Annotated in this window: 58 protein-coding genes and 3 pseudogenes (1 of these 61 cut by a window edge); 23 read left to right on the top strand and 38 right to left on the bottom strand. The window is 65.9% G+C overall.

Annotated elements, in window-relative coordinates; all coding sequences use genetic code 11:
- From ACIA8C_RS00305 to mftA, 6 genes and pseudogenes are all read right to left on the bottom strand, one after another.
- On the bottom strand, nt 1-1,009 hold the start of the coding sequence (locus ACIA8C_RS00305) for a condensation domain-containing protein (RefSeq protein WP_397130088.1). It extends 1,154 nt beyond the left edge of the window; the window shows 1,009 of its 2,163 coding nt (coding positions 1-1,009); the start codon lies at nt 1,007-1,009; its stop codon lies off the left edge, out of view.
- Between the two features lie 360 nt (nt 1,010-1,369).
- Nucleotides 1,370-2,830 (bottom strand): mycofactocin system GMC family oxidoreductase MftG, encoded by a 1,461-nt coding sequence (mftG, locus tag ACIA8C_RS00300; protein WP_397130087.1) that lies wholly within the window; start codon nt 2,828-2,830, stop codon nt 1,370-1,372.
- A gap of 32 nt (nt 2,831-2,862) precedes the next feature.
- A complete protein-coding gene (mftF, locus tag ACIA8C_RS00295) occupies nt 2,863-4,263 on the bottom strand; it encodes a mycofactocin biosynthesis glycosyltransferase MftF (RefSeq protein ID WP_397130086.1) in 1,401 nt (466 codons plus the stop codon).
- Nucleotides 4,264-4,493: 230 nt separating this feature from the next.
- Entirely contained in the window at nt 4,494-5,801 is a 1,308-nt protein-coding gene (mftC, locus tag ACIA8C_RS00290) for a mycofactocin radical SAM maturase (RefSeq protein ID WP_397130720.1), read from the bottom strand.
- Nucleotides 5,802-5,852: 51 nt separating this feature from the next.
- A pseudogene (gene mftB, locus ACIA8C_RS00285) lies at nt 5,853-6,047 on the bottom strand (mycofactocin biosynthesis chaperone MftB); the annotation flags it as partial.
- Between the two features lie 15 nt (nt 6,048-6,062).
- Nucleotides 6,063-6,209 (bottom strand): mycofactocin precursor MftA, encoded by a 147-nt coding sequence (mftA, locus tag ACIA8C_RS00280; protein ID WP_397130085.1) that lies wholly within the window; start codon nt 6,207-6,209, stop codon nt 6,063-6,065.
- A 268-nt stretch (nt 6,210-6,477) separates the two neighbouring features.
- Between mftA and mftR2 the strand changes: the two genes are divergently transcribed.
- Together mftR2 and ACIA8C_RS00270 are read left to right on the top strand one after the other, a co-directional pair.
- A complete protein-coding gene (mftR2, locus tag ACIA8C_RS00275; RefSeq protein WP_397130084.1) occupies nt 6,478-7,101 on the top strand; it encodes a mycofactocin system transcriptional regulator MftR2 in 624 nt (207 codons plus the stop codon).
- 61 nt (nt 7,102-7,162) lie between these two features.
- The gene (locus ACIA8C_RS00270; RefSeq protein ID WP_397130083.1) at nt 7,163-8,218 is read left to right on the top strand and encodes a 2Fe-2S iron-sulfur cluster-binding protein; all 1,056 of its coding nucleotides are present in this window, start codon (nt 7,163-7,165) and stop codon (nt 8,216-8,218) included.
- 4 nt (nt 8,219-8,222) lie between these two features.
- Here the strand turns inward: ACIA8C_RS00270 and ACIA8C_RS00265 are convergent, their stop codons facing one another.
- From ACIA8C_RS00265 to ACIA8C_RS00255, 3 genes are all read right to left on the bottom strand, one after another.
- Nucleotides 8,223-8,963: a DNA alkylation repair protein gene (locus ACIA8C_RS00265; protein ID WP_397130082.1), complete on the bottom strand. Its 741-nt coding sequence runs from the start codon at nt 8,961-8,963 to the stop codon at nt 8,223-8,225.
- 16 nt (nt 8,964-8,979) lie between these two features.
- A complete protein-coding gene (locus tag ACIA8C_RS00260) occupies nt 8,980-9,741 on the bottom strand; it encodes a glutamate racemase (protein WP_396991214.1) in 762 nt (253 codons plus the stop codon).
- Nucleotides 9,742-9,834: 93 nt separating this feature from the next.
- Nucleotides 9,835-11,046, bottom strand: a complete 1,212-nt coding sequence (locus tag ACIA8C_RS00255) for an NAD(P)/FAD-dependent oxidoreductase (protein ID WP_397130081.1) — start codon at nt 11,044-11,046, stop codon at nt 9,835-9,837.
- 154 nt (nt 11,047-11,200) lie between these two features.
- Here ACIA8C_RS00255 and ACIA8C_RS00250 point away from each other — a divergent pair, with 154 nt between their 5' ends.
- The 3 genes from ACIA8C_RS00250 to ACIA8C_RS00240 all read left to right on the top strand — a co-directional run bounded on the left by ACIA8C_RS00250 (nt 11,201) and on the right by ACIA8C_RS00240 (nt 13,264).
- Nucleotides 11,201-11,560 (top strand): SPW repeat protein, encoded by a 360-nt coding sequence (locus ACIA8C_RS00250; RefSeq protein WP_396991216.1) that lies wholly within the window; start codon nt 11,201-11,203, stop codon nt 11,558-11,560.
- Nucleotides 11,560-12,225 carry a TetR/AcrR family transcriptional regulator gene (locus ACIA8C_RS00245; protein ID WP_397130080.1) on the top strand — a complete coding sequence of 222 codons (666 nt, stop codon included), beginning with the start codon at nt 11,560-11,562 and terminating at the stop codon, nt 12,223-12,225. Before ACIA8C_RS00250 ends, ACIA8C_RS00245 begins: the two co-directional genes overlap by 1 nt.
- A gap of 88 nt (nt 12,226-12,313) precedes the next feature.
- Entirely contained in the window at nt 12,314-13,264 is a 951-nt protein-coding gene (locus ACIA8C_RS00240) for a hypothetical protein (RefSeq protein ID WP_397130079.1), read from the top strand.
- 7 nt (nt 13,265-13,271) lie between these two features.
- Here the strand turns inward: ACIA8C_RS00240 and ACIA8C_RS00235 are convergent, their stop codons facing one another.
- On the bottom strand, nt 13,272-14,105 hold the full coding sequence (locus tag ACIA8C_RS00235; RefSeq protein WP_397130078.1) for an alpha/beta fold hydrolase: 834 nt from the start codon (nt 14,103-14,105) through the stop codon (nt 13,272-13,274).
- Between the two features lie 147 nt (nt 14,106-14,252).
- Here ACIA8C_RS00235 and ACIA8C_RS00230 point away from each other — a divergent pair, with 147 nt between their 5' ends.
- Nucleotides 14,253-14,921 carry a hypothetical protein gene (locus ACIA8C_RS00230; protein WP_397130077.1) on the top strand — a complete coding sequence of 223 codons (669 nt, stop codon included), beginning with the start codon at nt 14,253-14,255 and terminating at the stop codon, nt 14,919-14,921.
- 46 nt (nt 14,922-14,967) lie between these two features.
- Complete coding sequence (locus tag ACIA8C_RS00225; RefSeq protein ID WP_397130076.1) at nt 14,968-15,567, top strand: DUF4232 domain-containing protein; 600 nt, start codon at nt 14,968-14,970, stop codon at nt 15,565-15,567.
- Between the two features lie 163 nt (nt 15,568-15,730).
- On the opposite strand, the gene ACIA8C_RS00220 is transcribed toward ACIA8C_RS00225, so the two are convergent.
- The 10 genes from ACIA8C_RS00220 to hppD form a co-directional block, all read right to left on the bottom strand.
- Entirely contained in the window at nt 15,731-16,084 is a 354-nt protein-coding gene (locus ACIA8C_RS00220; protein ID WP_397130075.1) for a hypothetical protein, read from the bottom strand.
- A complete protein-coding gene (locus ACIA8C_RS00215; protein ID WP_397130074.1) occupies nt 16,081-16,563 on the bottom strand; it encodes a hypothetical protein in 483 nt (160 codons plus the stop codon). The genes ACIA8C_RS00220 and ACIA8C_RS00215 overlap by 4 nt, the downstream gene beginning before the upstream one ends.
- A 120-nt stretch (nt 16,564-16,683) precedes the next feature.
- The gene (gene tuf, locus ACIA8C_RS00210; protein WP_107659457.1) at nt 16,684-17,874 is read right to left on the bottom strand and encodes an elongation factor Tu; all 1,191 of its coding nucleotides are present in this window, start codon (nt 17,872-17,874) and stop codon (nt 16,684-16,686) included.
- A gap of 117 nt (nt 17,875-17,991) precedes the next feature.
- Complete coding sequence (gene fusA, locus ACIA8C_RS00205; protein WP_397130073.1) at nt 17,992-20,094, bottom strand: elongation factor G; 2,103 nt, start codon at nt 20,092-20,094, stop codon at nt 17,992-17,994.
- Between the two features lie 136 nt (nt 20,095-20,230).
- Entirely contained in the window at nt 20,231-20,701 is a 471-nt protein-coding gene (gene rpsG / locus ACIA8C_RS00200) for a 30S ribosomal protein S7 (protein ID WP_150399709.1), read from the bottom strand.
- Nucleotide 20,702: 1 nt separating this feature from the next.
- On the bottom strand, nt 20,703-21,077 hold the full coding sequence (gene rpsL / locus ACIA8C_RS00195) for a 30S ribosomal protein S12 (RefSeq protein WP_019049359.1): 375 nt from the start codon (nt 21,075-21,077) through the stop codon (nt 20,703-20,705).
- Between the two features lie 269 nt (nt 21,078-21,346).
- Nucleotides 21,347-21,862: a DUF3558 domain-containing protein gene (locus ACIA8C_RS00190; RefSeq protein ID WP_397130719.1), complete on the bottom strand. Its 516-nt coding sequence runs from the start codon at nt 21,860-21,862 to the stop codon at nt 21,347-21,349.
- A 64-nt stretch (nt 21,863-21,926) separates the two neighbouring features.
- Nucleotides 21,927-22,451, bottom strand: coding sequence for a DUF3558 domain-containing protein (locus tag ACIA8C_RS00185; protein WP_397130072.1), 525 nt, complete (start codon nt 22,449-22,451; stop codon nt 21,927-21,929).
- Between the two features lie 165 nt (nt 22,452-22,616).
- Nucleotides 22,617-22,823, bottom strand: a complete 207-nt coding sequence (locus ACIA8C_RS00180; RefSeq protein WP_397130071.1) for a hypothetical protein — start codon at nt 22,821-22,823, stop codon at nt 22,617-22,619.
- Between the two features lie 69 nt (nt 22,824-22,892).
- A complete protein-coding gene (hppD, locus tag ACIA8C_RS00175) occupies nt 22,893-24,107 on the bottom strand; it encodes a 4-hydroxyphenylpyruvate dioxygenase (protein ID WP_397130070.1) in 1,215 nt (404 codons plus the stop codon).
- A gap of 171 nt (nt 24,108-24,278) precedes the next feature.
- Between hppD and ACIA8C_RS00170 the strand changes: the two genes are divergently transcribed.
- Together ACIA8C_RS00170 and ACIA8C_RS00165 are read left to right on the top strand one after the other, a co-directional pair.
- Nucleotides 24,279-24,803 (top strand): Lrp/AsnC family transcriptional regulator, encoded by a 525-nt coding sequence (locus ACIA8C_RS00170; RefSeq protein WP_396991230.1) that lies wholly within the window; start codon nt 24,279-24,281, stop codon nt 24,801-24,803.
- 66 nt (nt 24,804-24,869) lie between these two features.
- Nucleotides 24,870-26,033 (top strand): low temperature requirement protein A, encoded by a 1,164-nt coding sequence (locus tag ACIA8C_RS00165; RefSeq protein ID WP_397130069.1) that lies wholly within the window; start codon nt 24,870-24,872, stop codon nt 26,031-26,033.
- 4 nt (nt 26,034-26,037) lie between these two features.
- Here ACIA8C_RS00165 and ACIA8C_RS00160 read toward each other — a convergent pair whose 3' ends face one another.
- Nucleotides 26,038-27,114, bottom strand: coding sequence for a winged helix DNA-binding domain-containing protein (locus ACIA8C_RS00160; protein WP_397130068.1), 1,077 nt, complete (start codon nt 27,112-27,114; stop codon nt 26,038-26,040).
- Nucleotides 27,115-27,193: 79 nt separating this feature from the next.
- A complete protein-coding gene (locus ACIA8C_RS00155) occupies nt 27,194-28,168 on the bottom strand; it encodes an NADPH:quinone oxidoreductase family protein (protein WP_397130067.1) in 975 nt (324 codons plus the stop codon).
- Between the two features lie 189 nt (nt 28,169-28,357).
- On the opposite strand from ACIA8C_RS00155, the gene ACIA8C_RS00150 reads away from it, so the two are divergent.
- Together ACIA8C_RS00150 and ACIA8C_RS00145 are read left to right on the top strand one after the other, a co-directional pair.
- Entirely contained in the window at nt 28,358-28,684 is a 327-nt protein-coding gene (locus ACIA8C_RS00150; protein ID WP_397130066.1) for a type VII secretion target, read from the top strand.
- Entirely contained in the window at nt 28,681-29,820 is a 1,140-nt protein-coding gene (locus ACIA8C_RS00145; protein ID WP_397130065.1) for a transglycosylase SLT domain-containing protein, read from the top strand. Before ACIA8C_RS00150 ends, ACIA8C_RS00145 begins: the two co-directional genes overlap by 4 nt.
- An 11-nt stretch (nt 29,821-29,831) precedes the next feature.
- Here the strand turns inward: ACIA8C_RS00145 and ACIA8C_RS00140 are convergent, their stop codons facing one another.
- The 4 genes from ACIA8C_RS00140 to ACIA8C_RS00125 all read right to left on the bottom strand — a co-directional run bounded on the left by ACIA8C_RS00140 (nt 29,832) and on the right by ACIA8C_RS00125 (nt 35,124).
- The gene (locus ACIA8C_RS00140; protein ID WP_397130064.1) at nt 29,832-31,046 is read right to left on the bottom strand and encodes a hypothetical protein; all 1,215 of its coding nucleotides are present in this window, start codon (nt 31,044-31,046) and stop codon (nt 29,832-29,834) included.
- Nucleotides 31,046-32,986, bottom strand: a complete 1,941-nt coding sequence (locus tag ACIA8C_RS00135) for a serine/threonine-protein kinase (RefSeq protein ID WP_397130063.1) — start codon at nt 32,984-32,986, stop codon at nt 31,046-31,048. Before ACIA8C_RS00135 ends, ACIA8C_RS00140 begins: the two co-directional genes overlap by 1 nt.
- Entirely contained in the window at nt 32,986-34,836 is a 1,851-nt protein-coding gene (locus ACIA8C_RS00130; protein WP_397130062.1) for a serine/threonine-protein kinase, read from the bottom strand. The genes ACIA8C_RS00135 and ACIA8C_RS00130 overlap by 1 nt, the downstream gene beginning before the upstream one ends.
- A 96-nt stretch (nt 34,837-34,932) precedes the next feature.
- Nucleotides 34,933-35,124 (bottom strand): hypothetical protein, encoded by a 192-nt coding sequence (locus ACIA8C_RS00125; RefSeq protein ID WP_397130061.1) that lies wholly within the window; start codon nt 35,122-35,124, stop codon nt 34,933-34,935.
- Between the two features lie 152 nt (nt 35,125-35,276).
- On the opposite strand from ACIA8C_RS00125, the gene ACIA8C_RS00120 reads away from it, so the two are divergent.
- Nucleotides 35,277-36,053: an acyl-[acyl-carrier-protein] thioesterase gene (locus ACIA8C_RS00120; RefSeq protein WP_397130060.1), complete on the top strand. Its 777-nt coding sequence runs from the start codon at nt 35,277-35,279 to the stop codon at nt 36,051-36,053.
- 48 nt (nt 36,054-36,101) lie between these two features.
- On the opposite strand, the gene ACIA8C_RS00115 is transcribed toward ACIA8C_RS00120, so the two are convergent.
- Nucleotides 36,102-37,772, bottom strand: a complete 1,671-nt coding sequence (locus tag ACIA8C_RS00115; RefSeq protein ID WP_397130059.1) for an FAD-dependent oxidoreductase — start codon at nt 37,770-37,772, stop codon at nt 36,102-36,104.
- A 159-nt stretch (nt 37,773-37,931) separates the two neighbouring features.
- Here ACIA8C_RS00115 and ACIA8C_RS00110 point away from each other — a divergent pair, with 159 nt between their 5' ends.
- Nucleotides 37,932-38,423, top strand: coding sequence for a SixA phosphatase family protein (locus ACIA8C_RS00110; RefSeq protein WP_397130058.1), 492 nt, complete (start codon nt 37,932-37,934; stop codon nt 38,421-38,423).
- 8 nt (nt 38,424-38,431) lie between these two features.
- On the opposite strand, the gene ACIA8C_RS00105 is transcribed toward ACIA8C_RS00110, so the two are convergent.
- The gene (locus ACIA8C_RS00105) at nt 38,432-38,635 is read right to left on the bottom strand and encodes a hypothetical protein (RefSeq protein WP_396991243.1); all 204 of its coding nucleotides are present in this window, start codon (nt 38,633-38,635) and stop codon (nt 38,432-38,434) included.
- A 58-nt stretch (nt 38,636-38,693) separates the two neighbouring features.
- On the opposite strand from ACIA8C_RS00105, the gene ACIA8C_RS00100 reads away from it, so the two are divergent.
- Complete coding sequence (locus ACIA8C_RS00100) at nt 38,694-39,062, top strand: glyoxalase superfamily protein (RefSeq protein WP_397130057.1); 369 nt, start codon at nt 38,694-38,696, stop codon at nt 39,060-39,062.
- 32 nt (nt 39,063-39,094) lie between these two features.
- On the opposite strand, the gene ACIA8C_RS00095 is transcribed toward ACIA8C_RS00100, so the two are convergent.
- A complete protein-coding gene (locus ACIA8C_RS00095) occupies nt 39,095-39,682 on the bottom strand; it encodes a Uma2 family endonuclease (RefSeq protein WP_397130056.1) in 588 nt (195 codons plus the stop codon).
- 161 nt (nt 39,683-39,843) lie between these two features.
- Between ACIA8C_RS00095 and ACIA8C_RS00090 the strand changes: the two genes are divergently transcribed.
- The 3 genes from ACIA8C_RS00090 to ACIA8C_RS00080 are packed head-to-tail and all read left to right on the top strand — an operon-like array spanning nt 39,844 to nt 41,622.
- Entirely contained in the window at nt 39,844-40,299 is a 456-nt protein-coding gene (locus tag ACIA8C_RS00090) for a MerR family transcriptional regulator (protein ID WP_397130055.1), read from the top strand.
- The gene (locus ACIA8C_RS00085; RefSeq protein WP_397130054.1) at nt 40,296-41,303 is read left to right on the top strand and encodes an aldo/keto reductase; all 1,008 of its coding nucleotides are present in this window, start codon (nt 40,296-40,298) and stop codon (nt 41,301-41,303) included. The genes ACIA8C_RS00090 and ACIA8C_RS00085 overlap by 4 nt, the downstream gene beginning before the upstream one ends.
- A gap of 28 nt (nt 41,304-41,331) precedes the next feature.
- Nucleotides 41,332-41,622, top strand: coding sequence for a putative quinol monooxygenase (locus ACIA8C_RS00080; protein WP_397130053.1), 291 nt, complete (start codon nt 41,332-41,334; stop codon nt 41,620-41,622).
- A 90-nt stretch (nt 41,623-41,712) separates the two neighbouring features.
- Here the strand turns inward: ACIA8C_RS00080 and ACIA8C_RS00075 are convergent, their stop codons facing one another.
- A complete protein-coding gene (locus tag ACIA8C_RS00075; RefSeq protein WP_364723377.1) occupies nt 41,713-41,883 on the bottom strand; it encodes a hypothetical protein in 171 nt (56 codons plus the stop codon).
- A 173-nt stretch (nt 41,884-42,056) separates the two neighbouring features.
- Here ACIA8C_RS00075 and ACIA8C_RS00070 point away from each other — a divergent pair.
- The 3 genes and pseudogenes from ACIA8C_RS00070 to ACIA8C_RS00060 form a co-directional block, all read left to right on the top strand.
- Nucleotides 42,057-42,530 (top strand): annotated as a pseudogene (locus ACIA8C_RS00070) (carboxymuconolactone decarboxylase family protein); the annotation flags it as partial.
- A gap of 9 nt (nt 42,531-42,539) precedes the next feature.
- Nucleotides 42,540-42,851, top strand: a complete 312-nt coding sequence (locus tag ACIA8C_RS00065; protein WP_397130718.1) for a GNAT family N-acetyltransferase — start codon at nt 42,540-42,542, stop codon at nt 42,849-42,851.
- A gap of 43 nt (nt 42,852-42,894) precedes the next feature.
- Entirely contained in the window at nt 42,895-43,881 is a 987-nt protein-coding gene (locus ACIA8C_RS00060; RefSeq protein WP_397130052.1) for a pirin family protein, read from the top strand.
- Nucleotides 43,882-43,893: 12 nt separating this feature from the next.
- Here the strand turns inward: ACIA8C_RS00060 and ACIA8C_RS00055 are convergent, their stop codons facing one another.
- Nucleotides 43,894-44,265: a VOC family protein gene (locus tag ACIA8C_RS00055; protein WP_397130051.1), complete on the bottom strand. Its 372-nt coding sequence runs from the start codon at nt 44,263-44,265 to the stop codon at nt 43,894-43,896.
- An 84-nt stretch (nt 44,266-44,349) separates the two neighbouring features.
- Here ACIA8C_RS00055 and ACIA8C_RS00050 point away from each other — a divergent pair, with 84 nt between their 5' ends.
- Both ACIA8C_RS00050 and ACIA8C_RS00045 read left to right on the top strand, forming a co-directional pair.
- The gene (locus tag ACIA8C_RS00050; protein WP_397130050.1) at nt 44,350-44,820 is read left to right on the top strand and encodes a MarR family winged helix-turn-helix transcriptional regulator; all 471 of its coding nucleotides are present in this window, start codon (nt 44,350-44,352) and stop codon (nt 44,818-44,820) included.
- A gap of 101 nt (nt 44,821-44,921) precedes the next feature.
- Nucleotides 44,922-45,551 carry a hypothetical protein gene (locus ACIA8C_RS00045; RefSeq protein ID WP_397130049.1) on the top strand — a complete coding sequence of 210 codons (630 nt, stop codon included), beginning with the start codon at nt 44,922-44,924 and terminating at the stop codon, nt 45,549-45,551.
- A 12-nt stretch (nt 45,552-45,563) separates the two neighbouring features.
- Here the strand turns inward: ACIA8C_RS00045 and ACIA8C_RS00040 are convergent, their stop codons facing one another.
- Nucleotides 45,564-46,448: a helix-turn-helix transcriptional regulator gene (locus tag ACIA8C_RS00040; RefSeq protein ID WP_397130048.1), complete on the bottom strand. Its 885-nt coding sequence runs from the start codon at nt 46,446-46,448 to the stop codon at nt 45,564-45,566.
- A gap of 100 nt (nt 46,449-46,548) precedes the next feature.
- On the opposite strand from ACIA8C_RS00040, the gene ACIA8C_RS00035 reads away from it, so the two are divergent.
- Nucleotides 46,549-47,559, top strand: a complete 1,011-nt coding sequence (locus ACIA8C_RS00035) for an aldo/keto reductase (RefSeq protein WP_397130047.1) — start codon at nt 46,549-46,551, stop codon at nt 47,557-47,559.
- 45 nt (nt 47,560-47,604) lie between these two features.
- Here ACIA8C_RS00035 and ACIA8C_RS00030 read toward each other — a convergent pair whose 3' ends face one another.
- The 6 genes and pseudogenes from ACIA8C_RS00030 to ACIA8C_RS00005 form a co-directional block, all read right to left on the bottom strand.
- Complete coding sequence (locus ACIA8C_RS00030; protein ID WP_397130046.1) at nt 47,605-48,084, bottom strand: PaaI family thioesterase; 480 nt, start codon at nt 48,082-48,084, stop codon at nt 47,605-47,607.
- A gap of 104 nt (nt 48,085-48,188) precedes the next feature.
- Nucleotides 48,189-49,253 (bottom strand): glycerophosphodiester phosphodiesterase family protein, encoded by a 1,065-nt coding sequence (locus tag ACIA8C_RS00025; protein WP_397130045.1) that lies wholly within the window; start codon nt 49,251-49,253, stop codon nt 48,189-48,191.
- 49 nt (nt 49,254-49,302) lie between these two features.
- On the bottom strand, nt 49,303-49,446 hold the full coding sequence (locus ACIA8C_RS00020) for a hypothetical protein (protein WP_397130044.1): 144 nt from the start codon (nt 49,444-49,446) through the stop codon (nt 49,303-49,305).
- A gap of 9 nt (nt 49,447-49,455) precedes the next feature.
- On the bottom strand, nt 49,456-50,490 hold the full coding sequence (locus ACIA8C_RS00015) for an alpha/beta fold hydrolase (RefSeq protein ID WP_397130043.1): 1,035 nt from the start codon (nt 50,488-50,490) through the stop codon (nt 49,456-49,458).
- A gap of 312 nt (nt 50,491-50,802) precedes the next feature.
- Nucleotides 50,803-54,756 (bottom strand): DNA-directed RNA polymerase subunit beta', encoded by a 3,954-nt coding sequence (locus tag ACIA8C_RS00010; RefSeq protein WP_397130042.1) that lies wholly within the window; start codon nt 54,754-54,756, stop codon nt 50,803-50,805.
- Between the two features lie 142 nt (nt 54,757-54,898).
- Nucleotides 54,899-55,393: pseudogene (locus ACIA8C_RS00005) on the bottom strand (DNA-directed RNA polymerase subunit beta); the annotation flags it as partial.

Raw genomic sequence — 55,393 nt, 5'->3', positions numbered from 1 at the left:
CGGCGAAGCTTTCCGTGACCGCCGTGCGTGCGGCAACCCCCGAGCTTTCGGTCACCGTTGAGCTCTCGGTCACCGTGAGCAGGAGGTCGAACTTGGTCACTCCGGTGTCCAGGGTACTGGTCAGCACCGACATGTCGGGCAGTTCGAACGTGATTGGTCCGGCATTGTCGAAGGCGAGCATGACCTGAAACAGCGGATGCCGTGCTCGCGAGCGTTCCGGGTTGATGGCATCGACTAGCTGCTCGAACGCGAGTTCGGCGGGTCCGAGGGCGGCGAGGTCGACTGCACGGACCCGGGCGAGTAGCGCCGAAACGGGCGCATTCTCATCGATCCGGGTGCGCAGCACCAGCGTGTTGACAAACATCCCGACGAGTTCGTCGAGTGCACGGTCGCCGCGACCGGCGACCGGAGTGCCGATCACGATGTCGGTGCTGCCGGACAGCCGCGCCAGCAACGCCACAAGCGCGGCATGCACCACCATGAACGGCGAAACACCTTGGGCGCGGGCGAGGCTGGCGATACCGGCGGGTAGCTCGAAGCCGAACACCGCACCACGCCCGGAGCTGACCGGCGGCCGTGGCCGATCGCCGGGCCTGCCGAACGGCTCGGCCACCAATCGCGCCGCGGTCAGTCCCGGCTGCGCCACATAACCCCGGGCGAGCTGTACCCCCGACAGATACAGCTCACCCGGCGCCCCGACCGGTACCGGCCGCAGCAGCGAATCGAGCACGAAGAGCCGGGTGTTGAACACCGGCGCGCCGATCGGCACCGAGAGGGTATCGGTGTTGATCACTTCGTGAAAGGTGACGTCGAAGGTGGCCAGAGTCTTCTGCAACACAACGTCTTCGGTGCGCGGCCCGAAGGCGGCCTGCATCCGAACGAGCCACGGCTCGAGCATCTGCGCGTACCAGATGCCCAGCTGCGCGGTGGGCGGAAACGATTCCGGGGGCGCGGACTCGGCGATTTTCGGCGGCGGTGTGCTGAATCCACCCAACTCCGTACCGCGCACCCGAGCCTCCTGAATTGGCGAAACAACAGCTGGCCGAATGGTTTTGGGCAGGGCGAATAAGCCACTGCGTCGGCGGGACGATCCCGGACGCATGGCGTCGACCATCACAGGCGATTCGGCTCAAGCGCGTAACGCGAAGGCGTCACCGCGCGCGATCCGACAGATTCCCGCCGTCGGCCTGACTCTCGCTCGTTCCTCCAACTTCACTGCCGCTCGACGGGCGTCGCGGCGGTGTCAGCTACGTCACACGGGAGTGATCCGTGCATTGCGAACACTAGGCGCTCGATCAATAAAAAGGAACTTTTCCCTTAAAAGCTTTGGGCGCCCGTCCAGGGCGGCTACCAGCGCCCGTCTCCCACATCACCGCCCGAGGTAGTCCGCGACGTTTTCCGCGATCATCACCGTGGTCGCCTGCGGGCCGCGGCTCAGCGGCACCGGGACGACGGAGAGATCTATCACCGATAAACCGGCCACGCCGTGCACTCGGCACAACTCGTCCACCACCGCTCGCTCGTCGTCCGCCGAGCCCATCCGGCAAGTTCCGGAGAGATGTTGCGAGGTAGCCAGATTCGCGTACAGCCAGGCATCGGCGGCTTTCGGCGGCCCTGGCACCGGGGTGGTCCGTGCTCGCGCGGACATCCGGTGCAGCACCTCTGATGCCGTCGCGACCGCGCCGCGCAGCCGGGCTCGATCGTGCTCGGCCGCGAGATATCGGTGCTCGATCAGCGGCGGTATCGCCGGGTCGGCCGAGCGCAGCCGCAACGCGCCCGCGGACTGTGGTCGCATCAGGGCGACACCGAGGCGCTGTATGCCGGGCGTGAAAGCGACCGTGTACGGCCGGATTTCGATGTCGTCCAGCTCCAGCACGTATTCCAGTGGGACGGTTGCCCGTTCGGGTGCGTCGAGTCGGTATTCGAGACCGACCTCGGGGTGGTCGGTGAACCAGGCGCCGACCGGTGCGGGATGCACGACCGGGATATCGAGTGCCCGAAGATGTCCGGCATCGCCGATGCCGGAACGCAGGAGCATCGCGGCGGATTCGATCGCGCCCGCGCTGAGCACGATGTGGTCCGCCCAGAGAGTCTCGGCCCGGTCTTCGCGCACGACATCGACGCCGATCGCGCGCGTACCGCGAAAACGAAGGCGTAACACCGTCGTTGCGTCCTGAACAGTGAGGTTCGGCCTGGACAACGCGGGCAGTAGGTAGCCGGATGCGGTGCTTACGCGCCGGCCGTCATCGATATTGCATGGCACCGCGCCGACACCGTCCGAGGCGGAGACCGCGTTCAGATCGGGTACTACCGGAAAGCCAACTGCCGCACAGGCACTGGCGAATTCTTCACTCAGCGGCACCGGATTCGCGCTGCGGCGCACCGGAATCGGACCGGCCGCACCGTGCCAGGAATCCTCACCGAAATCGAGATCACGCTCCGATCGGCAGTACGTGGGCAACACCGCATCGAAGGACCACATCTTCGACGAACCCAGCTCGCGGCTCCATGCCGCGAAGTCCGCCACGGTGGCCCGCACGAAGTAGCTGCCGTTGACCGCGCCGGACCCACCGATCACCTTGCCGCGCACGATGTTTCCCGCGACCGCGACCCCATCGTCGGCGAGGGTGACCGGATAACGCCACAGCCATGGCACGTCCGCGCCGACTGGCAGCCGGGTGGCGTCGAGCAGCTCCGCGGGAAAGCCGTCCGGCGCGCGCCACAGCTGTCCGGCTTCCAGCAGTCGGACGGTGTGGTCCGGATTCTCGCTCAGCCTCGCCGCGAGCACGCAGCCCGCGGTACCGCCCCCGACGATGAGCGTGTCGGTCATCCGAACCTATCCGATCAGTGTGACCGCGCCGATCAGTGTGACGGCGCAGTAGGTTTCAGCGATTCCGGGCTGCGCGCGCGGAACGCGCCGACCCAGAGGCCGGTGCCGTAGGCGATGTCATCGAGCCGCTTGTATGCCACGTAACGCACCGGATCGAGGCCACCGGCATCGCGATGGGTGAACCAGTCGGCCAGGCCGTCCGCGACGGCCATGGTGATCGCGACGCGCCGAATACGCCGCGAGGCAAGCATCGCCAGCAGCGTCACCGGCCAGTAGTGCCTGCACATCGCCGAGGCCAGCCGCCACAGACCGGCGAAGAAACCACGGGACAGATAGATCGCGGCGATCCGCGTCGGGTTGTCCAGCTCCGCGAAGACCCGGCGTAGTCGGACCAGCGCGGTGACCAAGGTGATCACCCCGCCGATCAGTCCCCACTTCGACAGCGTGGCGAACAGGAACGCGGCCAGCATCGTCCAGGAGGGCAGTGACAGCGGCGAGACCATTCCGGGATGGCGCTCGCCGAGCGGCGCCGCGCCCGTGCCGTAGAACATCTTTCGGCCGAACCAGGCGCGGAAGGAGACCCGGTGGTCGTGCGCGACATGGGCGGCGGGCTCGTAGCGCAGCCGCCAGCCCGCCTGCTCGAGCCGCCAGCACAGATCGACATCCTCGGCGACCAGCATCGACTCGTCGAAGCCGTCCTGAGCCAGCAGCGCCCGGCGGCGCACCAGCAGCGCGGCGCTCGGCACGTACGAGACCAGACCATGCGACTGCACGGCCGCCTCCCGCCTGCCCAGGTCCAACGAGGAGCGGGTGTGCTCGTAGCGGGCGAGGGCATTGGACTCCGGGTCCAGCGCGACGATCCGCGGGGCGACCAGCGCCACCTCCGGATCGCTGAAGTGCCCGAGCATCACCTCCAGCCAGCCGCTGCGCGGCACCACATCGGAATCGAGGAACGCGACGAAGTCGGTTGTCGCGGCCTTCAATCCGGCATTGCGCGCGGCGGCGGGGCCCTGCTTCTCGTCGTGCCGCAGCACGGTCACCCGGCAGCGGGTGCCGCGGTCGCGCGGGATCTGCACCGGCTGGTCCGAGCCGTCGTCGACCACGATGACGTTGTGCCCGCGCAGTGCCGCGAGCAACCGGGCGAGGCCGTCGGCGTTGTTGTGCAGTGGCACGATGACGGTGACGTCCTCGGGGGACGGGAGCAGCCGGGGACGCGGGTTGGCAACTCCGGAGTCGAGCAGCCGTCTGGCAACGGTCGCCGACTTCGGTCCGGTCACCTCGAGGTACCCGTCGCCGATCATCTCGGCGGCCTCCGGGGCAAGTCGCAGCAACCGGGCGGGCGAACCGCCGATCAGCACTCGCCCTCCGGAGTATGCGCGTACCCGTGGATCAATCCGCACCCCGAATCCGTCGGGCAGGCGATCATGGCGCATTCCTGGCATGCTAGGCGGAGATTCGCGCGCAAGCATCATCAGCTCGGTTAAAAGGACAGAATTCCGCACGAAACAGCGTCGCTCGAGCCGCTGACACGTGTTGCGGCAGACGATGAAGCGCAGGCTTCTGCTCGAATCCAGCATCCGGCAACGCGGCGGCAACCGGCCGGTCGGGACCGGCAGGCGGCCGCCGCGCGAGGGTTAGCATCCGACTGGCTATTCCCATGGCATCAGGCGAGCGGGTTCTCGTCACAGGCCCGAGCCGGGGGACGAACAGGGGGAAATACGCTCGGGCGCGTCACGGACAGCGTCAGTGGCACCGGCGCGGGTTTGCGCGCACTCGCGCGCGGCGTCACCCGCCGCGAGTGATCGACCGACGAGCGCGGGATCAACCGCGCGGTGTCGGCCAGCGCCGCCTCGCCGTAGCCTTGGACGCATTCCGGGTCCGGCCCGTCGGCGGGCAGGCCGGTGAAGAACTTGGCCGCCATGCAGCCGCCCCGGCAGGAGTCGTAGTGGCTGCACGACGCGCACGCGCCGCCGCCGCTCGGCTCACGCAGCTCGGCGAACAACGCGGAGTCGTGCCACACCGCACGAAAACCACCGTCCGACACCACATTTCCGGCATGGAACCGGTCATGAATGGCGAACGGGCAGGCGTACACGTCGCCGAGCGGATCGACCAGGCAGACCACCCGGCCCGCGCCGCACATGTTCAACCCGGGCAGCGCCTGACCGAACGCGGACAGGTGGAAGAACGAGTCGCCGGTGAGCACGCCGTCGCCGTTGCGCACCAGCCAGTCGTAGAGCACGCGCTGCTGATCCTGGGTCGGATGCAGGTCGTCCCACACGTCCGCGCCGCGACCGGACGGGCGCAGCCTGGTCAATCGCAAGGTAGCGCCATACTTTTCGGCGATGGCCCGGAATTCGTCGAGCTGACCGATGTTGTGCCTGGTCGCCACGACCGACACCTTCGCATCGCGGAAGCCCGCTGCCGCAAGGTTTTCCAGTGCGCGGATGGCCATGTCGTAGGAGCCGGGCCCGCGCACCGCGTCGTTCACCGCCGCGTCGGCACCGTCCAACGAAATCTGTACGTCGACATAGTCACTCGCGGCCAGCCGGGTCGCGACCTCCGGGGTGATCCGAACTCCGTTGGTGGAGAACTTCACTCCGACGTGGTGCGCCGTCGCGTAGTCGACCAGCTCCCAGAAGTCCGGGCGCACCGTCGGTTCGCCGCCGCCGATGTTCACGTAGAAGATCTGCATGCGCTCGAACTCGTCGATCAGCGCCTTGCACTGCTCGGTGCTCAGCTCCCGCGGGTCGCGGCGGCCGGACGAGGACAGGCAATGCACACAGGACAGGTTGCAGGCGTAGGTGAGTTCCCAGGTGAGGCAAATCGGTGCGGCCAGACCGTTTTCGAACCGATCGACCAGGCGCACCGCCGTGTCGGACGGCGGGACCACCCCCGCCGTCGACGGCGCCTGCGCCGCGCGAACGGCGGCGGGCGCCAGCGGAGCATCGGCGGGCGCACCGATGATCATGTCGGAATCGACAAGCTGTGTCAGCGCTTTCACGTACTGCGCGGCATTCGCGTCGGTGACGCCCGCCGCCTCGATGGCCGTGCGGGCCGAGGTGTGCTCCGGCAGCGACCGCACGATCTCGACGATCCGCGGGCTCTTCAGGAAGGAGAGCTTGCGGGTGCCGAAGTGGTAGAGCAGCGCGCCGAACGGTTCCGGCCGCAGGGCCACCCTCGGATGTAGCTGCCATCGGGTATCGAGATCGAGCATGGTCTCCACCGCCTGTCAGTAAACGCCGCACATGCCGTCGATGGACACCTCTTCGATGAGGGTCTCCTCGATCAGCGGTGTGGCGTCGTCGCGTGCCTCGACTGTGCCGACCGTTCCCGAGTGGTCGGTGTCGGCGTGTCCGTTGGATCCGTATTCCGGCATCTCTACCTCCGAGCGAGCGATCCGTTGCCTGCGGACACCAGCTGGTGGCCGCGATCACACGATAACGTCATTCACTGACAAAATGGAACCTGTTCTAGCAAACGGAGCAACATCTGGACAGATACTGCTGGTCGATGGTTCCGCCCAGCGGCACGCACACCGAACCGGCGACAGCCGCGCCCTCTAGACTTCGGATGGAAAGCAGCTGAACAGGACGTGACGGGCGACACGCGCCCGCGGTGGTAGAGGTGGCATGGGAGTCGGACGAATGCAGGCGAGCGGAGGCGGCAATACCCTGTCGGAGTCCGAGATCGTCGAGGCCGCGCTGCGGGTGGTCCGCGAAGACGGCGTGGAGAAGCTGTCGATGCGGCGGCTCTCCCGCGAACTCGGGGTCTCGCCGATGGCGCCGTACTACTACGTCGCGGACAAGCGCGAGCTGCTCGACCTGGTCGCCACCGCCGCACTGACCGGAGTGCGCACCCCACCAGCGGAATCCGGCCCGTGGCAGCGCAGGCTGCGCGACCTGATCGACCAGATCGACGACAAGCTGCGCAAGCACCCCGGGCTCGGCGACGTACTCATCGAGCAGATGCTCGGCAAGCAACTCGACCTGATCGCGGCCATCATGGAGATCCTGTTCGAGGCGGGCTTCAACGATCGCAATGTGCTCGCCGCGTACGCGACGATCCACACCTACCTGTTCGGCCGCAGCCGGGTGAATCCGCGCGATCGCGCGCCGCTGTCCGACGTCGCGCTGCCCGAGGCGGTCGAGCGCGCCACCAAGCACATGGCCGACCTGCGCGGTAAGTACGCATACGACTTCGGCATGGAGGTGCTGATCTCCGGTCTGGAGGCTCAGCTTGTCCGGCAGCCGCAGTCCGACGTACGATAAAACTGAAACACGTTCTAGTTTTGGCAGGGTGTAGGTCCCCTGCCTGGTTCGAAAGGACGACATGACGACTGTCGAGGTTCCACATGGTTCGCGTTCGGTGGTATTGCGGGTGGCCGCGGTCATCACCGAAACGACCGATACCTGCTCGCTGGTCTTCGACGTCCCCGACGAGATGACCGAGCGCTTCCGCTACCAGCCCGGCCAGTTTCTCACCTTACGCATCCCCAGCGAGCGCACCGGCTCGGTGGCGCGGTGCTATTCGCTGGCCAGCTCGCCGTACACCGACGACCGGCCGAAGGTCACCGTGAAGCGGACGGCGGACGGTTACGGCTCGAACTGGTTGTGCGACAACCTGAAAGCGGGCGACTCGCTCGAAGTACTACCGCCCTCAGGCGTTTTCACGCCCAAGGATCTCGACGCGGACCTGCTGCTGTTCGGCGCGGGCAGCGGCATCACCCCGGTGATGTCGATCCTGAAGTCGGCGCTGGCGCGCGGCAACGGCCGAATCGTGTTGGTGTACGCCAATCGTGACCACGAATCGGTGATCTTCGCCGCCGAATTGCGCGAGCTCGCCGACAAGCATCCGCAGCGGCTGACCGTGATCCACTGGCTCGAACACCTGCAGGGACTGCCGACCGCCGACGCGCTGGCCACCCTGGTCGCCCCGTACCAGGGCTACGAGGCGTTCATGTGCGGGCCGAAGCCGTTCATGGATCGGGTGCACGACGCGCTCGGTCAGCTCAGCGTGCCGCGCTCGCGCACGCACGCCGAGGTGTTCAATTCCCTTGCGGGAGACCCGTTCGCGGATCAGGCGCCGGTCGAGGTGTCCGAAGAGGAGGCAGCCGGTGCGGCGACGGTCGAGGTGGAACTCGATGGCGAGGTACACGAGCTGAAGTGGCCACGTAAGCAGACACTGGTGGACATCATGCTGGCCAAAGGCCTCGACGTGCCGTACTCCTGCCAGGAGGGCGAGTGCGGTTCGTGTGCGTGCACGGTGCTCGAGGGCAAGGTGGAAATGGACAGTGCCGACATCCTCGACCCGGAGGACATCGAGAACGGCTACATCCTCGGCTGCCAGGCGCATCCGGTGACGGATCACCTCAAGATCCAGTTCTGATTTGCTACTTCGCGCGATAGTGCGCGCGGACGGCGGGGTCGAGGTGCTCGGTGGCGTAGCTGAGGGCGGTGCGGCCGAGGGCCGCGGCGTGCTTGTCGAGAAAGCCGGTCAGCAGTTGCTGATCGATGCGTTTGCCGACTTCGCGCAGCATCCAGCCGAGTGCCTTCTGGATGAGTTCGCGGCGGTCATCGAGCAGGTACTCGGACAGCTCGAAAGTGGTTGTCGCGTCGCCGGATTTGATGAACGCGAAAGTCGACAACAGGGCAACGCGGCGCTCCCACAACGACTCCGCGGCCGCCAGATCGAAGAGCAGCTCGCGCGGCTTGTCCAATAGCCATGGGCCGATGATGTTTTCGGCGGATACGTCCACCAGGTCCCAGTTGTTCACTCGGCCACGGCGTACGGCGGCCAGATAGCGATCGACCATCTCCGCGCGGGCCGCGTCATCGAAGGTCTTCGGCTTGGATGCCCGGGCGAACGTGGCGTTGAGGATGATCAGACCGGCCAGCCGGTCCTCGTGCACCCCGCTGTCCAGCAGCGCATCGATCTCGTCGAGCGGCAGTGCCGCAAAGCTTTTCGCTACGCCACGGGTCGCTGGCACGCGCACGCCGAGGAAGACGTCGCCTTCGCCGTACTCCCCCGGGCCGGTCTTGAAGAATCGCTGCAGCTGGATCGCGTCGGCGGGATTCGCGATCGCGCGAAGGGCGGACTGCACGTCCGCGGCGGTCGGCGCTGCCTCGGTCACCGGACGGCTCGGCACTTCACCCCTGGGCGCCCAGAATCCGGCCGGATTCGAAACTGGCCGCACTGGCTGGTAATTCGCCCGGCCGTCCACTGTTGCGCACGATCACCTCGCCATTGCCCGGGGTAGGGCGGCCGAGCGCGTCCATCCGCCGGATGGTCTGTGCGGCAACGGCTTGCGCGCTGTCGAAGAGGCGGACACCGTCGGGCAGTGACGCGACGATCGAGTCGATCACCAGGGGGTAGTGGGTACAGCCGAGCACTACGCCTTCGACATCGCCGGGGGTTTGCTCGACGGCGCGAGCGATGGATTCGCGGGCCGCGACCAGGTCGCCCCGATCGATCGAATCCGCGAGACCGTGGCAGGCCACGCCGACCACGTCCGCGTCGCCGCCGAACTTGGCGATCAGATCAGCCTGGTACCGGCTGGCGGTGGTCGCCGCGGTCGCCCAGACGGCCACCGAGCGGCAGACGGCGGCCGCCGGTTTGATCGCAGGCACGGTGCCGATGACCGGCACATCGGGACCGACTTCCACCCGTACATGTTCCAAGGCGGTGACGCTGGCGGTGTTGCACGGAATCACGATCACCTCCGCGCCCAACTCGATCGAGGTGCGCGCGGTTTCCACCACGCGGTTGATCGTCCACCGGTCCGGCTTCGGCCCCCACGGTGCGCCGTCGGGGTCCAATTGCAGCAGCAGATCCACATCCGGCCGCAGCTTGCGCAGCCAAGCGGATGTGGGCAGCAGCCCGAGACCCGAATCGATGAGCGCGACGATCACAGAGACAACCGTATTACAGTGCTCCGACGCGACTTGCGCGGCAGCGGTTCGAGCGGCCGTGGCGGCGACGTCCGTGCCGGCCGAATGGCGAACTCAGCTGGGAGTGAGCAGTTCCGACACCGGAGCGGCCGCGGCGATCTTGGCCCTGGTCTTCATCACTCCGGCCGTCATGCCCGCGCCGACGACGCCGGTGAGTTTGCCGTCCTGCGCGTAGTAGGCGAGGAATTTGCGGCCGTCGTCGACGACGAGGTGCACGTCGTCGGTGGCGGTGGGCGTGCCGAGGGCTTGGATCTTCACCTCGTACTGGTCGCTCCAGAAATACGGGACCCTGGCCGCGGTCGGCGCGGCCGCGCCGAGCAGGGCGCAGGCCACCAGGCGGGCCTGTTCGCCCGCGTTGGTCCAATGTTCGATCCGCTTGCGGTCGCCGGTCTGATGCAGCCAGGCGGCGACGTCGCCGACCGCCCAAACGCGTTCGGCGGAGGTGCGACCCACCTCGTCGGCCACGATCCCGCCGCCCGCCGCCGGATCGGCGAGGGCGATGCCGGACTCGCCGAGCCATTCGGTGACCGGGCGCGAGCCGACGCCGATCACCACCAGGTCGGCGGCGACCTCGGTGCCATCGGAGAGCAGGGCGCCGCGCACCCGGTCGCCGTCGGCAAGCAGGGTGTCCAGGCCGGTCCCGCAGCGCAGATCGACGCCTTCGTCGCGGTGCATCCTGGCCACCAGCGCGCCGACCTGTTCGCCGAGGACCGAGGCGAGCGGGGTCGGCTGCGGCTCGACGAGAACCACCGGGACGCCGCGGGTGCGGAAGCTGGCCGCAAGCTCGCAGCCGATGAAACCGGCGCCGACCACGAGCGCCGTTGTCGCCTCGGCCAATTCGGTGCGCAGCGCGGTGGCGTCGGCGTGGCCGCGCAGCACGTGCACGCCCTTCAGGTCGGGCAGGCCAGGCAGGCGGCGCGGGCGCAGGCCGGTCGCGATGATCAGCTGGTCGTAGTCGAGGGCCGACCCGTCGGCGAGGCGCACCTGGCGCGCTGCGGTGTCGACGCCGATCGCCTCGGTGTCGAGCCGCACGTCGATCCGCTTCTCGGCGAAGAACTCGGGGGGCCGCAAGGTGGTGTCGTCGGTTTCGCCGCGGACGAATTGCTTGGACAGCGGCGGCCGGTCGTAGGGCAAGCGGGACTCGTCGCCGAGCAGGATCAGCGCACCCTCGTATCCGGCGCGACGCAGTTCCTCGGCGGTGCGCAGACCGGCGAGCCCGGCGCCGACGATGACGATCGGCGCGGAATCTGTTGCTGAAGGTGCCACGCGCCTCACCCTAACGTCTGCTTGGTTCAGTTCTCGAGTGAGCCCGATCACTCGATATTTGCCGTGCAATCGTAGCCGTTCTGCTATTGATCGGGCGGTCAATCAGGTCTATACCCAAAGACAGGACAAATTCCCGAGCCCAAGGAGGCACATCATGTTCACCGAAAGCCGCGCGCAGGATTTCCTGGCAGTAGTGCTCGGAATCTTCGCCGCGCTCTCACCCCTGTGGTTGGAGACCACGGACAAAGCGATGTGGTCACTGGTCGTACTCGGCGTGCTCATCGCGCTCACCGGCCTCGCGCAGATGTACCGGCCCGCACTCGGGGCGAACGCCGACTACGCGATGGGTTTGTTCGGCGTACTGCTGTTCATTTCCCCCTGGGCGATGGACTTCACCGATTACCGCGGCGCATCCTGGACCGCATGGGTAGTCGGGGTAGTGACGGCGGTGGTCGCGGTAGCGGCGCTGCCGACGGTGTCGGGACGTCTGCACGGCGCGGCGACACCCCACTGATGCAGATGCCGAAACCCGGTCGCCGGGCAGCAGCCCAGCGACCGGGTAAGGAACCGAGGTCAGGGCGGCGGCGCAGCGCGAAGGTGGACGGCGATGCCCGGCAACTCATCCTGGACGCCGCCGAAAAGCTCTTCGCGGCACAGGGATTCGACGCCACCGCGACAGCCGCCATCGCCGGTGCGGCCGAGGTGCCGAAAGGTCTTGTCTTCTACTACTTCCCGACCAAGGACTCGATCCTTTCGGCGCTGATGGACGAACGAGTGCCCGCGCACCCGATCGACGACATCGACACCGTTGTCGCGCCGGGCGATCCGGCCGCCAGCCTGGTCGCCCTCGACGCCGCACTCAATCTGCGTGACCATCACTCCTCGGTGCTGCGGGTGATCATGTGGCGCGAGGCCGACACCCACCCCGACGTGCGCCGCCAATTGCGCCGGTTGCGCGATCAATTGCTGGACGTCACCGCGCGGGTATTGCAGGCCAGCGCAACGGTTCCGGTCCGGCCGGGCACGCTGCGCGCCTGTGCCGCCGCCTGGGTCTCCGCCATGTTCGCCATCGCGAGCACCGACCGGCTACACGCGCTGGACGGCGTGCCCATCCCCACCGCCGAAGACCTCCTCAACGTTGCCCAGGTGGTCGCCGCGGGCATGACCCAGCTCGGCTGAGACCGAAAGTTATCCACAGGGTGCGTGTTATCCACACTCGCCGGGCCGGGGGATGTTGCCGAAGTCGGAGTTCGGTCACGATCTCGATATGGACGCACCGCAACTGATCTCACGTCGGCAGGCGCTGGCAGCCGGAATATCGGACGGCGAATTGCAGCGGCTCTGTCGTTCCGGACAATGGCGGCGGGTACGCGCCGGGCATTATGTGAATGCGCCTGCGCCTGCGCTCACCCCGGCGGGCCGCCATCTGATGCTCGCGATGGCGACGTGCGAGGCGATGTCCGAAGATGCTGTCGCCAGCCATTGTTCCGCGGTGGTGATTCACGGGCTGCCCACCTGGTCGCTGCCGCTGGACCGAGCGCACATGACCCGCAACCGAACCAACGGCGGGTTTATCAAGAAACAGCACGTCCTGCATTCAGCACAGCTGGAACCGGACGAGATCACCCTCGTCAACGGTCTTCGAGTCACCACCGTGCCGAGAACCATCGTCGACATCGCGCGCTCGGCGAGTTTCGAGCAGGCCGTCGCTATCGGCGACAGCGCGCTGCGGCAAGGACTCACCACCGCGAGTGAACTACGCGAACAGGTGTCGCACCGGCGGCGACGAGGTTCGCAGCAGGCCACACGGGTGATCGACTTCCTCGACGGCCGCAGCGAAAGTGTCGGCGAGTCCCGGAGTCGCGTAGCGTTTCAACAGGCTGGGTTGCCCGCGTCCGAATTGCAGGCCAGGATCTTCACCGATGACGAAATATGCGTAGCGCGAGTCGATTTCCTATTTACCGGCCTGGGTGTGATCGGTGAATTCGACGGTGACGTCGAGTATCGTCGCGAGTTAGCAGGGCCGCGGCCGGCTGCACGGCTGATGGCGGAAAGGAACCGCGACGATCGGTTGCGGGCGCTCGGCTGGATGGTGGTGCGCTGGACCTGGGACGACTTGGCCGATGCCACACAACTGATCAGGCGCATCTTCGCTGCCGCCGCTGTGGCGGCAGATGTTCGCCGCACCGGGCATTGGACTTCGACACCGAGGATCTGAACCGTACTCAGCGGGCGAGTGGGGAATCGGCGGTGAGGAATTCGGTGACGTCGGTGGCGAAGCGCGGGTGCTTCGGGACGCCCATATGACTGGTGCCCTGGTAGATGAGCAGGCGGGAGTTGGGGATGCCGTCGGCGGTGTAGCGGAAGTTTTCGGTGCTGTAACCCGCGTCGCGTGCGCCGCCGATGACCAGGGTGGGCGCGGCGATCTCACCGAGGCGGTCGGTGAGATCGAAAGCGTCTTCGGCGCGGAGGAAGGCGAGGGTGTCCGCGGGGTTCTTCGGGCGCGCGAGTGGATCGATCAGCCACATGGCGGCACCGGCCACTCGGGCCAGCAGTGGCGACGAGACGGTAGTCGAGGCCATGAGATGCAGCGCACGGCGGCCCGCGAATGCCGCTTCGCCGTAGCGGATCTGGCTTTCCTTGGCGAGCGGATCCAGCCGATAGCCCGACGAGGCGATGATCAAGCGCCGGACGACGGAAGGATGGTCGGCCGCGAGCTGCAGGGCCACCGATCCGCCCGACGAGACGCCGAGCACATCCACCGGTTCACCGAACTCGGCCCGCAACGCGTCCGCGTGCTCGGCGGCGATATCGGCCATCGTGGTGCCCTCGGCCATGCCCGGTGCCCGGTTGACCGCGTAGACGCGGAAGTGCCTGCCGAGTGGCGCCAGCATTTTGAGCTCGGACTCCCGCATCCATCCGTGCGGATTCGCGTGATCCGGCGTGAACCACCGCAGGAACACCAGCGGCCGCCCGGCACCCATCGCCAGATAGGGCATCCCGTGGTGCAGTGCGCCCGAGGTGACATCGAGCTGGGTCGCGAGGCTGGACTTACCCATGCGTTCTCCGAATCGTCTGGTCTTGTTCTCGTTTCCGACGCTAACGGAGCAGACCACGGCTCCGCGATAACCTCCGAGGTCATCGAATCACCTCGCCGCCGAACCACCACCGGAATACGTTGCGACACAACGACTAGTGTTGTGGCCATGCGAATCGCGGCACTCGCTGCCTTAATCCTGGCGCTGAGCGCCTGCGCCCAATCCACCTCGGGTCGGCCACAGCCCTCCCCCGACCAACCGTCGGTCACGACGGTCAAACCCACCCCCACCGCGACAACCTCCAGCCCGGAAAGCCAGCTGAAGGACCGCATCGCGTGGGCGCAGGCGGGCAGCGCGGCCGACGTTAGCCACTACCACTCCGCGAGCACCGGCGGGGGGTCGGCCGCTGATTTGAAGAGCGATATCGCCTTCGTCAGCCCCTCCGGAAAGATCAGCTGCATCACCGGAACCGAATACCAGATCGACGGATTCAACTGCACCGTCAAACTGAAGAACCCGATCCCGAAGCCCGGTGAGGGGTTCGGCAACTGGGACGGCGGGTTCGTCAGCTACTCCGGCCAGCACCTTTCGGTCGGCCAATTCCGCGGCGACCCGGGCCTTTTCATTCACGGCGACGGGCAGACACTGCCGTACGACAGCAAGCTGACCTTCGGCAACTACGTCTGCCGCATCGCGACCAGCGGCCTCACCTGCGTCAATCCGTCCACCCGGACCGGCGTGCAGATGAGTGACGACGGCGTCGTCCCCTTCGGCTGCCTCAAGGAAGTCTCGGCAGCGGAGCGCGAGGTCTCCGTCGGCAGGGCCTTCAGCTGCTGACCGCCGAACCCCACAGAAACTCGGAGGACGGGACTAGGGTTGCCATATGCGCGGCACTGCATTGGTCATCCTCGCTGCGGCACTACCACTGACCGCATGCGGAACTCCCCCGCCGGAACCACCGACCACGGCCACCAGCCCACCCGCGTCGGCGTCCGGTCAGCGGACGCCGATTGTCGCCACCACACCGACGACACCGGTCATCGCCGCACCCGACGGCGTACCAACCTGCGCGCCAGGTGATCTCACCGTCTCCCTAGGTCAACAGGGCGGGGCGGCAGGCTCCATCTACATCCCCATCGTCTTCACGAACACCGGCACCGCCCCCTGCGCGCTGTCCGGCTACCCCGGCGTGTCCCTCGCCACCGGCACCCCACCGACCCCGATCGGCCCACCCGCCGAGCCGGACACCGCCTCTGCCACCCCCCAACCGGTCACCCTCGCCCCCACCCAAGCAGCCCACGCCATCCTCCGCTACTCCCAAGCAGGCAACTACGACTGCGACCGCGCCCCCGCCCACTACCTCCTGATCAACCCCCCGAACCAAGCAACCCCAAGCCCGCACCCCTTCACTGCCGAAGCCTGCGTAAAACCCGCCTACCTCCTCCTCCACGTCGACTACATCAAGCCCGGCAAGGAGATCTAGCTCGGTGACAAAGTTGGAGCAGCTCCGAAAAGAGGGGCGGACTGATCCTGCACGAACCCCGAAGCAACCCGCACCCGAACCGATCCGCACAGGTGGCATGGTGAGCGACCTCATCGACGAGCAACGCGGTGACCCGCCTACCCCACCTCGAGCAGCATTCTGATCAGTCGGTGGCTTTCGGATGTCCGGTGCCCGCGTAGACGATCCAGGCAGTGCGCTGATCGTCATCGATGAGGTACCAGATTCGACCACTGCCGGTTACCTCGTACTGCCAGCGCTCCAGGACGTTTCCCTTCCAGGTCGCCGAACTGAGGGAACCTTTGAGCCGATGTTGCCGATCGGGATTCGTTTTCGCTCTCGGATCGGCTCTGATCGTCTCGAACGCGCGGCGCAGATTGGTCGGCGCCTGAGCTGCCAGTTGATCCCATCCGACACAGGATTCGGTTGTTGCCAAGCGGATTTCGAATTCGCCAACTACTGCGGGCGGCGCGGCACGGTCGCCGCGCTTCGGGCTCACCGGTCGCGCTCGGTGGGATCGGGCATCGGGGCAGGTCCGAAATCGCCCTCCGGCTCATTCGTGACCAGTTCCAGCAATACCGGGTCGGCATACACCTCCGCGGTGTGCCGCCACTGGGTGAGCAAGCCAGCCAGCGGGGCCAGATTCTCCAAGGCGGCCGCACCTTGGGCCACTGCGACGAGCTCGGTCAGGAACTTGTCGACGTCCGCCGCGGGGAGGAACGTGACCCAGGGAACCGCATCGGGCAGCACATCGCGCACGGCTTCCGCACCGATACGGCGGAGCAGCCCGGCAAGGAGGCGCGCGGTGAAATCGACCACCGCGCCTTCGGCGTCCAGCTGCTCGATCCGCATCAACGCCAGATCGCCCGCATCCCGACGCCGCAGGCGGACAGCACGGACTTGATCGAGGAGCCCAGCGGTGACGGCGGGTCTGTGTAGCAAGTCGCTGAACGGAACCACGTCATACGCTGCAGTCATGACATCCACACTACCTTGGATGTCCGGGATAATCTGCGGCTTACTTCGCGGCCAGCCCTGAAATGCCGAACGGCGCCGCTCCTTTCGGAGCGACGCCGTTCGGGTCAGTGATTCAGGGAATCACTTGATGATCTTCGTGACGCGACCGGCGCCGACGGTGCGGCCACCTTCACGGATCGCGAAACGCAGGCCCTCTTCCATGGCGATCGGCTGGATCAGCACGACCGACATTTCGGTGTTGTCGCCCGGCATGACCATCTCGGTGCCCTCGGGGAGGGTCACAACGCCCGTCACGTCAGTAGTACGGAAGTAGAACTGGGGACGGTAGTTGTTGAAGAACGGCGTGTGCCGGCCGCCCTCGTCCTTGGACAGGATGTAGGCCTGGCCCTCGAACTCGGTGTGCGGGGTGGTGGTGCCCGGCTTCACGATGACCTGGCCACGCTCGACATCTTCGCGCTTGATGCCACGAACGAGCAGACCGACGTTGTCGCCGGCCTGGCCCTGGTCGAGCAGCTTGCGGAACATCTCGATACCGGTGACCGTGGTCTTGGTCGAGGTCGGCTTGATGCCGACGATCTCGACTTCCTCGTTCACGTTGACGATGCCGCGCTCGACACGACCGGTGACGACGGTGCCACGACCGGTGATCGTGAACACGTCCTCGACGGGCATCAGGAACGGCTTCTCGGTGTCGCGGACCGGGTCCGGGATCGACTCGTCGACGGCGTTCATCAGCTCAACGATCGACTCGGTCCACTTCGGGTCGCCCTCGAGCGCCTTCAGACCGGAAACACGCACGACCGGCGCGTCCTCGTCGAACTCCTGGGCGGCCAGCAGTTCGCGGACCTCCATCTCGACGAGCTCGAGGATTTCCTCGTCGTCGACCATGTCCGACTTGTTCAGCGCGACCAGGATGTAGGGCACGCCGACCTGACGGGCGAGCAGCACGTGCTCGCGGGTCTGCGGCATCGGGCCGTCGGTCGCGGCGACCACGAGGATGGCACCGTCCATCTGCGCCGCACCGGTGATCATGTTCTTGATGTAGTCCGCGTGACCCGGAGCGTCGACGTGCGCGTAGTGGCGCTTCTCCGTCTGGTACTCGACGTGGGAGATGTTGATCGTGATACCACGAGCCTTCTCCTCCGGCGCCTTGTCGATCTGATCGAACGCGAACGCCGCGTTCAGATCCGGGTACTTGTCAGCCAGCACCTTGGTGATCGCTGCAGTCAGCGTGGTCTTGCCGTGGTCGACGTGACCGATGGTGCCGATGTTGACGTGCGGCTTCGTCCGCTCGAACTTCGCCTTCGCCACTGTGGTGTCCTCCTGGACTTGTTGGTGCGTGCAGTTGCAGCAGTGCGGTTATTACTGGGGTCGTGCTGACTCCCGGCTGATGTTGGGGCAAGTCTTACACTTGCCCCAAAATCGGTATTACTCGCCGGTCGCCTTGGCGATGATCTCCTTCGACACGTTGGCCGGAACCTCCGCGTACGAGTTGAACACCATGGAGTAGTTCGCCCGGCCCTGGGTCTTCGACCGCAGGTCACCGATGTAACCGAACATCTCCGAGAGCGGAACCAGCGCCTTGACGACACGGGCACCACTGCGTTCCTCCATGGCCTGAATCTGGCCACGGCGGGAGTTCAGGTCGCCGATCACTTCGCCCATGTAGTCCTCGGGCGTGATGACCTCGACCGCCATCAGCGGCTCGAGGATCACCGGACCGGCCTTACGAGCCGCTTCCTTCAGTGCCTGGGAGCCGGCGATCTTGAACGCCATTTCCGACGAGTCGACGTCGTGGTATGCGCCGTCGAGCAGGATCATCTTCAGGTTCACCAGCGGGTAGCCCGCGAGCACACCGTACTGCATGGCGTCCTGCGCACCGGCGTCCACCGAAGGGATGTACTCGCGCGGAACGCGACCACCCGAGACCTTGTTCTCGAACTCGTAGGTCGCGCCGTCTTCGCCGACGAACGGCTCGATGGCGATGATGACCTTCGCGAACTGGCCGGAGCCACCCGTCTGCTTCTTGTGGGTGAACTCGAGCTTCTCGACCTTCTTGGTGATCGTCTCGCGGTAAGCCACCTGCGGCTTGCCGACGTTCGCCTCGACCTTGAACTCGCGACGCATGCGGTCGACGAGGATGTCGAGGTGGAGCTCGCCCATGCCGCCGATGACGGTCTGGCCGGTCTCCTGGTCGAGCTTGACCGAGAACGTCGGGTCTTCGCGCGCCAGCTTCTGGATCGCGGTGCCGAGCTTCTCCTGGTCGGACTTGGTCTTCGGCTCGATCGAGACCTCGATGACCGGGTCCGGGAAGGTCATCGACTCGAGCACGACCTGGTTCTGCGCGTCGCTGAGGGTGTCACCGGTGGTGGTGTCCTTCAGCCCGATCACGGCGTAGATGTGACCGGCGGACGCGGTCGCGACCGGCATCTCCTTGTTGGAGTGCATCTGGAACAGCTTGCCGAGCCGCTCCTTCTTGCCCTTGGTCGAGTTGACGACCTGGGCACCGGAGGCGACCTGGCCCGAGTACACGCGCACGTAGGTGAGCTCACCGAAGAACGGGTGCACCGCGATCTTGAACGCCAGCGCCGAGAACGGCTCGTCGACGCTCGGCTTGCGGGTCAGCAGCTCGTCTTCCTTGCCGGGAACGTGGCCGGTGGTGGCCTCCACGTCCAGCGGCGAGGGCAGGTAGTCGATGACCGCGTCGAGCATGGGCTGCACGCCCTTGTTCTTGAACGCGGAACCACAGAGCACCGGGTAGAGCTCGGAGGCAACCGTCATCTTGCGGATGGCGGCCTTGATCTCCTCGATCGTGAGTTCTTCGCCGCTGAAGTGCTTTTCGAGCAGCGCCTCGTCGGACTCGGCGACCGTCTCCAGCAGTTCCTGGCGGTAGATCTCGGCCTGATCGGCGAGGTCGGCCGGGATCTCGATGACCTCGTACTCTTCGCCGAGCTTGGTCTCGCCCTTCCAGACCTTCGCGTTCATCTCGACCAGGTCGACGATGCCCTCGAAGTCGTTCTCCGCGCCGATCGGCAGCTGGATGACCAGCGGCTTGGCACCGAGGCGGTCCTTGATGGTCTGCACGGTGAAGTAGAAGTCCGCGCCGAGCTTGTCCATCTTGTTGACGAAGCAGATTCGCGGCACGTCGTACTTGTCGGCCTGACGCCACACCTGCTCGGACTGCGGCTCGACGCCTTCCTTGCCGTCGAACACCGCAACGGCGCCGTCGAGCACGCGCAGCGACCGCTCCACCTCAACGGTGAAGTCGACGTGCCCGGGGGTGTCGATGATGTTGATCTGGTTGTCTTTCCAGAAGCACGTGGTAGCCGCGGAGGTGATGGTGATACCACGCTCCTGCTCCTGCTCCATCCAGTCCATGGTGGCCGCGCCATCGTGGACTTCACCGATCTTGTAGGTGATGCCGGTGTAGAAGAGGATGCGTTCAGTTGTGGTCGTCTTGCCCGCATCAATGTGGGCCATGATGCCGATGTTGCGGACCTTGTTCAGGTCGGTGAGCACGTCCTGTGCCACGGAAATCTTCCCCGCTCGTAGCTAGATGGGATTTTCGGGGACGACCCTGTGGTCGTCTCTGTTCAACGCCGGCTGCGGCAGGTTGGTGCCGCGGCCGACTGTGCCTGCCGACCCGAAACAACGGGCCGGGCAGACGTCACCAGCGGTAGTGCGCGAAGGCCCGGTTCGACTCGGCCATCTTGTGGGTGTCCTCACGACGCTTCACCGAGGCACCGAGACCATTGCTGGCATCGAGCAGCTCGTTGGCGAGACGCTCGACCATGGTCTTCTCGCGGCGAGCGCGGGAGTAGTTGACCAGCCAGCGCAGGGCCAGCGTGTTGGAACGGCCGGGCCGAACCTCGACGGGCACCTGGTAGGTGGCGCCACCGACGCGGCGAGGCTTCACCTCGAGGGCAGGCTTGACGTTGTCCAGCGCGCGCTTGAGGGTGACGACCGGATCGGTACCAGTCTTGTCGCGCGCCTGCTCCAGCGCGCCGTAGACGATGCGCTCGGCGGTGGACTTCTTGCCGTCCAGCAGGATCTTGTTGACCAGCTGAGTGACCAGCGGGGACCCGTAGACCGGGTCGTTGATCAGCGGACGCTTGGGTGCGGGGCCCTTGCGTGGCATATCAGCTCTTCTCCTTCTTGGCGCCGTAACGGCTGCGGGCCTGCTTGCGGTTCTTCACACCCTGGGTGTCGAGCGAGCCACGGATGATCTTGTAACGGACACCGGGAAGGTCCTTCACACGGCCGCCACGAACGAGCACCATCGAGTGCTCCTGCAGGTTGTGGCCCTCGCCGGGGATGTACGCCGTGACCTCGACCGCGCTGGTCAGGCGAACGCGCGCGACCTTACGCAGCGCGGAGTTCGGCTTCTTCGGGGTCGTGGTGTACACGCGAGTGCACACGCCACGACGCTGCGGGCTGCCCTTGAGCGCCGCGGTCTTCGTCTTGGAGACCTTGTCGCGGCGACCCTTGCGGACCAGCTGGTTGATGGTTGGCATAGACCGGCTTTCCTTTTTAGTTACGCGGTGTCTGGAACTTCATGTCTGTGTCATCGAGCCTTAACTCGCACGTCCGGCCACGTTTCACGTGCCCCGAGGTCGGGCGTGTCGCGCGCGGCGTAGGGCCCGAATTGCGGGCACGCTGGAGGTGTCAGCCGCTTTCGCTGGCCTACGGTCACGCACGAACTTGCCCGTATGCTTCCGGGCACAGCGATCCACGATACTCGTGGTCGCGACACAGGGTCAAAGCGGGGTGTCTGGCGACCCCGCTACCTGGCCAGGTTCAACGTCAACTCTACGAGTTTCTTAGCGCCCGCGCACGGATCCGGGTGCGCGGACCCCGGCCGATAATTGATCCAGAACCCGATCACGCCTTGATCCGCCGCGCCCGCGCTGACCCCGCAGGAGTCCGGATCATTCGGCCGCCGCGTCTCCAACCCGCGCCGACCCTGCACGGTGACGTTGGTCGTCGAGTAACCAAGCTTGTCGTTGTTGGTCTTCTCGTTGTTCAGCGAGCCGATCTCGTACCAGTTCAAGGTGATCATGGCGGCGCCGCCGGGTGCATTGAGCGCGTACCACATGCAGACCGCGCCGTAGAAGGACGGCTCCGGGGCGGGGGGCCCCTTGGCGCCGATCGCATCGGCGATCTGGTCGACCGTTACAATTTCGCACTCGCGCAACAACTTGTCGAAGTTGCTGTTGACTGTGCCGCCAGTACTCGAACCCGCAGGATGAGCTGATCCACTTACCGTTTGCCCACAGCCGGAGGCGGTGACCGCAAACATCAACACAGCGACGCTGCACAGTATTCCGCGCACCGAACTACGACCTGGTCTCATCTCGCACCTCCTACTGCAGCCGTTGCACGGTCAACTCGGCCATCTTGCGAACTCTGTCACATGGATTGTCATGAACCGAGTAACGCTCAAAAGCCATAGACCATTCGAAGAAGTCATCACCGAGCTGGGTAGCGAGGTCACAGATGTCTCCACTAGGGTCCAGCGCCTGGAATCCGGTGCGACCGCCGACATCGATCGTCTCCGGGTCGCGCCCTTGGTTGGACACCCACGCCTTCTCGCGAGCGATCGGGCTGCCGCGATAGGAAGCAAAAGTGACGCTGGTCGAGCCGTATCCGGCGGACTGCCAATTACACCCGACCGAAGTTCTCATCACCTGCGAGATCTGGACGACGCCTGCGAGACCACGCACCTCGTCGTCGGTGACGTGTCCGCACTCGCCGACGAACGGGCCGAGCGTGGCCACCTTCGGCGGCGGGCGCAACGGAGTGCTGGTGTCCGAGTCGCCGCCCGAACCGCACGCGGAGAGCAGCAGCGCGAAGACCGTGCCTGTGACGATCGCCCACTTGGTCCGCATGCCCGAGACTCTACCGGCGCGGCGACCCGTGCGACCTGCACAGGCGACCACGCGAATGGAGCTCAGGTGTCGGCATGGCAAAGATTTTGTGGCACAAAGGGGATCGGCCCCTCGCGGCGGGAACGGCGAGAACACGGTCCGCGCCGCGGTCGACGCCGACTGCCACTATCCGCCAGGGACGCGGAGTTCGTAGCCGCCGATCGCATCGATATAGGTGCACTGGGCCGGGCCGGTCTTGTATTTCGACATGGCGACCAGGCAGGCGTCGAGGGTGGAGTAATAGGCGGGCGCCGGGTCGGCGTGGGTCGTCGCGCTCGCTATGAGGGCGAGCGCGACGGCCAGTGCGAGGGTGGCGGCAGATCTCTCGAGCACTGCGACAGTCCCCTAAGCATCCGGCGAATGCCAAGCAGCGTACTGCCGGATACTCAGGGCCACAACCGATCACAGGTTGCCGCGGGCGTCCTGTTCGCGTTCGATCGCCTCGAAGAGGGCCTTGAAGTTGCCCTTGCCGAAACCGAGCGAGCCGTGCCGCTCGATCAGCTCGAAGAAGACGGTGGGGCGGTCGGTGATCGGCTTGGTGAAAATCTGCAGCAGATAGCCGTCTTCGTCGCGATCGACCAGGATGCCGCGGCTCTGCAGCTCTTCCACCGGAACGCGTACGTGGCCGATCCTGGCGCGCAGTTCCGGGTCCTCGTAATAGGAGTCGGGCGCGTCGAGGAACTCGATGCCTTCGCGGCGCAGTGCGTCGACACAGGCCAGGATGTCGCCGGTGGCGAGCGCGATGTGCTGGACGCCGGGACCGCGATAGAACTCGAGATACTCGTCGATCTGGGACTTCTTCTTGCTGACCGCGGGCTCGTTGAGCGGGAACTTCACCCGGTGGTTGCCGTTGGCGACGACCTTGCTCATCAGGGCGGAGTATTCGGTGGCGATATCGTCGCCGACGAACTCGGCCATATTTGTGAAACCCATGACGCGGCGGTAGAACTCGACCCACTCGTCCATCTGACCGAGCTCCACGTTCCCGACGACGTGGTCGATGGCCTGGAACAGCCGGTTCCGCGCGCCTTCCCTCGGCTGGTAGCCCGCGCGACGGGTGATGTAGCCGGGCAGATAGGGGCCGTTGTAGCCGGAACGGTCGACCAGGGTGTGCCGGGTCTCGCCGTAGGTGGCGATGGCGGCGGACCGGACGGTGCCGAATTCGTCTGTCTCGTCGCGTGGTTCGACGAGGACGGTGGCGCCGTGCGTGCGCGCCCATTCGATGCAGCGGTCCACATCGGGCACCTCGAGCGCGATGTCGATGACGCCGTCGCCGTGCCGATCGTGGTGCGCGACCAGGGGGCTGTCCGGGTCGACCGCGCCCTTGACCACGAACCGGGCGCCGCCGCTGCGCAGCACATACGCCTTGTGGTCACGGTTGCCGGTCTCCGGACCGGAATAGGCCTCCAGGCGCATGCCGAAGGCGGATTCCAGGAAATGCGCGGTCTGGGTCGCGTTGCCGACGACCCAGACGAGGGCGTCCCAGCCGATCACCGGGAAGTTGTCGACGCTGGTGTCGTGGTCCACCAGACCGACGAGCTTGCGCAGCTCAGTGTCGGTGGGGCCGGTGCTCGGCGCCGTGCTGGACTGGGCGTTGGGCATCTGCTCGATGGTCATGCACCAAGTAATCGTCAGGGTCGGCCGATAGGCAACAGCGGCGATTTTCGATAGACACTCTGGCGAATTCGGCTAGGAAGTCCCCCTGAATGCTGGACAATTTGAATAGCATCAGCTGGCTGGTGCTATCCATGGCTGGAAGCCCAGCCTGTGCTCGGAACGGAGGCCGCCATGTCACGAACGCCGGCGAAACTTGACGAACTCGATCTCGCGATTCTGACCGCGATGCACGAATACCAGAAAGCGGGCATCCTCGAGCTGTCCCGGCGGACGCGGGTCGCCAGGGCGACCGTGCAGTCCAGGATCGGGCGAATGGAGGAATCCGGGGTCATCGCCTCCTACGATCCGCAAATCGACGTCACCGCAGCGGGTTTCGACGTGCAGGCGTTCGTCACGCTGGAGATCGCGCAGGGCGCGCTCGACGCGGTCGCGGCCGAATTGGAAACGATCCCAGGGGTTTTGGAGGCCTACGCGACCACCGGCACCGGCGACGTGTGGTGCCGGATCGGCGCGGACTCGCACGCCGGGCTGCAGTCGGTGCTGCTGAGCATCGACCGGACCACGTCGGTGGTGCGGTCGCACAGCGTCATCGTCCTGTCGACCGTGGTGCCGTTTCGCACGCTGCCGCTGTTGCGCACGCTCGATCCGGCGGGAAACACGAAGGCGCCTGCCTATCGCGCGGCGCACGAAAGGTAGCCGCGTCTACGCTCGCTGAGCGGCGGTGCGGATGTTCGTCGCGAGAGATCGACGGCGAGACCGGTGATGAGCGAGACGACAACCGAATCCAGCACACCCCATTCCCGTGCCACCTGGGCGGAGCTGTTCTTCGACCTGGTGCTCGTCTTCGCGGTCACGCAAACCGCGCACGTGCTCGCGCACCAGCCCTCGATCGGTGCGCTCGGGCACGCGCTGGTGCTGCTCGCGCCGCTGTGGTGGGGCTGGGTCGGGGTGACCGTCCTTGTCAACAACGTCGAGGAGACGCACGCGCAGCGGCTGGTGCTGTTCACCAGCGGCCTGTGCATCTTCCTGATGGCGGTGGCGGCGCCCTCGGCGCTCGATCAACCACGCGGCGCGGCAATGGTATTCGCGTCAGCGCATCTGGTGTTGCGGATCGTGTTGCTCATCGCGACCATGCGGGCGCACACGTTCGAGACCGCGATCAATCCGTTCAGTGTTGGACTGGTGACCGGAGTCGCGATCTTCGCGAGCGTCCCACTGCCCGAACATCTTCGACTGTGGGTATGGACCGGTGCGCTGGTCGTGCAGCTCGGCGCTCCGCTGTTCTACAGCCGAGCGCTGCGTGGCAGAACCCTTGGCGTCTCACACCTTTCGGAGCGGTTCGGGTTGGTCGTCATCATCGCGCTCGGCGAGTCGGTGGTGGACGCGGGCGCGCAGGCCGCCTCCACCGGGTTGACGGTGCCGGTGGTGACCGCGCTGGTGCTCGGCTTCATGGTCGGCGCCGGATTGTGGTGGCTGTATTTCCAATTCACCTCGAAGGTGATCGAGCACGCGCTGGCGACGCGGTCGGCGCCGGGGCTGATCATGCGAGATGTGCTGAGCTACGGGCATTTCGCGCTGGTAGCCGCGCTGGTGGCGGTAGCGGTCGGGCTCGGGCACGCGGCGGCCGATCCGGGGCACACCGCGCACGGTGTGGCGGCCATGCTGGCGCCGGGTGGTGCGGCGCTGTTCGTCGCGACGTTCGTATTCACCCGCTGGCGGACGGTCGGGGCACCCGCCCTGGGCCGGGTGGTCACCGCCGGCGCCCTCATCGCGGTCGCGGCGGTGTCGTCGTTGCTACCCGCGATTGTCGTTGTCGCGCTGACGGCGGCCGTGCTCGTCACGATCAATGTGTACGAGCATCTGCTCGTGGGGTCGGGACGTCCGGTGCCCGAGTTGCGGTTTCACCGCGGAGCGCGAACGCCGTAGCGGATCAGGGTCGCAAGTCGGCGTCGACTTCCAGGATTTCCACTCGCGGTTCCTTGTCGGGCTCCACGAAGCCGAGCAGCGCGTTGGATTCGGCTTCCACCGCCGCACGCTCGGCCTTCGTCCAGGTCCGGGTGGGGCTGATGCGCAGGCGTGCCGCGCCGGCTTCCGGGAAGATCTTGTACAGGCCGGAGAGATAGCCGTCGACCAGCACCGGTGCGACCGCGGAGGCGAACGCGCGCAGCGGCGATCCGGCACCCTCGGGCACAATTCTGGTCCGATCCTGATGGGAGAGAACGGCGTTGTCGTACCAACCGAGCAGCCGCACCGGCGCGGGGAGTTCCGGATCGGCCAGTTCGCCGTCGGCGACGTCGTAGAGGGTGCGGCCGCGCTCGTCGGTGTAGGTGCGCACGCGGTCGCCGAGCTGGTCGAGCGCCTGCTTCATGCCGAGCAGCTTCGACCAGGTCTGCATGTCCATGGTGCTGGCGGGGCCGAAGGCGCGCAGGTAGCGAACGAGCAACTCCGCCAACGGATAGGCCGGGTCGAGCGGCGCGCCGAGCCACGGCTCGACCCTGGACCAGATCGGTCTGCTGTTGTCCTTCCATTTGCCGCGCGGCGGGGTCTGCAGGACCGGCAGCTGAATGAGCCAGGTCTGCACGACCATGCCGGGGTTGCGGTCCGGGTAGATCTCGGCGGCGTGCTTTCGCAGCTCGGCGGCGGACATCGGCTCGTCGCCGAAGACCCGTTCACCGTGCGCACGCACCTCGTCGGGATCGAGGCCGACCATCGCGCCGTAGTTGAAACCCTTTCGGAAGGGGATCTTTTCGAGTTCCGGCTGGACGTGCGGCGCGATCCGCAGCGCGTCCATCGGGGTCACCAGGTGAATGGTGCCGCGCATCAAGGTGATTCGGACCAGCGAACGGTCCTCCAGTGCGTCCGACACCACCGCAGGGTCGAAATCCGCTATGCGACTCCATAATCCGACGAACGGCGGCGGTGAGTCCTGGGCTTGCAGACCGATCAGATGGTCGCACATCTGGTGCACCGTGAGCTGCGAGCGCTCCAGCAAGTGCTGGCGGGCCAAGAGCGTACGGTTCAATGTTCGGTTAGACAGCATGCGCGACATCCCAGCGGCCGGGCGAGAAGGTGGGCCAAGATTCGCGTCAGCGGAGCGTGACCACGACTTTGCCGGTCGCGGTGCGGTTGTCCAGCGAGGCGATCGCTTCGGCGGCCCGCTCCAGCGGGTACAGCACCGGCTTCGGCGCCTCGATCTTGCCCGCGGCGAGCAGCGGTGCCACCTCGGCCCATTGCTCGGCCAGGTAACCGGGGTGCGTCATCACCCATTCGCCCCAGGCCGCGCCGATCACCTCGACGTTCTTCAGCAGCAGTCGATTCACCTTCACGGTGGGGATCTCACCCGCGGTGAAGCCGACCACCAGCAGGCGGCCCGCCGAAGCGAGCGAACGCACGCTGTCGGTGAACCGGTCGCCGCCCACCGGGTCGAGCACGATGTCCACGCCGCGACCGCCGGTGAGTTCCTTGACCGCCGCGAGCCAACCGTCGGCGAGCACCACATCGGTGGCGCCGTTGGCCCGGGCCACCTCGGCCTTGGCCTCGGTGCTGACCACCGCGATCACCCGGCCCGCGCCGAGCGCGGCCGCCATCCGCAGCGTCGAGGTGCCGATGCCGCCCGCGGCGCCGTGCACGAGCACCGTCTCACCCTCGGCCAGCCTGCCGCGCTTGCGCAGGCAGAACTGCACGGTCAGGTCGTTGAACAGGATGCCTGCCCCGGCCTCCAGGGAAACGTTGTCCGGCAGCTTGAACACCATCGGGGTGGCCGCGACTGCCACCTCTGCCATGGCATTGCCGAGCAGCGTCAGCGCGACAACCCGGTCGCCTGCCTTGACGTGCGCGTCCTCCGGCGCTTCGCGCACGATGCCCGCGACCTCGCCGCCGACGACGAACGGCAGCTCCGGCTTCATCTGATACAGCCCGCGCGTCATCAGCACGTCCGGGAACGCGACACCGGCCGCGTGCACGTCGATCACCACGCCCCCCGGGTACGCCTTGGGCTCCGGGACGTCCACGATCTCGACCGACTCCGGTCCCTCCAGCTTGCTGACCTGGGCTGCGCGCATCTGCCGACCTCTCTGTCGTGGCACCGGCCTGTCTCCGTGCCGGCGCCGCCGTGATCAACGTAACCCGCGCCGACTCGGCCTGCTCAACCTGTCAGCGTTTGGCAGTCCAGGCCCGCCCGAGGGCCCTGTTCGGCCGACTCCGTTTTGCTATGCTGACCGCGACCTATGGTCGGGCGTGAAGGGGGACTCATGGTCGAGCGCAATCAACCGTCGTCGACGAGTGTGCAGGTAGATCCGGGCGCACTGCGATCGTTCGCGCAAACACTCGGCACCGAAGCCGGGGAGGTGACCGGGCTGAACGCGGGGGGAGCGCTATCGGCCGCGGCAGGCGCGCTACCCGGCACCGAATTCGGTACCGCGGCAAACCAGGCCAACGATGTTGTCAATCGCTGCCTGCAGCGGATCGGCGGCCGGCTGACCACCATCGCCGACAATTTGCACAACGCCGCGGGGAAATACGAACTGGCCGAAGACGATTTCGCCGCGAAGCTCCGCGCGATCGGACTGTCCTCATGACCCTCAGCATCCCGGACGTAGAAAACTGGAAGCCCGAACAGCTCACCGCCGCGGGCGAACAAGCGGGGACCATGTCGCAAAACCTCGACACCGCGGTCGGCAAGGGCTCCACCCAGACGAAGTCGCTGGAAGACGGCAAGAAGTGGTCCGGAACGGCGGGTGACGCCGCGAACGCGCGGATGGACACCGAGAAGACCCGGTCCTCCGCGGTGAGTGCCGCACTGCTGGAACTGAAGACGGCCTTCACTTCCCAGACGCAGAATCTGGTCGAGGCGAAGAACAAGGTGATCCAACTGCGCGACGACGCGATCAACCAGTCCCCGCCGTTCGATGTTGAGCCCAACGGAACCGTCAACGCCACCACCCGGATCGCTGCCCTGCGTGAGCATTCGGACAAGGCGAACGTGGAGGGGCTCGTTTTCCAAGAGTCACTGCAGGCGGCGTCCAGGACCTGGGAACTGACCAATGCGCTGAAAACCGCGGAAACCGTGGCGGGCCAAGCGAAAACGCAGGTGGACGGCGCGGTGGCGAAGTTAGAGCAGGCGTTCAGCGGGCTCGGTGAGCCGAGCGCGAACGTTGCGCCGCCGGCGAGTACGGTGCCTGCCAGCGTGAGCTCGCCTGCCGCGGTGAGTAATAATCCTTCGCCTTCATCGCACAAGCCGAATTATGCGATGGGGAATCACAATAACTCCGGATCGTCTTCCGGTAGTCCGTACAGCAGTAGTTATAGCGGTTCGGGGAGTCCGAGTTCGAGTGCCCCGACCGGTCCGATGCCCAGCGGCGACATGGCGAAGTGGATCGCGGAGGCCAAGCAGAAGCTCATCGAAATGGGTTACGACCCCAAGGATATCGATGAGAGCGCCATTGCCACGATCATCGAATATGAGTCGTCGGGCAATCCCTACGCGGAAAACAGGACGGACAGCAACTGGGTGGCGGGGCATCCGTCGAAGGGGCTGATGCAGACGATCGATAGCACCTTCAACGCCTACAAAGCACCTGGGCACGACGACATTTGGAACCCGGTGGACAACATCATCGCGGGCGTTCGCTATTCGATCGACACGTATGGATCGGTCAACAACGTTCCGGGCGTGGTGGCGGTCAACTCAGGCGGCGCATATCGGGGCTACTGACGCCCAGCCCGTTATCGCTGACTGTTGGCGAGCAACGCGTATTGCGCGGCTGCTCGTTGCTGCGTTTCCCACAATCGAGAACCGAGCACCAAAGCCGCATACCGCTGGTAGGCGACAAAGCATCTGAATTGAGCGTCCTTCGGCGCAACATAGTCCTGAACACACAGCGCGCCAGGCACGCCATCCGGCGGATCGACATTTCGCCGGTTCACCGCGTCATCGAGTTCGGCCGATTCCTGCACGAATCGTGTGGCTGCGGCATCGTCGCGAGTCCGGAACCCGAATGCGTTGGGCGTCACCGCGACCCGGTCCACGCCGGCTCGTTGCAACACCGGGAAGCGGCCCGACTGATCGAGCACATAGTTCAGGTAGCCACGTAAGGTCAGCACCACCTCACCCTGTCCATCAGGAGGGGGTACAACACCTCTTTCATGCACGACCCTGACCAGCAGGCCGTCCGGGTCTTGGCGCAGAGTATTGAATTTTCCCGTCGGTGTCGGCGTAAATTTGTCCAGTTCACCGACTTCGGCATCGAGATACTTCTGCGTCGATTCGACCAACTGGTTGATGTCGGTAGTTCGCGCGTCCGCGAGCACGCTGATCACGTAAATCCCATGCGGTGTCGTGCTACCCAGCGTAGGCACGGCTGGACGCCAATGTGCCCGGGAGTCAGGGTATTTCGGGAGGGTGACCGCAACGTTCTCGGGATTGATCGCGAAGTCGGCGGTATCGAGTTCGGCCGCAGCCGACTTCGCGGCAGTTGGATCGGGAAACCGCAGCACCGTTACGGTCAGCCCGGCACGCTGATTGCTGTCTTCCGAACCCTTCATCAGCGGTAGTTTCTCGTCGGCCGAACCTGTCGAGAATCCAAGGAGGAAGCCGTATTTCAGCAATACCGGAACCGCTGGCTCGGCGAGATACTGCATCACTGATTGCACGTCGGTATGCGCCAGCGCCGTTGCTCCAGCGGAATACTTGCTGTCCACCTCGTGTGGGCTCAATACCGCATCGGCCAATCGCGCGGCCTCCAGCCTGGCATATCCGAGGTCGTCCAAGCGCTTGGCAAGTTTGGGCGGTGTGGTCGGAAACCTGCCGGTGTCCAGCGCCCGTACATCGGGTTCACCAGGCAGACCGCTTCCCCGCACCGTGCTGCCGCAGCCACACGCCAAGACTAGGGCGACCAGAACCACGACCCATGACATGGCCGTCCGTGACTTCGAGTTCATCAGCTCACCTGCGGAAGGTTGTCCAGGATGTTCTGCAGCACCTGTTGCGCTGCGAGACACCGAAATTCGGGGTGTTCCGGCGTCGACGAATTGTCGATCCGCACCGTCACCACCTCTGCCTCACTGCTGTCGATCCGCCGATACTCCGCCTGGCGGATGCAGGTCCGCGATTGCAATTCCGCGTCGTCCAGAAAGACGATATTGCCGCCACCGAGGTCGAACGGTATCGGCTTCTCGGTCGGCACCAAGACCTTCGAGCGTTCGAACGACACGGTGGTGATGTCTGCGGCGACCCACTTGCAGGTATGGAGCGAATCGGTTTCACCATGAACGAGATCGCCGATGTTCAACTTGACGACGATCGAGTCGACCAACGCGCACGGGTCGTGCCGGGCGAGGGAACTGCGAATGTTGGGGAGTTGCGGCGGACCTTCCGTCATCCGATGGGCAAGCTCGGCCGCGGCCGCGTCGGCAACGCCGCACAACTTATCGGATTGCGCACCCTTCACCCGTATCGCGATTCCGTACTGCGGATCCGTTTTCGCGGGGAACAGCGCCCGGCCGCAGCTGTCGGTTCCGCTGGTCACGTCCTCCAGTACCGGAACCCCTGTTACGCGCTTACCATTGTCTCGATAGCCTTCGATACGCTTGATATCGACGTCGAACTGATAGCCGCCCGCTTCGGCCGCGCAGTTACCCCACTGCGTAGAGCTTGGCGCCTTCGTCCAATCCCCCAACGAAGAAACCAGTGGATCTTTGACCGCTGCGCACACATCGATCGACCGGAGCTTCGTGAGATTCAGTGCCGCAAGCGGATTCACCGTCGGTTCGGTCGGCTGATCGTCACTACCGCCGAATAAGGCGGTTCCCGCGAGGACGCCGATCACCAAAACCACCACCGCCGAGGCCGCGATCAGAACCTGCTTTCGCCGCCTACGCAGCGAACTGGCGCGTTGAATCTCTACAAGTGCCTGCAATCGCTGCTCGAACGCATCGACGCTGGATGACTCGGCGACGGACGAAACAGGGCCCACGATCTGGGTGGCTTCCGGATCGGCCAGCAACGCCGACATCTCGGCTTCCTGTTCGATTATCGCTTTGTGCACCTGGGGCGACCAGGGTCGATGCTGCGGTGGCAGCGGTCCGAGAAAGTCGAGGAGCTGGGCGGGCGTCGGGCGCTCCTGTGGGTCTTTGCTCAGGCACGGAGCAACCAATTCCCGTACCTCGGGCGACAATCCGCTCAGATCGGGTTCGGTGTGCACAATGTTGTAGAGCGTGTGTGGCAGGGACGATCCAGCAAAAGGACTCGCGCCACCGGCCGCCATCGCGAGAACAGCACCAAGGGAAAACATGTCACTGGCCGACGTAAGCGGCAATGATTGCGCTTGCTCCGGTGACATGAATGCGGGCGAACCGATGATCGAGCCGGTGTGGGTCAGCTCGGACCGCCCCTCGACCGCTCGCGCGATACCGAAGTCGATGACCCTTGGCCCGTCCTCGGCGAGAATCACGTTGGCGGGCTTGAGATCCCGATGGATCAGACCGACACCATGGATGGCCTGCAAAGCCGACGCCAGCCCGATCGCCAGCTTGTGTAGCTCGTCTGCGGTGAGCGGGCCAAAGTCCTTGACTGCCTTGTCTAATGGCACTCCGGGCACGAAAACCGAAGCGAGCCAAGGATCTTCCGATTCGACGTCGAAGTCGACCACCGCGGCGGTAAAAGCACCCGAGACCTTCGCGGAGGTCTGCACCTCACGGCGAAAACGAGGCAGGAAGTCTTCCTCGGTCACCAAGTGTTGATGCACCTGTTTGATCGCGACCAGGCGACCGTCGGGGCCGACACCGAGCAGGACCCGCCCCATTCCACCAGAGCCGAGCTGACCGAGCAGGCGATACCGGCCGATCCGATCGGGATCGCCCGACTCCAAGCGGGTTACCATCAGGAACCCTCCCGCCGTGCCGCGATACCGGTGAGTATCGCTTCGGTCGTGGCACAGGCTGTTTCAGCCGCGCCGGCCACTGTCGGTTGCGCAGTCACGGCGATCTGTTCTCCTCGATCTTCGATAGTCGGGCGCACCAGATAGTAGGTGGCGCACGTTCCGTCGGGGTCGATACGGCGCGCTGACAGGAAATCACCGTACCTACCGCCATTCACCAGAAGTCTGGTGTACCCCGGAGCTGAATCGACTCGTTTGCTCTCGGCAGTGTGCACGGTGATCGCGAATGGAGTGCCCGTCCAGGTGCAGGTGTGGACGTCTACCGGTGTTGGCTGTACACCGGAACCCACCTGCGGGGCGAGGACGTCCGGACCGACCGACTCGCACGGAACGATCCGGATGACAGACTGTTTCGCCGCATTCACACTCGGTGGATTGCTCACCAGTCGGCTGACAACGGCCCTCAGGGCATCAGTCGCCAGCTTGCAGGAATCGCCCTCGGCTTCGCTGATCTTCACCTCGACGCCGACTTTCGGTTGGTCGCGTACCGCAACCAACCGCGCACACGAACGCGGGTCTGTCGTGGTGTCCAGCATGGACCTCCCCGCGACCAGCTCGGTGAGCTGCTTACCTCGCGCCACAGATGTCCCGATACCCACTGTCAGCTGCGTTTGCCGTCCACCCTGCTCGATGAATTTCGTGCCGCAGAGCGAAGAATCCGCCAACTCCGGTTTGACAGCCTGCCCCAACTTGCCGAGGACGTCGTTGCCGACCAGCTCGCAAGTATCGGTGAGACGCAACTGCTCATCCGTCAGTTCCAGCGTGCGGTTCGCCAGCGGGTCTTGGGGCTGCGGGTTGTTGCGGCTGACCAGCACGGCGGTGACCGTACCTGCGACCAGCAGCACCAGAATAGCCGCTGCGGCAACCCATCTCGCGGTACGACGAGGCGGTTCGTCCGGCAGCACACCACCGTTGTCGGCCCAGCGTTCGGCGTCCGCCCGGTCTTGAACGATCTGCCGCCGGACACCGGCAGGCCACCCGGATCGCCCGGTGATCGCCCCTACCGCGTCGATCAATTGCCTCGGCGCGGGGCGCCGCGCGGGGTCCTTGTCCAGGCAGGCGTCCACGATGGGACGCAACGGCGCGGGCACGCGACTGGTGTCCGGGTGGTTGTGCACAACGTTGTACAGGGTCTGGGGTGCCGAGGCGCCGAGGAACGGGCTCTGCCCCGTCGCCGCCATGACCAGCATCGCACCGACCGAGAAAACGTCACTGGCGGTGGTGAGTTCGCGGCCTGACGCCTGTTCCGGCGACATGAAGGCCGGGGAGCCGACCAGCGTTCCGGTGCTGGTGATCTGGAGGTCTGCTTCCAGCGCGCGGGCGATGCCGAAATCGATGACGCGCGGGCCGTCTTCCGCGAGCAGGACATTGGAGGGTTTGAGGTCGCGGTGGATCATGCCGGCGCGGTGGATTTCCAGCAGCGCGGAACCGAGACCCGCGGTGAGCAAACGCAGTCCGCCGAGCGGCATCGGGCCGTGCTGATCGATGGCTTCGCGCAGCGCGGGGCCGGGCACGAAAACCGAGGCCAGCCAGGGTTCTTGGGCTTCCGGGTCGGCGTCCATCACGGCGGCGGTGTAGGCGCCGGTGACGCGTTGGGAGGCCTGCACCTCCAGGCGGAAGCGAGCGCGGAACTCGGGGTTCTTGGCGAGGTGGCGATGGATCATCTTGACCGCGACCAGGCGACCGTCGGGCGAACGGTCGAGCAGCACGCGACCCATGGCGCCCTGGCCGATGACCGCGATCAACTGGTGGCGGCCTGCCGTGCGCGGGTCGTGACGGCCGAGCGGCTTCACCGTTGTCCTCCCCTGTCGTGCCTGTTGCGGATCGTACCGGTGCGGCTGTGACACGTCCTGGTGTCGCCGGACGACCGGAAGCCGGCGCAGTGTTTGTCAGGCGAAGGTTTGGTTGCGGGCGGCGAGGGCGGTGCGGAGTTTGGTGATGGCGGTCGGGCCTACGCCGTGCAGTGCGGCGAGGTCGCGCTCGGTCCAGGAGGTGAGGTCGTCGAGGCGGCGGATTCCGGCTGCGGCCAGGGCTCGTTCAGCGGGTTTGCCGAGTTTGCCGGGCAGATCCGAATCGCTCATGGCGTCCATGATGCCTGGTAGCGGCGTTGTTCGCGGGCATACCGTCGGCTACCTACGCACTCGACGCGATGGTGTGACGTACGACCCGTAAAGTCGTCTCACAACAGCACCACACGAAGAACGCGGCACACCGTGCAGCGCGAGGAGCACCAGTGTCACTCGATCAGCCACTCGCCCCGCTTCCCCAGGAGGGCATGGGCTTTGCTTCGGCGTGGCCCATCCGGGCGGGCGATGTGGACCCCTACTCCCGGCTGCGATTCGACGCCGTCGCCCGCTACCTGCAGGACATCGCCTGGGAAAATCTGCATAAGACGTTCTTGAGCCGCAGCGACCCCAATTGGATTGTGCGCCGCACGGTGATCGACGTGATCCGGCCGATCCTGTGGCCGGACGAGGTGCGGCTGCTGCGCTGGTGCTCGGCGATGTCGACCCGCTGGACGAACATGCGGGTGCGGGTCACCAGCGCGAACGGTGGGCTGATCGAGACCGAGGGTTTCTGGATCAATATCAGCGAGTCGACCGGGATGCCCGCGCGGATCAGCGACGAGGGCCTGGCCTATCTGGCGCAGACCACGCAGGAACACCGGCTGCGCTGGCGTCCGTATCTGACCGACACCGCGCCATCGGAGTCGGACACCGACATGCCATTTCCCGTGCGCGCGACCGACATCGACCAGTACAACCACGTCAACAACGCCTGCTACTGGCAGGCGGTGGAACAGTTCATGGTCGAGTACCCCAAGCTGCTCGCCGGTCCGCATCGCGCGGTCATCGAGTACGTGGCGCCGGTGCTCGCCCGCCAGCACGTGACCGTGCGCAGCCGCTTCGAGCCGGGCGACCGCACCGGCCGACCGGTGCTTCGGCTGTGGTTCGTGGTCGGCGGCACGACGACGACCGTCGTCCGCATCATGCCGCTGCCGCCCGAATAGGCCACGGCCGACCGGAACTCGCGGCTCCGGTCGGCGGCATCGTTCGCCTCAGCCGCGCGCGGCCTTCAGCAGATCCTCGCGGGTGGTGAACTTGACCCGCGGTCGTCCCGCCGACTTGCCCGCGGCCTTCTCGGCCTGATCGATCGCGCGCCAGCCTTCCCGATCCACCAGATCGGCCTGCCGCTCACCCAGCAACGCCTTCAGCGCCGCTCGATCCGCCTCGGGCGCATCGAGTTTGCCGCTGGTGAAGTCGGCGATCAGGTTCTCCACGGTTTCCTCGGCGTCGGTCCGGTTCGAGCCGATGACACCGCGCGGGCCGCGCTTGATCCAGCCGCTCGCGTACACACCGGACAGCGGGGTGCCGTCGGTGCCGAGCACCCGGCCGTGTTCGTTCGGCATCACGCCGCGCCGCTCGTCGAACGGCACGTCGGCGACGGCCGCGCCGCGATAGCCGATGGAACGCAGCACCAGCGAGGCCTCGATCCGCTCGGTGCGGTCGGTGGACCGGGCCACCAATTGGCCGTCCTCCTCGAACAATTCGTTGTGCACGAACTCGATCGCCTCGACGTGCTCGGTGCCGGTGAGCGCGGTCGGCGAGGCCAGGTAGCGGAAGACGATCCGCTTGTGGCTCGGATCGCGCGGGGCGCCCGCGTACTCCTCGGCGAGGGTGTACTTGAGCTTCAGCGACGGCTCGACGTCCGGGTCGTCCAGCAGGGCCTGGCTGGCGTGATCGAGCGCGAGATCGGACTCGTCGACGACCACGTCGATGCCCTTCAGGTGCGCCAGCGCGAGGAACTCCGACGACGTGTACGCCGCCTGCAGCGGGCCGCGACGGCCGAGCACGACGACCTCGCGAATATTGCTGCGCCGCAGGGCGTCCAGCGCGTGGTCGGCGATGTCGGTCTTGGCCAGCTCGTCCGGGTCGACGGTCAGCACGCGCGCGACGTCGAGCGCGACATTGCCGTTGCCGACGATCACCGCCCGCTCGCCGGACAGGTCGAACTGCCGGTCCGCGAAGTCGGGATGGCCGTTGTACCAGGCGACGAACTCGGTGGCCGAATGGCTGCCCGGCAGGTCCTCGCCCGGCACATCGAGGCGGCGGTCGGTGGACGCGCCGACCGCGTAGATGACGGCGTGATGGTGGCGCAGCAATTCCTCGTGCGAGATGTGCGTGCCGATCTCCACATTGAGGTAGTACTGCAGGGTCTCGCGCCGGAACGCGGACTCGAACAAGCTCGACACCGTCTTGGTGCCCGGGTGATCGGGCGCGACGCCCGCCCGGACCAGGCCCCACGGGGTCGGCACTCGGTCGAACATCTCGATCTCCACGTCGGCCCTGCGCAGCAGCTCGTCGGCGGCATAACAGGCCGCGGGACCGGCACCGACGATCGCGACCCGCAGGGTGCCGAGTTCCTTCGGCGGCCGCGGCGGGGTGACGATCGGATCGAAGTTGGATTCCAGCGGATGCCGTTCGAAATAGGCTGCATTGATGTCGCGGTATCTGGCCAGCGATGCGGTCAGGTCGTCCTCGGAGAAGATCGCCTCCACCGGGCACGCATCGACGCACGCACCGCAGTCGATACAGGTGTCGGGGTCGATGTAGAGCATCTCGGTCGTCGCGAACTCCGGTTGGTCCGGGGTCGGACGGATGCAATCGACAGGGCACTCGGAAACGCAGCTGGCGTCGTTGCAACAACGCTGCGTGATTACGTAGGCCATATTGTGCAGATCCTCGAAGATGTACGTGGGCTATAGGCCACCCGGTGGGCAGAGGTGGACAGAAACGTCACGCCGCGGGGAGCCCCGCGATGTGACGCCGCTTTCAGTTTGCCTCGAGTGTGTTCGAGGCCATGCGACCGGAGGCCTTACGGTATCTCCATGGTGCGGACTCTGATCCTCATGCGACACGGCAAGTCGGCGTATCCCGACGGTGTCGCCGACCACGAACGCCCGCTGGCGCCGCGCGGACAGCGCGAGGCGGGACTGGCGGGCGACTGGTTGCGCAAAACCCAGCCGCCGATCGACGCGGTGCGCTGTTCCACCGCCACGCGCACCAGGGAAACCCTCGCCGCCACCGGTATCGACGCGCCGGTGGTCTACGAGGCGGGGATCTACGAGGCCTCCCCGCAAAGCCTCATCGAGCTGGTGCAGCTCAGCGACGACGACGTATCGACGCTGCTGGTGATCGGGCACGCGCCCGGAATGCCGTGGACGGCATGGGAATTGGCGAGCAATCGAAGTTCGACGCCCGCTGTCGAGCTCAGCCGCAAGTTCCCCACCTCGGCGCTGGCCGTGCTGGAATTCGACCGGCCATGGCCGCAGGTCGATCCGGGAACCGGTGAGCTGGTGCGTTTCCACATCCCCCGCTGAACCGGCAGTCAGTTCAGCAACTTGCCGCCGACCACCACGACCACGCCGAGCACGACCAGCAGCACGAACGCGGCGAACCCGCCGAGCAGCCACCACACGACGGCGAGAGCGAGCACCACCGGTGCCACCGCGATGGCGGTGATCACCGGGCTTTCCTTGACCGTTGCCAGGGCCGAGCGGGCCCTGATCCGGTTGACGTCCTTACCAGGCATGTCCCCAGGGTAGGCCGGAAGTCCGGACTTTGTCGGTGACCGATGAGATGCTCGGGCGATGGATTGGAAAATCGAGCTCATCGCGATTCCCGTGACCGACGTGGATCGCGCGAAGGACTTCTACACCAAGATCGGATTCAACGCCGATCACGACCACCGGGTCAACGAGAACCTGCGATTCGTGCAGCTCACGCCGCCCGGGTCCGGGTGCTCGATTTGCATCGGCGAGGGGCTCACCGAAGCCGCGCCGGGGAGCGTGCGCGGGATGCAGATCGTGGTTTCCAGCGCGGAGGACGCGTACAAGGAGTTGGTGGCCGCTGGGGTGGACGCGACCCCGGTGGAGACGCTGGACTGGGGCAAGTTCACGTACTTCGCCGACCCGGATGGGAATCGGTGGGCGATACAGGAATTGCCGAAGTACAACTGAGTGTGGGTTTTTGGGCCTCCAGTAGGAGCAGTTCAGTCCAACTGGTCGAACTGCTCCAAGTGGATGGTCAACGAGCACGGCGAGGTGGTAGTGAACACATCGGTCACCTCGCCGTTATCGACATAGCCCAGTTCTTCGGTCAGCCGGAACGCCGCCAAGCTGAGCGGCGGATTCAGATCGATGATCCAGTAATGCGGTATTCCGGCATCGGCGTACTCGCTGCGCTTCATGACGTAATCCGTTCGCCGGGAGCCCGGCGAGACGATTTCGACGACAAGATGGGCGGCGTGGGCTCGAAGGATCCCACCTTCGGAACGGACTCGTTTGCGTTCGCTCCGTTCGATCACAACCAGATCTGGCCGACGGACCGTGGCGGGCCCGTCCTCGGGAACCAACTGCAGGTTGAGGTCGACATCGGGCACGGCGACCAAGTTAGGTGGAAGCTGAGGCTTCACCTGGGCATAGAGATCGCCACCAACAATGTTGTGGTCCGGCGTGGGCGACGGCGAAATAGTGAGTACCCCCTCTTGCAGCTCCCTACGGCAACGCTCGTCGTCTTCTCCGAGCGCCATGTAGTCAGCAATAGTCAGCAGCCGCCCTGGTTCCGGAAGTGCCGTCACCCTCGCTCCTCAGCTCGTCCCACCCCTGGTCAGCTCCCAGTGTCCCACGCAAGATACACAGTCGGCCGGAACCCGACGACGGTTTTTGCGTACATTGGACTTGCTTGGAGTGCACTCCAGGTGACTAGCGTCGACCGGGTTCTACGAGAAGGGCGAGTGCCGTGGGTGAAGCCGCATTGCAGCAGCGAGGTATCGACTGGGAACTTCCCCGGTTTTCGATCGGGGAGGTGGCCGAGCGATCGGGGCTCAGCCGGGACACGCTGCGCTGGTACGAGCGGATCGGGCTGATGGATTACATCGGCCGGGATCATGCCGGTAAGCGGCGGTTCAGCAATCGCGACCTGGAGTGGCTCGCGTTGATCGGCCGCTTGCGCACCACGGGAATGTCGGTGGCGGACATGGTCCGGTACGCCGAGCTGGTGCGCGAAGGGGAATCGACGTTCCCCGAGCGGCTGGAGATGTTCCGCAAGACCCGCGCCGAGGTGCTCGCCAAGATCGATGAACTTCAGCAGACCGTGGCCGTGCTCGATTACAAGATCGATATCTACGAGGGCAAGGCACAGCTCGCCCGACCGGCCACGATCACGGTGCAGGACACTGAAGGGATCCGCGTATGACGACCGCCGAAAAATTGCCGACCACCACACTGGGTGCCAGCGGCATCGAGGTAAGCGTGCAAGGCCTGGGCTGCATGGGGATCAGCGAGTTCTACGGGAGCTCCGACTTCACCGAAGCACGGGCGACGCTGGACCGGGCATTGGAACTGGGTGTCACGCTCTTCGACACCGCCGACGTTTACGGCGCGGGGCACAACGAAGAGTTCCTCAGCGAGTTCGTGCGGGCCAACCGCGACCGGGTGGTGCTGGCCACCAAGTTCGGCATCGTCCGCAAGGCCGACGACCCGGCCTACCGCGGCATCGACAACTCGGCGGATTACATCCGTAAGGCGGTGGAGGGCAGTCTGCGCAGGCTCGGCATCGACTCGATCGACCTGTACTACATGCACCGGCGCAGTCCGCGGGTGCCGATCGAGGACACCGTCGGCGTGCTGGCAGAGCTGTTGCGGCAGGGCAAGATTCGCGCGATCGGCCTGTCCGAGGTGACCGGGCCTGAGTTGCGCGCGGCGCAGGCAGTGCATCCGATCGCGGCCGTGCAGTCCGAATGGTCGATCTTCTCCCGGGATGTCGAGCGGACCGTGGTGCCCACCGCGTCCGAGCTCGGCGTGACCTTCGTGCCGTACTCGCCGCTCGGCCGTGGCTTCCTGACCGGCGCGGTCCCGGCCCTCGTGGAAGGCGATGTGCGGCGCGGATTTCCGCGCTTCGCCGAGGACAACGCGGCCCGCAACGCCGAGCTGCTCGCGCCGCTGCGGGCCATCGCCGAGGCGCGCGGCGGTACCCTGGCACAGGTCGCGCTAGCCTGGCTGCACGCGCAGGCCCGGGTGCGCGACCTGTCGGTGGCTCCGATTCCCGGTACCCGCAGCAGGACTCGGCTCGCCGAGAATGTCGCGGCCGCGAGCATCGAGCTGACCGCCGACGAACTGGCGACGCTGGAGCCGATCGCGGACCAGGTGGCCGGAAACCGTGCCGCGGATCTGTCGTTCGTCTCCGCGGGCCGGGAATAGCAAGCACCACAACAGATCAGGAGTTACCGTGTCCACGCTGACGCTCAATGTCCGCTTTACCGCGAAGCAAGGTCACGAAGCCGAGTTGCACGAGGTGTTGCGGAACATGATCGAGCCGACCCTCGCCGAAAAAGGTTGTCTCGGTTACGAGTTGTACCTGCACCCGACCGATCCGAGCCGGGTGGTGCTGCTGGAGGAATGGGTCGACGCCGACGCATTGGCGGCACACTTCGAGACCCCGCATCTGAAGCAGTGCGCCGCGGCACTGGACCAGATCCTGGTCGAGCCGTTCCAGCTCCGGCGCTTCACCGAGATCTAGGAACACAGGCGGCCCCGGCGATCCAGATTCGGATCGCCGGGGCCGCACTATCTCTACTGAGGGCGCTGTCTCTGCCGGAGTGGCGCTGCCTCAGTGGAAGGTTCGCCCGCCGAGCGAGGCACTGATTATCGCGGGCGGGGTCCACCCGACCATCAAGTTCGCTCGCTCCTGCGGCGTGAGATCCTGCCTGGCCCAGAGCCGGTGCGCGCTGCGGCGGCAGGCGGCGACCAAGGTGGGGGCGGTGCGGTTGCGGAACCTCATGACGTTTCTCCTTCGCTGAACCCTCCATGTTTGTCCGGTTCAGCGGGCCGGGCGAGAGGCGGCGAACGATCTCTACGAGTTCTGTATGCCGGTGTAAATGAACCCGGACCTCAGTCCGTTTGAACACGCCCCTGCCGGGCGCCCGGTGCCGCCGGCTACTAATATCCAGTGGAGTGAAGCTTGATGTACCGCATGACCGCGTCTGGATCGACAAGCAGACGCCCACCGCATTCCGCGCACTGAGCACGGTCGCGAGCGAAGTACGCGCCGCAGGCGCCGCTGCCGGCTTGGATCGCAAACTCATCGAGCTGATCAATGTGCGGGTTTCCCAGATCAACGGCTGCGCCTTCTGCCTGGACACGCACCAGCGTGCCGCGCTCGCCGCCGGGAACACCGACCAGGAACTCGCCGTGCTGCCCGCCTGGCGGCGCACCGAGCTGTATTCGCCGATGGAACAGGCCGCGCTCGCGCTGGCCGAAATCACCGCCACGCTGCCCGACGAGCACACGATGGAGCGTGAGTACGCTTTCGCTCGCAAATATTTGACCGACGACCAGCTGTCCGTCGTCGTCTGGGCCGCCACCACGATCGGCGCGTTCAATCGCGTGTCGATCCTCAGCAGACATCCGGTACACGCACCGAAGGAGAAGCCGACCATGACCGCAGCCGCCTCGGAATCCAAGGTTGTCCGCAACGACGAGAAGCACCGGTACGAGGTGTTCTACGGCGGCGATCTCGCCGGTTTCGCCGAGTACGAGGAGCGCGACGACGAGACGGTGTTCACACACACCGAGATCGACGGCGCGTTCTCCGGCAAGGGGCTCGGCAGCACGCTGGCCAAGCACGCCATCGAGGATGTGGTCGAGCGCGGCCGGGCGATCCGGCCGGTGTGCCCGTTCATCAAGGCTTACCTGGACAAGCACCCGCAGTACGACGCGCATGTCATCGGCAAGGGCATCAAGCGGTGAGCGAGCGAAGCAACAACACAGCGCCTGCGGGAACGGCGGAGTTGTGAGCGATCTCGATCCACATCCTGCGGAGGCGCTGTGCGAGCCCGCGCCCGGCCCCGGCCGAGTGGCCGAGCTGTACCCGTCGCGTGAGGTACCACTCGGCGGCGTGCGTGGCGTTTTCGTGGAACGGGTACTGCCGCAACGGGATCTGCCGACCGTCGGGGCGTGGTGCTTCCTCGATCACTTCGGGTCGCCGACGGTGACCGATACCGGCGCGTCGCCGGACATCGATCCGCATCCGCACATCGGGCTGCAGACGGTGACCTGGCCGTTCGACGGCCGGATCCGGCATCGCGACTCGGTCGGCTCGGACGTGCAGATCGAGCCGGGCCAGCTGAACCTGATGACCTCGGGACGCGGTATCGCGCATTCCGAGTACGGCGTCGCGGGCGCGCACGCCGGGCACGGCCTGCAGCTGTGGATCGCCTTGCCCGGCAACAAAACCGGGATCGAACCGCACTTCGAGCAGCATCGCGAGCTGCCGGTGTATCAGGCGCCAGGACTTCGTGCCATCGTGCTGATCGGCTCGCTGGCCGAAGTCACCTCGCCCGCCACCGCCTACACGCCGATCGTCGGTGCGGATGTGCGGCTGGCACCGGGTGAGGTCACCCTCCCCCTAGAGCGCGGGTTCGAACACGCGCTGATGGTGATCGAGGGCGAGGTGACCGTCGATGGCACCTCGCTGACCGCCGGACCGCTGCTGTACCTCGGCACCGATCGCGACGAGGTCGTGCTGACCAGCTCGGCCGGCGCGCATTTCGCGTTGATCGGCGGCGAGCCGTTCGGCGAGGAGCTGGTGATGTGGTGGAATTTCGTCGGCCGCAGTCATGATGAGATCGTGGCGGCCCGAAACGATTGGGAGAACCACGATCTCGGCCGGTTCGCCGACATCGCGGGCCATCCGCCCGAGCAGCGCATTCCGGCCCCGCCGCTGCCCGGCCTGCACCTCAAGCCCCGCAAACGCCGAATCGGTCCGGCCAGAACCTGATTCGTCGTTGGACTAGGGGACCGCGGTGAACAGCTCGTAGCTGTGGCCGTCGGGCGCGTGCACGTAGACACCGCGGCCGCCACCGAGATGATTGACGGCTCGGTCCCACCCGTGCTGGGGGCCCGAGCCGTAGTCGACACCGGGCCACTGCGCCAGTCGCGCCAGCACCGCGTCGAAGGTCTCGTCGTCGACGAGAAACCCGTAATGGCCCGGTTCGACCTGCCCGCGGTCGTCGAAGTCGAAGGTGAGGTCGGCATTGACCTGGACCGGCGCGAAGGGGCCGCTCGGCGCACCCACCGTCAGTCCCAGCAATTCGGCGAAAAACGTTGCGGCCGTGTGCCGGTCCGCCGCAGGCACGATCGTGTGATTCAAGACTATGGACACTACTGCCTCCTAAAAGCATGCGATACGCATGCAAATATACATGCAGATCGCATGTGATTACTAGTGGCGGGTTAGGCTGGCACCATGAGCAGACGGGCGACCGCCAGTCCTGGGACCGCCGCCGACGGCGGCCCCGCACTGTTTCGACTGGTCCGCTTCTGGTCTCGGCGCTGGATCAATCGGACGTCCGCGGACCTACCCGACGAACTGCGGCACGCCCAGCACGTCCAGGTGGTCGAGGCGGTGGCCGCCACCGTCGAGCAAGGCGCCGAGGCCACCATCACCTCGGTGTCCCATCAACTCGGACTCGACCATTCGGGGGCGAGCCGGATGGTGCGCGATGCCACGGCGGCAGGCCACCTCTCGCGCGCCGAGTCCGAACACGACCGGCGCCGAACAGCATTGGCGCTGACCGCCAGCGGTGAGCGCCTACTCGCGGACGCCCGCGACTGGCAGCGGCAGGTCTTCGTCGAACTCACCGCCGACTGGGACGAGCTCGACCGGCAGCGGTTCGCCGGATACCTGCGCAGGCTGAGCGGCGAACTGCGGCTCTGAACCGAGTTGTGTTGTGCCCGAACGGCAGGCCCCGGCCTGCCATGCCTGATACTGTCGCCGACTAACACACTGCGCAGGGGCAGCGCTACCGAAAGAGCACGATGAGAGTTTCCAGAATCTCCGCGACCGCACTACTGGCCCTGGTGGCCACCGTCATCAGCACGAGCGCCACGCACGCGGATCCCGCCACCACCCCCGACACCGCGCTCGACGTGCGCGGATCCTTCGCCGAAATCGCCTACCAGGTCGCGGCATCCGAGGATCGGCGCGCCGCGGTGACGACGATCCAGGACGGCCAGTTCGACCTGATCCACGACGGCCGGGTCGTCACACTGACCGATCGCGCCGGAAACGTGGTCGCCGCACTGCCGATGGCGTTGCGCGTCGGCGACAAACGGGTGGCGCTGAATCCGGTCATCGAGGAGGCGGGCCATCGCCTCACCCTCGTCCCCGACCACCTGTCGCAGGCGCCGTTGCGCGACGTGGCCGGCCAGGAACGATTCTTCGCCGAGGTCGAGAAGGCCATGCCGATCGTGTTGGCGGGCGCGGGAATCGGCGCCGGGATCGGTTTCGTACTCGGCTTCCCGCTCGGGCTCTTCGTGATCGACTTCATCACGGTGCCGATCACCACGGTGCTCGGTGCCGCGATCGGCGCCGCGGCCGGACTCGCCATGGCCGGTGGTCAGCCCGCGATCGACGCGGCGCTCGACTACGTCTCCGGCGCACCCTGATCGGGCAGCCGCTCAGCCGGCGGATGAGGGGCGGTGCGCGCGATCCGCGATATCGTCGGTGGCATCCAAGGTTTGCGTTCCGATGACGCGGAGCAGGTCCAGCTTTTCTGCCGCATCCGTGCCGGGGCGCGGCAGGTAGACCAGCAGTCGCTGGGCGGCGTTCGGGGTGAGCAGCGTTTCGCAGATCGTGTCGATCAGGCCGACCTGGGGGTGCTTGATCCGTTTGGTATCCGAAATACGTACCGCCACTTCGTGTTCATCCCAGAGCCGATCGAATTCCGCGTTCTCCGAACGCAGTTTGCCGATGAACTCGGCGACGTCGGCGTCGCCCGAGCGGCGCGCGGCGGTCGCGCGCAGATCCGCGACGTGCTTGCGGCCCAGGCGATCCCAGTCCTCCTCGGGGAAGATCGCGCGTGACCCGATGTCGGTGAACCAGCGGTAGGCGTAGTAGCGATCCCAGCCGCGACGATTACCGTGGTCGCCGACCAGCAGAGTGTGCATCCGGTTCTGCACCAGCACCTCGCCGAGGTCGGTGATCACGGTGGCGGCGGTGTCATCCAGCTTGGCCAGCAGATGCATCAGTCCGGGGCCGACGTGCTTGTCGCCGAGTTCGCGTCCCGGCGCCGCGTGGTCGCAGAGATGGTAGAGGTGGTCGCGTTCGTCGCTGCTGAAGCGCAGCGCGCGGGCCAGCGAGGCGAGTACCTGGGTGGACGGCCGCGGCCCGCGCGACTGTTCCAGCCGGGTGTAGTAGTCCGTGGACATGCCCGCTAACAGCGCTACCTCGTCTCGACGAAGGCCTGGGGTGCGGCGCCGGACACCCGGCGGCAAACCTACCTCCGCGGGCGTCAGCTGCTCACGACGGCGACGCAGGAAGTCGGCTAGCTCGGTGCGATCCATACCTCTACTGTCCCCCGGAACGGGCCGCGCAGCCAGGGATCGGGAATCCCCCGATAAGCAATCTCTGCCGCGATCCGCGCCGGAGGGTCAGGCTTATCTCATGACGACATCGAAGATCCCCACAGTTCAGCTCGGCAGGACCGGGCCGGAGGTCAGCCGCATCGGTCTCGGCGCGATGGGCATGTCCGGCATGTACGGCGCCGCGGACGACGCCGAATCCACCGCCACCATCCACGCCGCGCTCGAGGCGGGCGCGAACCTCATCGACACCGGCGACTTCTACGGGGCCGGGCACAACGAGCTACTGATCGGCAACGCGATCGCCGGACGCCCCCGCGAGGACGTGCTGCTCAGCGTGAAGTTCGGCGCGCTGCGCGGACCCGGCGGCACCTGGGGCGGCGTCGACAACCGGCCCGAGGCCTTGCGCAACTTCCTCGTGTACAGCATGCAGCGGCTCGGCGTCGACTACGTCGACATCTACCGACCGGCCAGGCTCGACCCGAACGTTCCGATCGAGGACACCGTCGGCGCGATCGGCGAGCTGATCGAGGCGGGGTATGTCCGGCACATCGGGTTGTCCGAGGTCGGCGCCGACACCATCCGCCGGGCCGCGGCCGTACATCCGATCGCCGACCTGCAGATCGAGTACTCGCTGATCTCGCGCGGCATCGAGGCCGAGATTCTGCCGCTGTGCCGCGAACTCGGCATCGGTATCACCGCATACGGCGTGTTGTCGCGTGGGCTGCTGAGCAGCTCGGTTCAGGCCGGAACTACGTTCGCCGCCACCGACTTCCGTGCGCACAGCCCGCGATTCCAGGGCGAAAACCTCAGCCAGAACCTGAAATTGGTCGACGCGCTGGCCGAAATCGCCGCGGGTAAGGATGTTTCGGTCGCCCAGCTCGCCATCGCCTGGGTGCTGACCCGTGGCGCGGACATCGTGCCGATCATCGGCGCCCGGCGGCGCGAGCGCTGGACCGAAGCCGCAGGCGCACTGGATGTCTCGCTGACCGAGGATGAGTTGGCCACCATCGAGGCAGCGGTGCCCGCCGATCAGATCGCCGGTGAGCGCTACGCCACCGCGCAGATGGCGATGCTCGACAGCGAGCGCTGAGCTGGCCGGTGCGCTCGTTTTCCGAGCGCACCGCACCCGCGATTGCTACCTGCGTGGTCGGATGACCGCGGTGAATGTCGCTGCCGCCACCGACTTTCCGGTGCCGTCGGTGATGTTCACCGGCACTTCCAGTTCGATCGGTGTGCGGGCCGCGATATCCGCACGCACCTGCTGCAGGATGTCCCCGGATACCTCGGACGTCGCAAGATAGGGCCCCGCATCGCCTTTCGCGCGCGCTCGATATTCGATCCGCCCGTCCCTGGCCACGATGAAGGTCTCCGCCATCAGGTCCACGATGCCCGAGACCGACGCGCCCATCGCCGCGGTCTCGGCCAGGCCGAACAACACCGCCGCGTGCAGATCGCCGTTGTGGTTCAGATGCTCGGCTCGCGGCGCCATCCGCACCACATTCCGCCCGGCATCGAACTCCACCCCTTCGATCCCGGCGTACTGGATGAAGCCCAGCTTCTGGAACCCCGCCATCACCAACTCCCCCATGGCCGCGCTGTCCATCGCATCTCCCACCGAATAACTGAAACGTGTTCTATTTACTTACCCTGTGGAGTGCGGGTTGTCCACGCGGGGGGCCGCACGACGTGCTCGATGGCTCCCTACCGAGCTACTGCGCTTCAGGGCCGGTGATATGCCTTCGGCAGCTGGTAACCGCGTTCGGCGAGAGTGGCGCGCAGCAGATCCGGGCGGTTGGTGATGAGGCCGTCCACGCCGAGGTCGATCAGCGCGGTCATGGTTGCCCGGTCGTCGACAGTCCATGGCACCACCCGCATTCCGCGCTGATGGGCGGCTCGGACCAAACCGCCGGTGGTGAAGGGTTGATAGCCGGGATCTTCGATGCTGCCGTCCTGCGGATCGCCGTGCACCGGCGAGACCGCGTCGGCACCGAACGACGCCGCGGCGCTGACGAATTTCTCCTGGAGCGAGCCGGCGAAGTCATCGATGTCGATGCCGCCCAGCCACGGCGACGCACCGGGCTGGCCTTCCTGCAGGAATTGTTGCCCGTTGGTCAAGGCGACGAGCGGCAATTCCGGCGCGACCTCGCGCATGCGCATCAGGGAACCCCAGTCGAAACTTTGGATGGTGACCTGATTTTCGAGGTGCGCGCGCCGCACTTCCGCGGCAATCACCTGCACGAATTGCTCCCGGGGCGCGGTTTGTTCCGGTGCTCCCGCTTCGACCTTGGACTCGACGTTCAGCATGACCTCATCGGCACGATAGGCGTGCACGAGGTCGAAAACCTCTGACAGCAAAGGCATTCGGGCGCCCGGCACCGTGCGCTGCTCCGGAAACGCGGCCAACCGCTTCGATCCACAGTCGATGGTGCGAACCTGGGCCAATGTCAGGTCCCGAATGAACCTGGTACCCGGCACATAGGGAAACTTCGGATCGCCGGGAAAGGCGGGTGCGGTGTCGACGCACTTGTCCGGACTCGGATCACGGTCGTGGGTGACCACCGGATACCCGTCCGCGGTGATCTGCACGTCCAGCTCGAGTGTGCGCACGCCGAGCTCGAGCGCGTTCGTGAACGACGCAAGCGTGTTCTCCACCACCAGGGCCGCCCCGCCACGATGCGCCTGCAGATCGAACTGCGCGGGTGGCCCGTCCGCCGGCGCGGCACCCGCGTTCAGGACACCGCCGAACAGGATCGCCGCGACGCCAACCGCATACGTTCTGCGCATGCCTCCATTGTGACGGCCGCCGCCGACGCGGCGGTGACGCCTGAATGAATCAATGACGGTTCGTGTCGATGCGCTTCGCTTCGGGTTGTCCGGTTCGGTCCTCGCCTCGGTCGCGCAGGTCATCCCAGACCGCTAGGACGACGATGCCGATGAGGAACAGTGCGCCGAGCGCGACAACGAGTGTGTAGTTCACGGCCCGAAATCAGGCCAGGCCACCGGGTTTGCCTAGTAGGTCGGTTAGGGCGGCGTCGATGAACCGGGTGTCATCGGGATTCGAGCCGTGGCCGGCGAAGTGGCCCCAAATGCCGGGTATCACACGGAGTTCCGCGCCGGGGATGTGCGAGACGGCCCAGGCCTCGTCCTCCGGCGGGAAGTAGAGGTCCTTCTCGGCGGGCAGCACCAGTGCGGTGGCCTTGATCGAGGCGAGGGCGGCCTCGGTGTCACCGTCGAAGCCGGGCGTGCGGCCGACGTCGCCGTGCTGCCAGGTCCAGAGCATGGCGAGCAGGTTGTTCGGGTCGCGGCCGTCGAGGAAGAAGCCCTCCCAGAAGCCGATGAGAAAATCCTCGAGGGAGGTGTAGCCGAGCTTCTCGTATTCATGCTGCCAGTAGAAGGCCTGGGAGAAGCCCCAGCCCGCGTAAACCCTTGCCATGGCGCGTATTCCGATGGTCGGCCAGTTCTCGCCGTACCAGCCGCCCGCGAAGGCCGAGTCGGCGGTCAGCGCCGACTTGACGCCCTCCAGGAAAACCTTGTTGTGCGGGCTGGTTCGCGCGGAACCGCAGAACGGGGCGATCCGCTCGACCATCTCCGGATGACTCACCGCCCACTGGTAGGTCTGTCCAGCGCCCATCGACCAGCCGGTCACCAAGGCGAGCCGCTCGATGCCGAATTTCTCTGTCACCAAACGGTATTGCGCCGCCACCTGGTCGTAGACGGTGATGTCGGGGAAGCGCGCGCGATCGTAGGGCTGGAGGGTGTTGCTCGGCGAGCTGGACAGGCCGTTGCCGAGCATGTTCGGCACAATGATGAAGTATTCGGCCGGATCGAGCGCCATCCCCGCGCCGATGAGCCACTCGTTGTCCCAGTGTCGCCCCGAGTACCACGTCGGATAGACGATGGCATTGCTCTTCTCGGCGTTGAGCTCACCATAGGTGGCGTAAGCCAGGAAGGCGCCGCGCAGCGTGGCACCATGCTGCGTGGTGAAGTCACCGAGATCGAAGATCTGGTGGTACTCGGACATGAATTGTCTCGCTTTCGCAACGGGCGGAACAGGATTCGGCAGGCCCCAAACCGCGCTAGCGCACCACCGACCAAACTCCTTCAATTGAAAATATTCTGACAGAAATCAATCGCCCCAAAGTAAATTTCCCATCACTCTTTCCGCACCCCAAGCCACCAAGGCGATGATGCTGCCGAACGGAACGCATCCATTCCCAGCTGAGATCCTCCGGCCCGTCGAAAGACGGTAGAGCTGAGAGTCGGTCGCTGAGGGCAACGCAAACGGCCCCCGCTCCGTGGGGAGCGGGGGCCGATGTTGTTGCGCGGTACCGGGTTAGCGGTAGTCGCTGAAACCGTAGTCGTCGAGCGGGACTGCGGCGCCGGTGGTTTGGCCGAAGCTGTCCGGGCTGTAGTAGGTGTCGTCGTAGGACGGCACCGCGTACGCGGCGGCACGGGCTTCTTCGGTCGGCTGCACCGTGATGTTGCGGTAGCGGTTGATACCGGTACCGGCCGGGATCAGCTTGCCGATGATCACGTTCTCCTTGAGGCCGATGAGCTTGTCGGAGCGGCAGTTGATCGCCGCGTCCGTCAGCACTCGAGTGGTCTCCTGGAAGGACGCCGCCGACAGCCACGAATCCGTCGCGAGCGACGCCTTCGTGATACCCATCAGCACCGGGCGACCCGCCGCGGGCTCATTGCCCTCGGCGACGACGCGACGGTTGGAGGCCTCGAACTCGGAACGCTCGGTGAGCGAACCGGGCAGGAACTCCGTGGCACCCGAATCGATGATCGTCACGCGACGCAGCATCTGGCGCACGATGACCTCGATGTGCTTGTCGTGGATCGACACACCCTGCGAGCGGTAGACCTCCTGGACCTCGTGGACCAGGTGGATCTGCACCTGACGGGGACCCATGATGCGCAGCACCTCGTGCGGATCCGCCGCGCCTTCCAGCAGCTGCTGGCCGACCTCGACGTGGTCACCATCGGAGAGCAGACGCTCAGTGCCGTCGTCGTGCTTGAAGACACGCAGACGCTGACGCTTCGAGAGCTTGTCGTAGACAACCTCTTCACCACCGTCATCCGGGATGATGGTGATCTTGTAGAAGCGGTCGTCGTCTTCCATCCGCACGCGGCCACTGACCTCGGCGATCGGCGCCTTGCCCTTCGGCACGCGGGCCTCGAACAGCTCCTGCACCCGCGGCAGACCGCCGGTGATGTCATCGCCCGCGACACCACCCTGGTGGAAGGTACGCATGGTCAGCTGGGTGCCGGGCTCACCGATGGACTGCGCGGCGACAATACCGACGGCCTCACCGATATCGACCAGCTTGCCGGTGGCCATCGAACGGCCGTAGCAGGTGGCGCAGACACCGGTACCGGTGGTGCAGGTCAGCACGGAGCGCACCCGAACCTCGGTGATGCCCGCCCCGAGCAGCGCGTCGATGGCCGGGTCGCCGAGGTCGGCGCCCTTACCGATGACGAGGTTGCCCTTGGCGTCCACCGCGTCCGAAGCGAGCGTGCGAGCGTACGCGGAGGTTTCCACGTGCGCGTCGCGGATGAGCGAACCATCCGCCTGCTTGTCGGCGATGTGCACGATGATGCCGCGCTCGGTGGCGCAATCGTGCTCGCGCACGATCACGTCCTGCGAGACGTCCACCAGACGACGGGTCAGGTAACCCGAGTCGGCGGTACGCAGCGCGGTATCGGCCAGACCCTTACGAGCACCGTGGGTGTTGATGAAGTACTCGAGCACGGTCAGGCCCTCACGGAACGAGGACTTGATCGGGCGCGGGATGAACTCACCCTTCGGGTTCGTCACCAGACCCTTCATACCGGCGAGGGTACGAGTCTGGGTGAAGTTACCCGTGGCGCCCGACTCGACGATCGTGATGATCGGGTTGTCCGGCGGGTAGTGCGCACGCAGTGCGGTACCGACCTCTTCGGTCGCTTCCTGCCAGATCTTGACCAGGGCGTTGTTGCGCTCCTGATGATCGAGCGCACCACGCTGGTACTTCTTCTCGATCTGATCGGCAAGCGCCTCGTAGCGCTCCATGATCTCGGTCTTCTCCGGCGGCACGAGCACGTCGGACATGGAGACCGTCACGCCGGAACGGGTGGCCCAGTAGAAGCCCGCGTCCTTCAGCTTGTCGACGGTCTGCGCGACCACGATCATCGGGTAGCGCTCGGCCAGATCGTTGATGATCGTCGCCTGACGCTTCTTCGGCATCTGCTCGTTGATGAACGCGTAGTCCGCCGGGAGCAGCTCGTTGAACAGCACGCGACCAAGGGTGGTCTCGGCAATCCACGCATCGCCACGGTTCCAGCCGTCCGGGAACAGCTCCGCCTCGATTTCCTTCGGCGGGCGCTGGTGGATGAGCCGGACCTTGATCAGCGAACGCACGGTGAGCTCACCGCGGTCCACCGCCATCTGCGCCTCGGCGGGCGAGGAGTAGACGCCGAACTCGGCCTTGTCCTTGCCAGCGGCCTTGTACTCGCCCTTGGCGCCCTCTTGCAGGCGGGTCAGGTAGTACAGGCCGGTCACCATGTCGAGTCGCGGCATGGCGAGCGGTCGGCCGGAGGCGGGCGACAGGATGTTGTTCGAGGACAGCATCAGGATGCGAGCCTCGGCCTGCGCCTCCGCGGACAGCGGAAGGTGCACGGCCATCTGGTCACCGTCGAAGTCGGCGTTGAACGCTTCACAGACGAGCGGGTGCAGCTGGATCGCCTTACCCTCGACGAGCTGCGGCTCGAACGCCTGGATGCCGAGGCGGTGCAGGGTGGGCGCGCGGTTCAGCAGCACCGGGTGCTCGGCGATGACCTCTTCGAGGACATCCCACACCTGGGGACGCTGACGCTCGACCATCCGCTTGGCGGACTTGATGTTCTGCGCGTGGTTCAGGTCGACCAGACGCTTCATCACGAACGGCTTGAACAGCTCCAGCGCCATCAGCTTGGGCAGACCACACTGGTGCAGCTTGAGCTGCGGGCCGACCACGATGACCGAACGGCCCGAGTAGTCGACGCGCTTGCCGAGCAGGTTCTGACGGAACCGACCCTGCTTGCCCTTGAGCAGATCGCTCAGCGACTTCAGCGGGCGGTTACCCGGTCCGGTGACCGGACGGCCACGACGGCCGTTGTCGAACAGCGCGTCGACGGACTCCTGCAGCATCCGCTTCTCGTTGTTGACGATGATCTCGGGCGCGCCGAGGTCGATCAGTCGCTTGAGGCGGTTGTTGCGGTTGATCACGCGGCGGTACAGGTCGTTCAGGTCGGAGGTGGCGAACCGGCCACCGTCGAGCTGAACCATCGGGCGCAGCTCCGGCGGGATCACCGGAACGGCGTCGAGCACCATGCCCATCGGCGAGTTGCCGTTGGTCTGGAAGGCCGCGACGACCTTGAGCCGCTTGAGCGCGCGCAGCTTCTTCTGGCCCTTACCGCTGCGGATGGTCTCCCGCAGGTTCTCGGCCTCGGCGTCGATGTCGAAGTTCTCCATCAGCTTCTGGATGGACTCCGCACCCATGGCGCCGGTGAAGTACTCGCCGTAGCGGTCGATCAGCTCGCGGTAGAGGATCTCGTCCACGATGAGCTGCTTGGTGGCCAGCTTGGTGAAGGTGGTCCAGATCTCGTCGAGCCGGTCCAGCTCGCGCTGGGACCGGTCACGGAGCTGGCGCATCTCCCGCTCGCCGCCGTCCTTGACCTTGCGGCGCACGTCGGACTTGGCACCCTCGGCCTCGAGCTCGGCCAGGTCGGCCTCGAGCTTCTGGGCGCGGGCCTCGAGGTCGGCGTCGCGCTGGTCGGCGACCGCCTTCTTCTCGACCTCCATCTCGGCCTCGAGGGTGCTGAGCTCGTTGTGGCGCAGCTCCTCGTCGACACCGACGATGACGTAGGCGGCGAAGTAGATGATCTTTTCCAGATCCTTCGGCGCCAGGTCGAGCAGGTACCCGAGGCGCGAAGGCACGCCCTTGAAGTACCAGATGTGGGTAACCGGTGCGGCCAGCTCGATGTGGCCCATCCGCTCACGACGCACCTTGGCGCGAGTCACCTCGACGCCACAGCGCTCACAGATGATGCCCTTGAAGCGGACACGCTTGTACTTGCCGCAGTAGCACTCCCAGTCCCGGGTGGGGCCGAAGATCTTCTCGCAGAAGAGTCCGTCCTTCTCCGGCTTGAGGGTGCGGTAGTTGATGGTCTCCGGCTTCTTCACCTCGCCGAAAGACCACTGGCGGATGTCGTCGGCGGAGGCAAGGCCGATCCGGAGTTCATCGAAGAAGTTGACGTCTAGCACGTAACTTCACCTTTCACGGAGCTTGCGGAGTGAAAATTCAACTTCACTGCCCCTATTCGGGTCGAATTCGAGCAAAAAGTTCACTAGTTGGTGGAACGCGGGACCGGATGTCGTTGAAAACCAACGACATCCGGCCGACCGCCTAGTTCGCCAGATCGTCGACGGTGGCCGCTTCGTTCCTGGACAGGTTGATGCCCAGGTTCGCCGCGGCGCGCTCCAGATCCTCGTCGTCGCCGTCGCGCATCTCGATCGCCGCGCCGTCCGAAGACAGCACCTCGACGTTGAGGCACAGTGACTGGAGTTCCTTGAGGAGCACCTTGAACGACTCCGGAATGCCCGGCTCCGGAATGTTCTCGCCCTTGACGATCGCCTCGTAGACCTTCACGCGGCCGACAACGTCATCGGACTTGATCGTCAGCAGTTCCTGCAGCGTGTAGGCAGCGCCGTACGCCTGCATGGCCCAGCACTCCATTTCACCGAAGCGCTGACCACCGAACTGTGCCTTACCACCCAGCGGCTGCTGGGTGATCATCGAGTACGGACCGGTGGAACGGGCGTGGATCTTGTCGTCGACCAAGTGGTGCAGCTTCAGGATGTACATGTAGCCGACTGCCACCGGGTACGGGAACGGCTCGCC

Source organism: Nocardia sp. NPDC051321 (assembly GCF_044455225.1).
Classification (GTDB): Bacteria; Actinomycetota; Actinomycetes; order Mycobacteriales; family Mycobacteriaceae; genus Nocardia.
This window is presented reverse-complemented; position numbering and strand designations above follow the sequence as displayed.

Bases quoted from the DNA above. Each gene is read 5' to 3' on its own strand.
- mftG (WP_397130087.1), bottom strand. From the start codon at position 2,830: ATGACCGACACGCTCATCGTCGGGGGCGGTACCGCGGGCTGCGTGCTC.
- mftF (WP_397130086.1), bottom strand. From the start codon at position 4,263: ATGCGCCATGATCGCCTGCCCGACGGATTCGGGGTGCGGATTGATCCA.
- mftC (WP_397130720.1), bottom strand. From the start codon at position 5,801: ATGATCATCGGTGCGCCCGCCGATGCTCCGCTGGCGCCCGCCGCCGTT.
- mftA (WP_397130085.1), bottom strand. From the start codon at position 6,209: ATGCCGGAATACGGATCCAACGGACACGCCGACACCGACCACTCGGGA.
- mftR2 (WP_397130084.1), top strand. From the start codon at position 6,478: ATGCAGGCGAGCGGAGGCGGCAATACCCTGTCGGAGTCCGAGATCGTC.
- ACIA8C_RS00270 (WP_397130083.1), top strand. From the start codon at position 7,163: ATGACGACTGTCGAGGTTCCACATGGTTCGCGTTCGGTGGTATTGCGG.
- ACIA8C_RS00250 (WP_396991216.1), top strand. From the start codon at position 11,201: ATGTTCACCGAAAGCCGCGCGCAGGATTTCCTGGCAGTAGTGCTCGGA.
- ACIA8C_RS00245 (WP_397130080.1), top strand. From the start codon at position 11,560: ATGCAGATGCCGAAACCCGGTCGCCGGGCAGCAGCCCAGCGACCGGGT.
- ACIA8C_RS00240 (WP_397130079.1), top strand. From the start codon at position 12,314: ATGGACGCACCGCAACTGATCTCACGTCGGCAGGCGCTGGCAGCCGGA.
- ACIA8C_RS00235 (WP_397130078.1), bottom strand. From the start codon at position 14,105: ATGGGTAAGTCCAGCCTCGCGACCCAGCTCGATGTCACCTCGGGCGCA.
- ACIA8C_RS00230 (WP_397130077.1), top strand. From the start codon at position 14,253: ATGCGAATCGCGGCACTCGCTGCCTTAATCCTGGCGCTGAGCGCCTGC.
- ACIA8C_RS00225 (WP_397130076.1), top strand. From the start codon at position 14,968: ATGCGCGGCACTGCATTGGTCATCCTCGCTGCGGCACTACCACTGACC.
- ACIA8C_RS00215 (WP_397130074.1), bottom strand. From the start codon at position 16,563: ATGACTGCAGCGTATGACGTGGTTCCGTTCAGCGACTTGCTACACAGA.
- rpsG (WP_150399709.1), bottom strand. From the start codon at position 20,701: ATGCCACGCAAGGGCCCCGCACCCAAGCGTCCGCTGATCAACGACCCG.
- rpsL (WP_019049359.1), bottom strand. From the start codon at position 21,077: ATGCCAACCATCAACCAGCTGGTCCGCAAGGGTCGCCGCGACAAGGTC.
- ACIA8C_RS00190 (WP_397130719.1), bottom strand. From the start codon at position 21,862: ATGTTTGCGGTCACCGCCTCCGGCTGTGGGCAAACGGTAAGTGGATCA.
- ACIA8C_RS00185 (WP_397130072.1), bottom strand. From the start codon at position 22,451: ATGCGGACCAAGTGGGCGATCGTCACAGGCACGGTCTTCGCGCTGCTG.
- hppD (WP_397130070.1), bottom strand. From the start codon at position 24,107: ATGACCATCGAGCAGATGCCCAACGCCCAGTCCAGCACGGCGCCGAGC.
- ACIA8C_RS00170 (WP_396991230.1), top strand. From the start codon at position 24,279: ATGTCACGAACGCCGGCGAAACTTGACGAACTCGATCTCGCGATTCTG.
- ACIA8C_RS00165 (WP_397130069.1), top strand. From the start codon at position 24,870: ATGAGCGAGACGACAACCGAATCCAGCACACCCCATTCCCGTGCCACC.
- ACIA8C_RS00155 (WP_397130067.1), bottom strand. From the start codon at position 28,168: ATGCGCGCAGCCCAGGTCAGCAAGCTGGAGGGACCGGAGTCGGTCGAG.
- ACIA8C_RS00150 (WP_397130066.1), top strand. From the start codon at position 28,358: ATGGTCGAGCGCAATCAACCGTCGTCGACGAGTGTGCAGGTAGATCCG.
- ACIA8C_RS00145 (WP_397130065.1), top strand. From the start codon at position 28,681: ATGACCCTCAGCATCCCGGACGTAGAAAACTGGAAGCCCGAACAGCTC.
- ACIA8C_RS00140 (WP_397130064.1), bottom strand. From the start codon at position 31,046: ATGAACTCGAAGTCACGGACGGCCATGTCATGGGTCGTGGTTCTGGTC.
- ACIA8C_RS00135 (WP_397130063.1), bottom strand. From the start codon at position 32,986: ATGGTAACCCGCTTGGAGTCGGGCGATCCCGATCGGATCGGCCGGTAT.
- ACIA8C_RS00125 (WP_397130061.1), bottom strand. From the start codon at position 35,124: ATGAGCGATTCGGATCTGCCCGGCAAACTCGGCAAACCCGCTGAACGA.
- ACIA8C_RS00115 (WP_397130059.1), bottom strand. From the start codon at position 37,772: ATGGCCTACGTAATCACGCAGCGTTGTTGCAACGACGCCAGCTGCGTT.
- ACIA8C_RS00110 (WP_397130058.1), top strand. From the start codon at position 37,932: ATGGTGCGGACTCTGATCCTCATGCGACACGGCAAGTCGGCGTATCCC.
- ACIA8C_RS00105 (WP_396991243.1), bottom strand. From the start codon at position 38,635: ATGCCTGGTAAGGACGTCAACCGGATCAGGGCCCGCTCGGCCCTGGCA.
- ACIA8C_RS00100 (WP_397130057.1), top strand. From the start codon at position 38,694: ATGGATTGGAAAATCGAGCTCATCGCGATTCCCGTGACCGACGTGGAT.
- ACIA8C_RS00085 (WP_397130054.1), top strand. From the start codon at position 40,296: ATGACGACCGCCGAAAAATTGCCGACCACCACACTGGGTGCCAGCGGC.
- ACIA8C_RS00075 (WP_364723377.1), bottom strand. From the start codon at position 41,883: ATGAGGTTCCGCAACCGCACCGCCCCCACCTTGGTCGCCGCCTGCCGC.
- ACIA8C_RS00065 (WP_397130718.1), top strand. From the start codon at position 42,540: ATGACCGCAGCCGCCTCGGAATCCAAGGTTGTCCGCAACGACGAGAAG.
- ACIA8C_RS00050 (WP_397130050.1), top strand. From the start codon at position 44,350: ATGAGCAGACGGGCGACCGCCAGTCCTGGGACCGCCGCCGACGGCGGC.
- ACIA8C_RS00045 (WP_397130049.1), top strand. From the start codon at position 44,922: ATGAGAGTTTCCAGAATCTCCGCGACCGCACTACTGGCCCTGGTGGCC.
- ACIA8C_RS00040 (WP_397130048.1), bottom strand. From the start codon at position 46,448: ATGGATCGCACCGAGCTAGCCGACTTCCTGCGTCGCCGTCGTGAGCAG.
- ACIA8C_RS00035 (WP_397130047.1), top strand. From the start codon at position 46,549: ATGACGACATCGAAGATCCCCACAGTTCAGCTCGGCAGGACCGGGCCG.
- ACIA8C_RS00025 (WP_397130045.1), bottom strand. From the start codon at position 49,253: ATGCGCAGAACGTATGCGGTTGGCGTCGCGGCGATCCTGTTCGGCGGT.
- ACIA8C_RS00015 (WP_397130043.1), bottom strand. From the start codon at position 50,490: ATGTCCGAGTACCACCAGATCTTCGATCTCGGTGACTTCACCACGCAG.